The sequence below is a fragment of the Exiguobacterium sp. s133 genome (assembly GCF_018618595.1).
Lineage (GTDB): Bacteria > Bacillota > Bacilli > Exiguobacteriales > Exiguobacteriaceae > Exiguobacterium_A > Exiguobacterium_A oxidotolerans.
Genome location: NZ_JACSMK010000001.1, coordinates 173014 through 230426, shown reverse-complemented (window position 1 = coordinate 230426; position 57413 = coordinate 173014). Strand labels below are relative to the sequence as shown.

Below are 57413 nucleotides of genomic sequence, written 5' to 3'. Positions count from 1 at the left end.
ATCAAATCATGATAAATATAAAAACGCCGATGCTGCCGTCTGAAAATGGAAGCATCGGCGTTTCAATTTTGGATGTTGCCTACTTAAAACGTCGCGATGATTTTACCGCGGACGTGTCGTTCTGCCAACCGCTTTAGCCCTTCGACCAGTTGATCGGCTGGGATGATATCGGTGACGAGTGGATCGAGTTCATTCTGTTGAACGAGCAGAAGCAACGCCGATGCCATTTGACCAAGGTTACGGATGGCGCGGTCATTTTGACTCGCGTAAGCAGCGGCAAGCGCGACTTCATGGATTGACGGTGACAACGTAAACGGTTTGACGATCGACAAATCCGGACCGCCGGCGATATAAGCGAGTTGACCGGAAAAGGCGAGCCGTCCTAAATCGTCCGTCGCTTCAGCTCGGCCGACCGTATTCAAGATTAAATCGACACCACGTCCATCCGTCCAGTCGCGAATCACATCGGTGATGTTCTCCAGTTTATAATCAATCGCTAAGTCCGCCCCTAGTTGTCTGACCCAGTCATGATTTTCAGTCGACGCGGTTGTCGCGACACGTAAGCCAAGACGTTTCGCGAGCTGGATGCCGAACCCGCCAACACCACCGGCACCGGCGTGGATGAGAATCGTCTCTTTATCCGTCGTGTTCATCTTTTGATGGATCGCTTCATAAGCCGTCATCCCGGCGCAGAGAATGGCTGCGGCATCGGTAAAGCTGACGTCTTCCGGAATGAGGGCAAGTGCCCGTGCATCGACTGCAGCGTATTCCGCGAACGCTCCATTTTTTTGAAGGTTCGTATGAATCGCCACACGATCTCCAATCGAAAGACCAACTGTTTCTGAACCGACTTGCTCAACGACACCGGCTAAATCGACACCGGGAATATGCGGGAACGTCCAAGCGGGATTGTTCGTCGCTTTGTAATCGACAGGATTCAGGGCGACGGCTTTAACACGAATCAACGCTTCATGTGCTTTAAGTTGCGGCATCTCGACGTCACGGTACTGCCAATTTTCAATAGATGTTCCCTCTTGATTGAGCCACGCCTTCATGATTAATAGGCGCCTTCGGAGTACGTCAATTCATATGAGTGTGAATAGAGTTCGACGAGGTTACCGAACGGATCTTCACAATATACCATGCGGTACGGTTTTTCACCCGGGTAGTATTCACGAATCGGCATCCGTTGTTTGCCGCCGTGAGCCACAATTTTTTCGACCATGCCTTCAATATCCGGGTCTTGAATCGCGTAATGGAAAATACCTGTTTTCCAGAATTCGAAGTTATTTTCCGGTTGTTCATTGTTCGGGAATTCAAAGAGTTCGATCCCGATCCGGTCGCCTGTCGCCATATGCGCGATGCGGAATTTTTCCCATCCTGCTCCAAATACGTCCGTACACATGACGCCGATTGGGGAATCGTCTTCAATGACATCAGATGGTTCCATGATGACATACCATCCCATAACCTCCGAATAAAATGTAATAGCAGCTTCTAAATCTGGGACCGAAAGTCCGATGTGTGAAAAATTACGTGGGTAAGTCATGTTTGTTGTCTCCTTTGCTTTTTGATTTACGCTAACGGTAACTTACGATACACTCGATTGCATAGTATGCACTTTGAAGTAACTACTTGAAGGAGAGACGAAAAGTAATGACGACAGAACAATTTCCAGTTAATCGAGCGCTCGAAATCATTGGTGGAAAATGGCGCCCACAGTTATATTGCACATTAGAGAACGGTCCTAAACGTTTTCTAGAATTGCATCGGTCGATTCCGGGCATCTCAAGGAAGGTGTTGACAGATCAATTAAAGGAACTTGAACGACTTGGCATGGTCGAACGGATTGAATTTGATGAAGCGGTCCTGCATGTCGAATACCGACTGACAGATGCTGCGTTTACGCTTCAACCGGCGATGAAAGGTTTATGTGCTTGGGGAGAGGGGAAAAAATAACTCGTTCCGATTATTTGTTAGGGGAGGTCTTTTAAATGAAAGTGACATATCACGGACAGTCAACGGTAACGATTGAAACGAATGGGCAACACATCGTGATTGACCCGTTTTTTAGTGGGAATGACAAAGCGATGACAAAACCGGAAGACGTCAAAGTAGATTTTATTCTATTGACCCACGCCCATGCCGATCATATGGCGGATGCGGAAACGATTGCGAAGTCGACGGGCGCGACGATTGTCGCAACACATGAACTAGCGACGTATTTAAGTTTTAAAGGGTTGAATGTTCATCCGATGAATATCGGCGGTCAATTTGAATTTCCATTCGGAAAAGTAAAAATGACGCAAGCCTTCCATTCTTCAAGCATCATTGATGAAGAGAAGCAGACCATCATGTACATGGGAATGCCGGCTGGCTTCTTACTGACGATTGAAGATAAGGTACTGTACCATGCAGGAGATACGGCGTTGTTCGGCGATTTAGCATTGTATGGGGCACATCATGACATTGATCTTGCATTTTTACCAATCGGCGACAATTTCACGATGGGACCGGAAGACGCCTTAATCGCTGCCGATATGTTGCAGGCGAACGCGGTTGTACCGATTCATTACGATACATTCGACTTAATCAAACAAGATGCAACGGCATTTTGCGAGCAACTCGAAGCACAAGAGCAGATCGGCCATGCCTTAGCAATCGATGAGTCGCTTGAACTGTAAGATGGACTACTCGTTTTAAAGAGACGGGGCTGACTCATAAGTCGGACGAACATCCATCCCAGTGACGGACGTTTCCGCCATCCTCGCTTTCCATCGGCGGAAGGTAAGCCGCGGCAGCCCACATTTCATGCGGTCATGCCGGGTCTTACCTATTCCTGACGGAAACGCGAATCACGTTTCCTTTTCCCGTAGGAGTCAACGAAATATTACACTTTTTAGGTAATACCGTGACGGAAAACGGCGCATGCAGATGGTTTAGCGCGTAATCTGTCTCGAATCGCTTTTAAAGCGAAAAGCAATCGGTCGCGATCCTGCAGCTTTGCTGTAGCGGCGCGACTGGTTGCCGCTTTGAAGACGAGGCGAGACAGGGGAGCGCGAACGGATTGCTTCTCGATAGCGCATGTTCACGTTTCATAAGAGTTCGTCTACACGCTGGAATGGCTGATGATCCCGCTTTTCACGGAATCATCGGCCATTTCTCTGTAAATTCTTCTTTTTCATGATGGTTAGTGTGTGCCTGGGACACGCATGAAAAAGTCCTAATTCAGTTTAATCGATAATCGTTCCCACCTTTGAGTCAGCCTCGTCTCTTTTTGTGACCTGCTTTTTAGCCGGCGTTCATTCTTCCGCCCGATGGCGGGTTGGGCATGTTTCTCGTATGATAAAGAGGGCATGTTGACAGGACAATCATAAATTCGGAATAATGGAAGTGAACTGGATGGAGGTAAACGGATGGACGATACAACGAGTAGATCAGAACGAAAACGAAAACAGTCGACGTTTACACGTTTAAAAGCAAAACGACGAAAACAAAATGATTCTTTTGAAAGAATTGGTCAGCGCAAGCCTGTTCGCCGTCCGTGGATACTATATGCTTCGGTCGGATCAGCCCTTATTCTTCTATACGCGGTGACACTCTTACTTACGACAGATTCTTTATCTCGTGGTGAGACATTCAAGACGACGAACCGCTATAAAACATTACAAATCGAAGCACCGAACGCGAGCATCAACTTCGTTAGAAGCACGGATGGGAATGTTCAATTGAAACTGGTCGATAGTGCTTCAAGTAAAAAACGCTTAAAAGTCGGGACGTCAGGAAATACGATTACCGTGACAGGACGTGACGGCTGGCTGGCCCGATTCGGAAATCGCCCGAGCTTGAAAACGGGGGATTATGAGATTGAAGTTGGTTTACCCAGCTATATGAATCGGATTGATGTCGATGCGGCCTCGTTAACAGGGATGGGCGTTTTTGCCAAGGTGATTCAGCTTGACGCGGAGACGATTCGTCTGAACAAAATTAACGCAGATGACGTGACATTGATTGGGAGCGGATCTGTTGACATCGAGGATTTGAATGCTGTTCATGCTGATGTCACAGGAAAGAGTGTCAAACTCGACGAATATGGTGTGAAACTTGATTTAAGCGTCAAGACGATTGATGGAGCGATTCGATTAAATCCTGCAAAAACCGCTGGGACAATTACGGTTGAAACGGATGGAGATTTGAAAGCTGCAAAACGTTACACGAAATTAAAAGACGACAGTGCAGTTATTTATGAGCTGTCGAAACAAGAAAAGCCGGAAGTGACGGTTGAAAGTGAAGTCGGGCAGGTGACGCTCGAGTGAACATCCAATTTCGAATCGGTCTCCGTACCATTAAGACAGGGATCGCCGTCGCGATTGCGCTCAGCTTCTCTTGGTACGTCTTTGACATCTATTCTGGAATGGGAGCCGTCGCAGCAATCGTTGCGATGCAACCGACGATTCACCGCTCCTTTAAAATGTTCTTTAATCGAGTGTTCGGAACGATTTTAGGCCTTGTCTGTGGTCTCGTAGTCGTTGCGACGTTAGGGGCAAACCCCTTGACGATTGGGTTAGCCGTTATCGTGTCGCTCGTCTTCAACTCGATGATTGGTCGGACGGACATGTCGACGTTTGCTGCCTTTGCCATCGTTTTGATGTTTGAAAGTCCGACTGCCGATTATGTCCATTATGCCTTGACGCGGTCTCTGTTGACGGTCGTTGGTGTTTTATCGGCGGTCGCCGTCAACTATATCGTCTTCCCACCGCACTATGAAAACCGTTTGATGTTGCTCGTCAAAAAAACGACGCAACAATTAATGGAGGACTGGCGGAGTCTCGTTAAGGACGACGTAAAACTGCTGGCAGTCCGTAAGCAAGTGCTGAAACATGAAGAGATGATGTTAATGCTTCAAGAAGATCAAAAATATCCGCTCGTGACGAGTGGACAAAGTGAACCGTTTATTGAACTGAAGCAGCTCGTCGATTTAGAAGATAAATTACTGTTACTGCTTGAGAGTATCGCCAGTCACCGAGATATCCCGATGACGGATGAACAAGAAAAAATGCTCGGTCAAGAGATCGACTTTTTGTTGAGTCATCATTATGATGTGATTTTTTCGCATGAACGGAAACAATCAATGTTCTCGTTTGATGAAGAAGTGAATGAAGCGAAGGATATCATCAATGGGCATCTCCTTGATTACCGTGAACAGCTCGAAAAAATCAAGTAGATGTTCTCTCCGAGCGGGCGTCTCATAATATTTTCGTAAAAGAAGACGAACACGACAAAAAAGATGGAACGTCACTTCAAAGTGATGTTCCATCTTTTTTGGCGTGTAAATATCATTTTAGGCGAAGCGCTTGTACGAGACTCGCATCCGGAGTGACGTACAACGTCGTTTGATCCGTATAGATGACGAAACCGGGTTTGGCACCACTTGGCTTCTTGACATGACGGAGTTCCGTAAAATCGACAGGGACTTGACTCGATTCACGTGCTTTTGAATAATAAGCAGCAACCATCGCGGCTTCTTTTAATGTCGTTTCATCCGGTTCATCACTCCGAATGATGACGTGCGAGCCGGGTATGTCTTTCGTATGCAACCAGGTTTCGGAGCGTCGTCCGAATTTGAACGTCGCATAGTCATTTTGTTTGTTATTCTTACCGACGAAGAAGTCGATGCCCGTTGAAGATTGATAAGCTTCAAGTTTTGGGACGAGCGGTTTCTTTTTCTTTTTACTGCGCTCGCGTAAGTAGCCTTCTTCGACGAGTTCTTCGCGCATTTCCCGGATATCATCGGGTGATGCAACCTCGAGTTGGGCGAGTAACGACTCGAAGTAATCGATTTCGAGTTGGTTCTTCGTCAATTGTTTTGCGACTTCAACTTTAGCTGTCTTTAGTTTGTTGTAGCGTTTATAGTAACGCTGTGCATTTTCGTTCGGTGAGAAACGGGGATCGAGTGCAATTGTGATTTCTTTCCCGTCCTCATCATAATAATCGACGACGGTCGCTTCTTTCATCCCACGTTGTAATTGATACAAGTAGGTCGTCAAGAGCTCACCTTTATGCTTCAGTTCATCCATCTTCTCAGTCGCCGCAAGGTCACGTTCGAGTTTCGTCCGTTTTAAGAGGTTCTTCTCGTATTCACTCTTAATGAAGCGTTCTAAATCCGCGGCCTGTTGTTTGACACGGTCGCGGTTCGATTTTTGATGGAAAAAGGCATCGAGGACGTCACCACTCGTCGTGAACGTTTTTTCATCGACAATCTCGCCATGCTGTAAGGCAACGGGCGAAAACCGTTCTTTCCCACTCGCGAGCCGTTGGAAATAGTACGGTCCTTCCAGTTCGTTCAAGACGGACCGGAGTGCTTCCGCGAGCGAAGTTCGATTGGCAAGCCCTGCACGCAAGACGACTTCTTCAGCGATTTGTGGGGATAGTCCACTGAACAGCCCGAGTAATTGACGGTCAATCTTACCGGCGTTCCAATCGATACGATGTAAGGCTGTTTCAATATCCCCGGTCAATGGATCGACTTTATCCTGTTGCGGCGGGAGTTGATATTGTAGTCCCGGCATGATCGTCCGGAACGTATTTTGACTGAGTGGAAGATGCTTAATCGCATCAAGGATTTTGTCCTGACCATCCGTCAATAGAATGTTCGAGTGACGTCCCATCAATTCGATGTACAATTTTTTAGCTTCTTCGTCACCGAGTTCATTGCGGGAACGGATACGCATCAAAATGACACGGTCCCGTCCTAATTGTTCAATTGATTCGATGAAGCCACCTTCTAGATGCTTCCGGAGCATCATGCAAAACATCGGGGGTTCGCTAGGATTGCTCGTCGATTCGCTCGTCATATGCAAACGTGCATACATTGCGTTCGCAGATGCGAGTAGGGTGACGTTCTTACGATCGGCCCGGATGCTAAAAATTAAATCGAGTGCGTACGGTTGATGAATCTTGTTGATCCGCCCACCGACGAGCATCTGTAGTTCGTTGACGACACGTGTCGTCATCAATCCATCAAAAGCCATGATATTACCTTCTTTCCTGATTTCGTTTCCACTTTCTAAAGGTAACAGAAACGGCTTCGTTATGGTATGATAAAGCAGTCGAGCTAGAAAAAGATTACTTGCGAACTTCCTGTCTATACTGCTAATATGAAACAATGTGAAGTTTGTTAGATGGAGGGGTTCTGAAGTGATTTTCAAAGAGCGTGGCTTATTACTCGTATTATCTGGTCCAAGTGGTGTTGGTAAAGGGACGGTTTGTCGTGCCTTACGTGAAGACGAGGACAATAATTTGCATTATTCGGTGTCATGTACGACACGGAAACCGCGTGAAGGAGAAATTGATGGTGTTCATTATTTCTTCAAAACACGTGATGAGTTCGAGCATATGATTGAAAACAATCAATTACTTGAGCATGCAGAATTTGTTGGGAATTATTACGGTACACCAGTTGACTGGGTGAACAAAATCTTAGATGAAGGCAAAGATGTCATCTTAGAAATCGAAGTACAAGGTGCGATGCAAGTGAAGGAGCACTTCCCGGAAGCGGTCTTCTTGTTCTTGGCGCCTCCGAGTCTTCAAGAATTACGCAATCGTCTCATCGGGCGAGGGACTGAATCAGAAGAAGTCATCAAACAACGTCTCCTCGTTGCAAAAGAAGAGATTGAAATGATGGATGCTTATGATTATGTCGTGACGAATGATGAAATTCACAAAGCGTGTGATCGGATTCAAGCAATCGTCACTGCGGAACATTGTAGTCGGGAACGCGTTGCGTCCCTTTATAAAAAAGCCATGGAGGTTAAATAACATGTTATATCCATCAGTAGATAAGCTACAAAAGAAAGTCCCTTCTAAATACACAATTGTGACGGTCGCTGCTAAACGAGCGCGTCAAATTCAAGACGGAAAACGTGTGAAAGTCGCGAATCCGAAATCACATAAGCCAGTCGGAAAAGCCCTTGAAGAGCTCTACTTCGGAGAGGTATTGGTCACGAACCAACCGCAAGACTAATTTTGAAGCAGCCACTCCTCATTGTGGCTGTTTTTTTCAATAAGGAGGAGTTCAATATGCTAACGAATCGTAATATCTTACTCTGCGTCGGAGGTGGAATTGCCTCCTATAAAGCGGCGGCACTCGCCTCAAAACTTGTTCAGGCAGGGGCGGACGTCCAAGTCGCAATGACGAAAAATGCGCAACAATTCGTCGGGAAGACGACGTTTGAGGCATTGACACGGAAGCCGGTCTATGATGATGTCTTCATCGAACATGATGCTTCGAAAATCGCGCATATCGATTTAGCGGATGAGGCGGATTTGATTGTCGTTGCTCCAGCGACAGCGAATTTGATTGCCAAACTCGCGACAGGCATCGCCGACGATTTCATCACGACGACGATTCTCGCTGCGAAGTGTCCTGTCGTCGTCGCACCGGCGATGAACGTCAATATGCTCGAACATCCGGCGACAGTCCGAAATCTCGATCAATTGATGGCAGACGGCGTCCAGGTGATTGCACCAGGAGTCGGTAATCTTGCTTGTGGATGGGTCGGGAAAGGACGTCTTCCGGAGCCTGAGGATTTAGTCGAGACCATCAAAGGGCTCTTCGAGACGAAACCACTTGCCGGGCGTCATGTATTAGTCAGTGCCGGTCCGACAATCGAACGGATTGATCCGGTCCGTTATCTAACAAATGATTCGTCCGGAAAAATGGGTGTTGCGCTAGCAGAAGCAGCACGTGATTTTGGCGCTACGGTGACACTCGTCCATGGACCGATTAAAGGCGAACTGCCGAGCGGGATGACGACAGTGGCGATTGAATCAGGAGACGAGATGCTCCATGAGATGCTTACGCGTTATGCGGCACAAGATTTAGTCATCATGGCGGCAGCAGTGGCCGATTATCGTCCAACGGTTCAATATACGAAAAAACAGAAAAAAATCGATGGGCCGTTACGGATTGAACTCGAAGAGACGACGGACATTTTACGGACGTTGGGTGAGCAGAAGACGCATCAAGTGCTTGTCGGGTTCGCGGCTGAGACGGAACAAGTCGAAGTTCACGCTCTGAAAAAACTAGAGCGAAAGCATGCTGATTTTATTGTCGCAAATGATGTCTCCCGTCCGGACATCGGATTTTCAAGTGACGAAAACCAAGTGACAGTTTTCGGGAAAAATGGTCCCGCTAGACACTACGGTCAACAACTGAAAACGGATTTAGCGAAAGTTTTACTGGAACAATTCGCTGAGGTCTTACGATGATTGCTGAAGTCATCGTCGACGTAGCAGCAGCGACCGTCGACCGACCGTTCGATTATGAAATACCGGAATTGTGGCAGAATCTTGTCGTTCCCGGCATGCGAGTCGAAGTACCCTTTGGGCCACGTGCGTTACTTGGCATCGTCGTCGCGACAAAGGAAGAAAGCGATTTGACACGGATTAAACCGATTGTCCGTGTTCTTGATGAAGTTCCGACCTATACGGAGGAACTGTTAGAACTTTCCTCGTATCTGTCGGAGACGACACTTTGTTATCAAGCGACGGCGTTACTCGCGATGTTACCCGCGGCGTTAAAGGTCAGTTATGATAAACTGATTTTGACGGAAACTGCTCGATTTTCGAACTGGAACCGCAAAAAAATCAGTCAGTTCCCGAGTGAAGTCCAACAAGAAATCTTACTTGCCGCACGCCAAGGCGAGATTGAGCTCCAACCGGTCGTCAAAGAAAAAAAGACGACGAAAACGGACAAACGGATTCGCCTGCTCGATCCGTCGATTCCGTTGTCGAGCCAAGCGACAAAACAAGTGTTATTGCGGGACTATTTAATCGAACAAAAGGAGACGATGTGGAGTCACGTCATGCATGAGCTCGATTTGACATTAAGCATCGTCCATACGCTAGAACGTAAAGGTGTCCTCAGTGTCGAAACGGTGGACATCCATCGCAATCCCTACGAACATTTGACGCAGGATATCTTTACGCCTGCGATGCTGACAGACGATCAACAGGCGGCGGTCGACGCGATTACGGCGCCGGACGAAACGGCGACCTTTTTACTGCATGGTGTGACCGGCAGTGGAAAAACGGAAGTTTACCTCGAGTCGATTCACGCGATGCTTGAACGGGGACGACAGGCGATTTTGCTTGTGCCCGAAATTAGTCTGACACCGATGATGGTCAAACGATTCAAGCGTCGGTTCGGGGAACGGGTCGCCGTCTTGCATAGCGGGTTGTCGCTCGGTGAGAAGTACGATGAATGGCGCAAGATTGCGCAAGGGGAAGTCGATGTCGTCGTCGGGGCACGCTCTGCCGTGTTTGCACCACTGACGAATGTCGGCATCATCATCTTAGATGAAGAACATGAAACAACGTATAAGCAAGAAGAAAATCCAAGGTACCATACGCGAGATGTCGCCACGTGGCGGGCTGCGTTCCATCATTGCCCGGTCGTCCTCGGAAGTGCGACACCGATTCTTGAGACATACGCCCGGTCGCAAAAAGGGGTCTATCAGTATTTACCGCTCAAGGAACGATTCGGTGGCGAGTTGCCTCCGGTCGATATCATCGACATGCGTAAAGAACTCGAGCGCGGGAACCGGACACCGTTTAGCTTGCCGCTGATCGAAGGAATCAAACAACGGATTGAGCGGGGCGAACAGACAGTCCTGCTACTCAATCGACGTGGTTATACGACGTTTGTCCTGTGTCGTGATTGTGGAGAGACGTTGCAGTGTCCGCACTGTGCTGTCAACTTGACGTATCATCAACAAGCCGATCGTCTCAAATGCCATTACTGTGGTTTCGAGGCAGCGATGCCAAAAGAATGTCCATCCTGTTCGTCGAAAAAAATTCGACAGTTCGGGACGGGGACGCAAAAGATTGAAGAAGAACTGGCACATTTGATTCCGGAAGCGAAAATCATTCGAATGGATCAAGATACGACGTCGCGTAAAGGCGCATACGAAAAGTTACTCAATGCCTTTGAACGACGCGAGGGAAACATTTTACTCGGGACGCAGATGATTGCGAAAGGGCTAGATTTTCCGAATGTCACACTCGTCGGTGTCATCGCAGCAGATGCGACACTTGGAATTCCTGATTTTCGGGCGAGTGAACGGACGTTCCAGTTGATTACGCAAGTCTCCGGACGCGCCGGTCGCGGTGAACTGGCTGGGCAATCCATCATCCAAACGTACAATCCCGAGCATTACGTCATCCAAACCGCAAAGCAACATGATTATGAAACGTTTTATAAACGTGAGATGCAATTACGTAAACTAGGTGGGCATCCCCCATTTTGGTTTTTAGGACTCATAACGATTTCAGCGGCGCATCCGCTTGAAGCGCAGGCGGAAGCGGAAGCAATTGCGGCACAACTACGACATCTTGAGTCAGACGACCTCGTCGTCAATGGTCCGCTCGATGCACCGCTCGCCCGACTGAAAAACATGTATCGGCAGCAAGTCATTATAAAACACAAAGGTCAAGAAGAGGTGCGGGAGGCACTCCGCGCGATGCTCGCATTACGCATCAAACAAAAGATCCAAGTAACAGTGGATTTAAATCCATTCGTATTTATGTGAGGTGGCAGTATGTATAAAGTAGTAGAAGTTCCAAATGACGTATTGCGTCAGACGTGTCAACGCGTCACGAAGTTTGATAAAAAGTTAGGCAAGATGATCGATCGAATGTTCGACACGATGTACGAGTATGACGGCGTCGGACTCGCAGCACCACAAGTTAATCAGCCGATCCGTGTCGCCGTTGTCCATACCGATGACGAGACAGGTCCGATTGAGTTGATCAACCCGGAAATCCTCGAATCAAGTGGATCGCAAATCGATGACGAAGGGTGTTTGAGTATGCCTGGTGTCTTCGGTCCTGTCGAACGATTCGACCACATCGTCGTCAAAACACAAGACCGCCTTGGACGCAGCGTTAAAATCAAAGCAAGTGGTTTTTTCGCGCGTGCAATCCAGCATGAGATGGATCATCTCGACGGCGTGCTGTTCACGGATAAACTCGTTGAACAGGATGCGGCACCACGTGTCGTTTTCATGGGGACGCCTGAATTTGCAGCGAGTACGCTCCGTGAAGTGATTGATGCTGGGTACAATGTCGTCGGTGTCGTCTCGCAGCCGGATAAACCGGTCGGACGAAAACGCGAAATTAAACCGACACCGGTCAAAGAAGTCGCACTTGCCCACGCGATTCCTGTCTTGCAACCGATGAAGATTCGCGAGGATTACCAAGACTTGCTCGACCTGAACCCGGACATCATCATCACGGCAGCTTACGGACAAATCGTTCCGTCTGCCGTACTTGAGGCTCCGAAATATGGCGCAATCAATGTCCACGCGTCCTTGTTACCAAAGTACCGTGGTGGGGCGCCGATTCATCAAGCCATCATCGATGGTGAGAAGGAGACGGGCGTGACAATCATGTATATGGTCGATCGCTTGGACGCGGGAGACATGTTATCAAAAATCATCGTCCCGATCGAAGAACGGGATACGGTCGGTACGATGTTCGAAAAATTGAGTGACGCTGGAGCACGTTTATTGATTGAAACACTCCCACAATTATTTGCCGGGACATTAACACCGGAAGCACAACGGGAAGAGGATGTAACATTTTCTCCGAATATCAGTCGGGAACGGGAACGGCTTGACTTCTCTCGCCCGGGGGAAGAACTTTACAACCACATCCGGGGGATGAACCCATTCCCGAGTGCCTATACGCTACTTGGCAAAGATCGACTTAAAGTCTACTTCGCTGAGAAGTGTGAAGGGACCGGAACACCAGGAGAAATCATTGCGCTCGACAGCGATGGTCCGGTCATTGCGACGGGCTCGGATATCGCCTTGAAACTCGTCGATCTCCAACCTGCCGGAAAGAAACGGATGGATGGTGCGACCTTCATGCGTGGGATTGGTCAGACGCTCGAAATCGGACAGAAAGTAGGCGAAGATGCATGAATGTACGCGATGCTGCAGTCACGACGTTATTGAAAATTGGACAAGGTGGTGCATTTTCGACGATCTCCGTCCACCAGATGCTTGAAAAACGGGCGATTTCAAAAGCCGATGTCGGGTTATATACGGAACTCGTCTATGGGACACTCAGCCGTGAGTTGACACTCGACTATATCCTCGATCCGTTGCTCGCGTCACAAAAAAAACTCGATCCCTTCATGCGACCTTTGCTCCGGATGAGTGTCTATCAGTTATTTTATCTAGACCGGATTCCGGATCACGCCGTCATCAACGAAGCGGTCGAAATCGCGAAAACGCGTGGAAAACCGCATATCGCAAAAGTTGTCAACGGTGTCTTACGTAACGTTTTACGTCAAGGGAAACCAGACTTCTCAACGATTCCTTCAACGAGCAAACGAATCAGCATTGAGACGAGTCACCCGGAGTGGCTTGTCGAGCGCTGGATTGAATTGTTCGGGGAAGACGAGACGTTGAAGATTTGTCAAATCAACAACGAAGCGGCACCCGTCACGGTCCGCGTCAATCGGAATAAAGCGACCGTCGAAGAAGCCGTCGAATTACTCGAAGCCCAAGGTGTCTTTGCTAAACCAGCCGCCGTCGCCCCGGACGGACTTGAAATCATCAGTGGCAGTGTCCAACAAACGGATTTGCTCGACCGTGGGTATCTCTCGCTTCAAGATGAGAGTTCGATGCTCGTTGCGCGGGCCGTCGGAGCAGAACCGTCTGACCATGTGCTCGACAGTTGTGCAGCACCGGGTGGGAAAGCGATGCATATTGCGGAAGGCTTGACGACAGGTTCGTTGACGGCACTTGATTTACACACACATAAAATTAAATTACTAAAAAAACAGGCAGAACGTCTTGAACTCGATACGGTAGAAGCAGAAGCCCTCGACGCACGAAAAGTCGGCGACCGGTTCGATGCAGAATCGTTTGACCGGATTCTCGTTGATGCACCGTGCTCTGGACTCGGTGTCATCCGCCGGAAACCCGACATTAAATGGACAAAGCAACCAGGAAATTTAACACAGTTACCTGTCATTCAGCGACAAATCATCGAGGCAGTTCTTCCACTCGTCAAGCGCGGAGGGACATTCGTCTATTCGACGTGTACGATTGATCCAGTCGAAAATGAACAACAAACGGAATTTATCTTAAGCCAAGGGTTTGTTTTTGATGAGTCGTTCAAAGGACGAATGCCAGAAAGCGTGCAGCCGTTGATTTCAGAACGGGCGGAGCTCAAGTTGCTTCCGACGACGCTTGGGACCGACGGATTTTACATCGCAGCCTTTAAAAAGCAAGGATGACACGCACGCTGAATTTTCTTAAATGCATCAACAGTAGGTGAGATAGAAGAGGAGGACGGTCATGGAGTTAGCTTATCTGACGACGACGGGAAAAGTGCGATTGCAAAACGAGGATACGGTGTTACTCGTTGGTGATGAAAAACAAGGGCTTGCCGTCGTCGCTGACGGAATGGGTGGTCACGCGGCAGGTGAGAAGGCAAGCGCGATTGTGCATCAAGTATTTGCTGATGCCTATGCGGACATGCCAAGCCGACCAGCTGAATTATCTTCTTGGATTGAACAGCAAGTGGAAATTGCCAATTCTCAAATCTTACAGTATTCCAAGACAGAAAACTTGGCCGTCGTCGGAACGACGATGGCGTGTGTCTGTTGGTCAGACGAACTCCTTGTTATCGGTCATGTCGGGGATAGTCGAGTCTATGCGATTGAAGAAGGTCAATTGAAGCAACTGACAGATGATCATTCTTATGTCAATATGCTAAAGCAATTAGGTGAACTGTCGGAAGAAGAAGTCGAAAATCATCCACGTCGAAACGTCATCACGCGCTCGATTGGCTCGAACGAACTCGTCGACGTCGACGTCCAAGTCCGGGATGCACCAGATTATGAAATTGTCCTCGTCTGTAGTGACGGATTAACGGATGAAGTTCCGTATGAAGTAATACAACAGCTGCTACAAGAAGATGCGCCACTCGAGCAAATCGTTGAACGATTAGTTTTTGAGGCGAATGAGCGGGGTGGAGCAGACAACATCACCGTTGCTGCCATCCGTTTCAAAGAAAGAAAGAGGGGCTGAATATGCGATACGGAGATCGATTAAATGACCGCTACCGCATAGAACGGCTAGTTGGAAATGGCGGGATGGCGAATGTCTATCAAGCTTATGATGAAATCTTAAAACGGAATGTCGCAATCAAAATTTTACGGACTGAATTTTCGCATGATGAACAATTCATTCGGCGCTTTGAGCGCGAAGCTCATGCTGCGACAAGTTTGAACCATCCGAATATCGTTGCCGTCTATGATGTCGGTGAAGAGGATTCGATTTACTATATCGTGATGGAGTTCATCGATGGGATGACGTTGAAAACCTACTGTGAAGGACGACCGCTCGCAATCAATAAAGCGGTTGAAATCATCAGTCAGATTTGTGACGCGATTGATCATGCCCATGCCCATCGCATCATCCACAGAGATATAAAACCACAAAATATGCTCGTCCGAGAGGATGGTACGGTCAAGGTGACGGACTTCGGTATTGCCGTCGCGATGTCGAACGCGACATTGACACATACGATGTCCGTTCTTGGTTCAGTGCATTACTTCTCACCTGAGCAGGCAAAAGGAAAATTTGCCGATGAAAAATCGGATATTTATTCGCTCGGTGCTGTCCTTTATGAACTCGTGACAGGACACGTCCCGTTCGAAGGAGATTCACCCGTTGCCGTGGCATTAAAACACTTGCAAGATACAGCGCGACGGCCATCCGTCTTGAATCCTGCCGTGCCGCAAGCGCTAGAAAACTGTATCATGCAGGCACTAGCGAAGGCCCCGCACGATCGGCAACAATCCGTTGCTGAATTTCGGGAAGATATGGTGACGGCATTATCTGTTGAACGAGCAGATGAAGGGGTTCGCGGGGAAGATCCGATGGAGCAAACGATGGTGTTAAGTCCAGTCTCGACTCCGTCCGGAACTCCGGTCAAGGAAGAAGAAGCTACGGTCGCGACAGTTGTACCGAAACAAAAGAAAAAAAAGCGATGGTGGATTGTGCTCGTATTCCTCCTCTTACTCGGAGGTGCCGCGACGACGTTCGCGATGTGGCCGGATCCGACGGTCGTTGTGCCGGATGTCGCAAAAGAAGATGCGGACGAGGCCGAAAAACAACTTGAGAAACTCGGTTTTATCGTCGAATCGACTAAGCGATCGAGTGATACGATTGATGAAGGACTTGTCATCAGTCAAGCACCGCGGGCAAAAGTGACCGTCAAAAAAGGTTCGACGGTCAATCTTGTTGTCTCGACGGGCAGTGATCCGGTCGAAGTGCCGGATGTAACGGACGAAACAGAGAAAAAAGCGACCTCGATCTTGAAGGATGCTGGGTTCTCAAAAGTAGATGTCGAAAAAGAAGAGTCGGAAGACATTAAACAAGGCAATGTCATCCGGCAATCGATTTCAGCCGGAACAGAAGTGATTGCAAAGGAACAGACGATTACAATCACGGTATCCGAAGGTTCGTCAGCGTTTGAATTGAAGGATTTGACGAACATGTCGAGTGCTGAAGCAAAAGCGTACTTGGACGCGACAGGTCTCGACGGTACATTCGAACAAGAATTTTCGAGTGAAGTCGAACTGGACCAAGTCATTCGTCAATTTCCGCAAGCGGGTGTCAAAGTCGAGCCGAACGATTCCGTGACGGTCTTTATTTCAAAAGGGGAGGAAGAACAAACCGTGACGGCGACCTTCCCGGAAAAAGTAGCCTACGATGCTGTAGGTGAAGGGGATGAAGATCCGCCGCGGCAAGTCATTCGAATCGAGACGGATGATGCTAAAGGGAAACGTACGGTGATTGAAGAGTCGATTGACAGTGATGAAACATTTGATGTTCCGGTGACGATTGATCCGGGCGAAGAAGGAAAAATCACAATTTATAAAGATGATGTAGTGTATCGCTCGAAAACGATTACCTATAAACAAGCGAAAGCAGAACAATGAGTGTGCTACGAACCGCAAATTGAAGGAGGGCATGGGATGGCAGAAAATCGTATCGAAGAAAATCGGGACGGGACGATCATTCGTCTACAAGGTGGGTTTTATGATGTCATGACGACGCAGGGCGAGGTGCGATCGCGCGCTCGGGGAAACTTCCGAAAACGTGGTATCAGTCCTGTTGTAGGAGATGAGGTCGTATTGCATATCGAAAGCGAAACTGGATACATTTTAGAAGTGAAGGAACGGCAAAATTTCCTGGTTCGTCCACCGGTCGCAAACATCGATCAAGCTTTGCTTGTCGTCTCAGCAGCAGAACCGGACTTTTCAGCCCATTTGCTCGATCGATTTTTAGTCTTAATCGAAGCAAAAGAGATTCAACCTATCATTATCTTGACGAAGATGGATTTGTTGCAAGGAACAGCGGAAGCAGAAGTCCGGACGGCGATTGCCGGTTACCGACAAATCGGTTATCAGGTGATTGAGACGTCGAGTGAGACGCTAGAAGGGGTAGAGGAAGTCCGCCCGCTACTCAAGGAAAAAACAAGTGTGCTCGCGGGACAGTCGGGAGTCGGAAAAAGTTCATTGTTGAATGCGCTCGATGCGACGCTCGATCTCGAGACGAGCCACATCTCGAAATCGCTCGGACGCGGACGACATACGACGCGTCATGTGACGTTAATTCCGCTTGCAGAGGGCTTGATTGCTGATACGCCAGGGTTTTCGAACCTCGATTTTCCACACGAGATGGAAATCGAAGAATTACGTTGGTGTTTTCCAGAATTCGTCGCACGGCAAGATACGTGCAAATACCGTGGTTGCCTGCATTTAAACGAACCAGGCTGTGCTGTCAAAAAATCAGTTGAGGGAGAAGAAATCATGTCCTCACGCTATACGAATTATGGTATGTTTGTAGAGGAAATCAAGAATCGAGCGCGGAGGTATTGAAATGATTAAAATCGCACCATCTATTTTATCAGCAGATTTCGCCAACCTAGAACGAGACGTTAAAGCTGTCGAGGCGGCAGGAGCAGATTACATCCATTTCGACGTCATGGACGGCCAGTTCGTCCCGAACATTTCATTTGGTCTACCCGTCCTCAGTAGTCTTCGTCAAAAGACGGACATGGTCCTTGACGTTCATTTAATGATCGATCGACCAGAAAACTTCGTCGAAGCGTTTGTAGCGGCAGGAGCGGATATCGTCACCTTCCATGTCGAAGCGACGAATCATGTCCATCGTGTCTTGCAACAAATCAAAGGGGCTGGAGCAAAGGCCGGCGTCGTGCTGAATCCACACACGTCACTGTCGACGATTGAACATGTCCTAGAAGAAGTCGACATGGTCTTGTTGATGACGGTCAATCCAGGATTTGGCGGACAAGCTTTCTTGCCGAGCGTCATGACGAAGCTGAAGCAATTGGCGATGATCAAAGCAGAGCGCGGTTTGACGTTCGAAATTGAAATCGATGGTGGTGTCAACGCGGAAACGGCAAAACTGTGTATCGACAATGGGGCAAACGTCCTTGTCGCAGGTTCTGCAATCTACAATGCACCAGACTATGCGGAAGCCATCACTAGTATTCGAAACGCGGCTCACGTATAATAGAGCCAAGACAATTAAATTTTGACCGCAAGGGGTGTCGCGTCAAGCGGCTGAGAGAAGTGAGTAGACTTTAACCCTTCGAACCTGTTCCGTTCAGACGGACGTAGGGATGTGGCGCACGCAGGCAGTACGGCGTCCGTCGTACTGCCTTTTTGTTGTCATCATTATTTTATTTTTAGGAGGAACACAGTATGAAACGATTACAAATGTTAATGGAGATTGCGATTTTCGCGAGTCTCGGTGTTGTATTTGATTTATTGATTCCGTTCAAAATGCCACAAGGCGGATCCATCAGCTTAGCGATGTTACCGATTTTCGTCATGGCCTTTCGTCACGGCGTCGTTGGTGGTGTCATCACGGGTGCGCTCGTCGGAACGATTCAATTGATGTTCGCTCCGCAAGTCTTGACGGTCGTCCAACCGCTGCTTGACTATACGCTTGCATATGGTGTCGTCGGTTTGAGTGGAGTGTTCGCAGGCCAAGTCAAAAAAGCAGCAACAGAAGGTCAAAAAAAGCGTCTCATGACGATTGTTTTGTTTGCGACCTTGTTAGGTGCCGGTCTACGTTACATCTGTCATGTCATCAGTGGAATCGTCTTTTTTGCAGAGTATGCCAAAGGACCGGTCGTTCCTTACTCGTTCATTTATAACGCGACGTATATGGCTCCGTCGTACGTTTTATGTGGGGTCGTTGCAGGTATTTTGCTTACGACAGCACCACGTCTTTTACGTTACTCCGCTCGCGGTATTTAAAGATGAGAGTTTTAATCGTTGCGGCAGGACCGGCAGAAGACGTCCCGACGCTCGCACCATTCGTGAAAGACAAGACGATGATTATCGGTGTTGACGGCGGGATTGCGACATTAGTGGAGCAAGGACTTGATTTTGATGTGGCAATCGGTGACTTTGATTCGCTCAGATACGTTCCGGATGGTGGATTGCTTCATCCGGCAGAAAAAGATGAAACGGACTTAGAACTAGCGTTACGTTACGCTACCGAACAGGCTGCAGGTGCTGAACTACTCATCTTTGGTGCGACGGGTGGTCGGCTCGACATGACGCTACAGAACGTCTATTTGTTAAAACAATTTCCGATGGCACGACTCGTGACGAAACGTGAGGATGTCCGGTACTGGAAAACCGGTCAGTACGAACTCGCGTCTGAAGGGTATCATTACCTGTCATTCATTCCCCTTGTCCCGTCGAACTTGACGTTACGCGGCGTCAAATACCCCTTGACGGAGCATCCTGTTCCGGTCGGTGGTTCGCTGACGGTCAGCAATGAGTGGGTTGGTGTTGCGCAAGTGACGGTCGTCGAAGGGGAAGTCCTCGTCCTGCGCACGCATGAAAAATAAAAACGCGATAGACGCGATTCCATCATATCTCGCTGATGCGACCGGGACATGCGTTCTTCAAGTACACGTCATGACGTCATGAACAAAAAGATAGGTATGGCAAACGCCGATGACTCCGTATGTGAAACGGAATCATCGGCGCTTTGATTTTTTAGCAGCTTATTTAGTTAGCCGCCTGTTTGAGATTAACCCGGTGTATCCAGGGTCCGATAACAAGTTACCGATTGTCGTGAAGTGTCGAACTGGCTGCTTGTTGTTCGCTTTTTGCAGCGATATGTTTTCCTTTGACGAAAAGATGGTAACTTGCCCATGTCAGTAGGAAGAAAGGGACGCCGAGATATAAGGCGACGCGTTGATCGGCTTGAAAACCTAAACTGATTAAGACGAGCAGATTGAGTGAGAATGAGAGGATGGGTAAGACTGGGAAGAACGGTGTTTTGAACTTCAGTTCGTCAAGCGTGTGTCCTGCCTTGATGAATTGGCGTCGGAAAGCGATTTGCGAAGCGGAAATCGAGATCCAACCGACTTGTGCTCCGAGACCGGCGATGGATAATAGCCAGATGAAGACGGTATCTTCTGCGAAGAATGCCGTCAATAAGGATAACATCGCGAACAGCATCGTGAACGTTAAGGCGCGCATCGGCACACCCCGCTGATTGACGATGGCGAGTTTCTTTGAAATCATGCCTTCTTGCGACATCGACCAGAGCATGCGTGTCGCAGCATACAGTCCAGAGTTTCCGACGGATAAGAGTGCCGTCAAAACGACGATGTTCATCAAATCTGCAGCATATGGGATACCGATTGCGTCAAATACCATGATGAAGGGACTGCTGATGCCGCTCGCCGATTCATACGGAATTAAAGCCCCGATAATTGTAATCGAGAGGACGAAGAAAATAAACGTCCGCCAAACCGTATTACGAATCGCTTTCGGAATCGATTTTTCTGGATCACTCGATTCCCCGGCAGCGACACCAATCAATTCTGTTCCTTGGAAAGCGAAGTTGACGGCAATCATCGTCGTCAAGACGCCGAGAGCCCCGTTCGGAAACCAGCCGTTCGCCGTGAAGTTCGCGAACAACGTAGCTGGTCGTTCAGCCGCCATATCAATCCATCCGAACCATGCGGCTCCCCCGAGTCCGATGAAGAACAGGATGGCGAGTACTTTAAGACTTGAAAACCAAAATTCTGCTTCTCCGAATGCTTTCGCAGAGATCGCGTTCAATCCGAATAAGATGACGGTAAATAAGGCGCACCAGATGACGACGGGAACCTGTGGAAACCAGCGATCCATCAGACTACCGGCAGCTGTGATTTCAAGAGCGACGGTCACGGCCCAGCCGAGCCAATAAATCCAACCGACGGCAAAACCGATGCCTGGACCGATAAAACGTGTCGTATACGTTTGGAATGAACCGGACACAGGCATGTGGACAGCCATCTCTCCTAGACAGAGCATCGTTAAGTACATGATTGTTCCGCCGACGATGTAACTGAGGACCGCCCCGAGTGGTCCTGCTTGCGAAATCGTCAACCCTGAACCGAGAAATAACCCCGTCCCGATAATACCACCAAGCGAAATCATGAATAGATGTCGGCTTGTCATGGCTCTTTTTAACTGCATGATGAATTCCCCCTTGAGCAATAAAGTAACTGCCAACTTATTGTAAGCGTTTTCAAATGCTGCGACAATTACTTTAGGAGAAAAATAAAAAAGACGACAAAAAAACCGGAAGGGAAGATTCCCGTCCGGTTTTTGCGCCTTATACGCGTTCGACTTTACCTGATTTAAGAGCTCGAGCTGAAACCCAAACCTTTTTAGGTTTACCGTCAACGAGGATACGTACTTTTTGTACGTTGACTCCCCAAGTGCGTTTCGTTTTGTTCAATGCGTGTGAACGGTTGTTTCCCGACTTCGGCGATTTTCCAGTAACGTAGCATTTACGTGCCATGCGTTCCGCCTCCTTTTATGTTGTTTTGCGTTCGTCCTAATAGACACTTTGCTATCTTAGCATGGTGTCAGGACGGTTGCAACATAAAAAAAGTAGCTGACAAGAAAAAAACTTGACAGAGAACCTCAAAATTTAAAATAATGGATGAGGATGATGGTAAAAGTTAATTTGACCGCTACTATTTTTCACTTATTCATTGTATAGTCAGTACGGCGACTTTTCAATAGTAGGTCCTTATAGTAGAATTACGAGAAGAACACAATTAGTTAAAGGGGGCTACTCAGGTGGCGATCGAGATGAAAACGACCTATGGAAAGATTGATGTAGATAATGATGTCGTCGCGCAACTGGCGGGCGGAGCAGCAATGGAATGTTTTGGTGTCGTTGGTATGGCATCACAATCACAAATCAAAGATGGGCTAGCTGAATTATTGAAACGTGAGAATTTTGCACGTGGCGTCATCGTTCGACAATCTTCAGAACAAGTTCACATCGATATGCATATCATTGTGAGTTACGGTACGAAAATTTCTGAAGTCGCGAACAATGTTCAAAGCCGTGTTAAATATACGTTGAACCAAGCGTTAGGGTTAGAAGTGACATCTGTAAATATTTTTGTCCAAGGAGTCCGTTTGACGAATGTCTAAGACGGAAATAGAGGAGGAAACTTTAGTGAGTGTAGATCGTTTAACAGGAGCCCAATTAGTCAAGATGATTCAAAATGGCGCGGCAAATCTCTATCAAAATGCAGATTTCGTCGATTCACTGAACGTGTTCCCTGTGCCGGATGGCGATACAGGAACGAACATGAACTTGACGATGACATCTGGATCGAAAGAAGCAACAAACGCAACATCTGATTCTGTCGCAGACGTCGCATCAATATTCGCACGAGGTCTTTTAATGGGGGCACGTGGGAACTCTGGTGTTATCTTAAGTCAATTATTCCGTGGTTTCTCGAAATCGATTGAAGGAAAACAAACAATCGATACGAAGGAATTCGCAGATGCCTTGCAAAAAGGTGTTGATACAGCATACAAGGCCGTCATGAAGCCAGTCGAAGGGACGATTTTAACAGTTGCTCGTGAAACAGCAGTCGCTGCGATCGCACAATCGGAAACAACGACGGACTTACTTGAATTGATGCGCGGGATTGTCGAAGCATCAAAAGTTTCACTCGAAGGAACACCCGATCTTTTACCGGTCTTAAAAGAAGTCGGTGTCGTCGATTCTGGTGGACAGGGACTTGTTTGTATTTATGAAGGCTTCCTTGCGACACTCGAAGGAAAAGAACTTGAAAAACCGCATGCTCCTGTCATGGAAGCACTCGTCGAAGCAGAGCATCATAAATCGGCTCAAAGCTTCATGTCGACAGAGGAAATCCATTACGGTTACTGTACAGAAATCATGGTTCGTTTCCAAGATGATAAGTTAGCGAATGCACCGTTCAGTGAAGAAGCATTCCGTAACGAATTATCTGAGTTCGGAGATTCACTGCTCGTCGTCGCAGATGAAGAGTTGCTCAAAGTTCATGTCCATGTCGAGACACCAGGTGATGTCATCAACAAAGGACAAAAATTTGGTGAGCTCGTCGCGGTTAAAATCGAAAACATGCGCCAACAACACTCAACGATTTTAGAAGAAGAAGGCGTCAATCACGTAACAGCTCCAGTTGCAACGAAAGCGAAAGCGAAATCTGCACTCGTCACGGTCGCAATGGGCGAAGGGATCAGTGAGCTCTTTAAATCACTCGGTGTCAGCATCGTCATCGAAGGTGGACAGACGATGAATCCATCGACGGAAGATATCGTCAAAGCGATTGAAGACGCGCATGCGGAGCACGTCTATGTGTATCCGAACAACTCGAACATCATCATGGCGGCTGAACAAGCAGCATCTGTTGCATCATGCGGCGTGACGGTCGTGAAATCAAAAACGGTCCCACAAGGACTGGCTGCGACAATCGTCTACAACCCGGAAGCGACAGTCGATGAGAACGAGCGTCACATGATGGATGCGATTGGTGCTGTCAAGTCAGGACAAATCACATATGCTGTCCGTGATACGAGTATCGATGGTGTCGAGATTAAAAAAGATGATCACATGGCGATTGCGGAAAAACAAATCGTCGCAACGGATCACTCGAGTCTCGGTGCAGCGAAGAAACTCATCGATACGCTCGTCACGGAAGATGACGAAATCGTAACGATTTTATTTGGAGAAGGCGTAGCCCAAGATGAAGTCGACGAGTTAGTCGCTTACATCGAATCTGTCAATCCGGACGCTGAAGTCGAAGTTCACGACGGAAAGCAACCGCTCTATTCATATATTCTTAGTGTTGAATAAAGAATAAAGGTGAAGTTACCTTTTCACGAATCCCACCATCTGCGATAATAGAGGTGGGATTTTGTTTTGTTTAAAAGAGAGGGGGAAATGAAATGAAGTATCGTAGTGTATTTGATATCATCGGTCCTGTCATGGTAGGACCATCGAGTTCCCATACGGCAGGAGCAGCACGAATCGGTTTGATGGCGGGTAAGTTGTTCGGGGAAACGCCAACAGACATTTATATCACGTTTTATGGATCATTTGCCGATACGTACCGGGGGCACGGAACCGACGTAGCGATCATTGGTGGGGTGCTTGGTTATGATACGTTTGATGATCGGATTCCTGAGTCGATTAAAATCGCCGAAGGGAAAGGGATTCGGATTCATTTTGAAACGAGTGAAGCACTGACGGACCATCCGAACACGGCGCGAGTCCATTTGACTGACGGAGAAAATCAATTTGAACTCGTCGGCATTTCAATTGGCGGAGGAACGATTGAAATTACAGAATTGAATGGTGTACCGTTGCGCCTCTCAGGTGGCGGGCCGGCACTTGTCGTCCTGCACCACGACCGTTTCGGGGCGATTGCGGCAGTCACAAGTATTCTCGCAGACTATGAAATTAACATTGGTCACATGGAAGTGTCGCGCCACGAAAAAGGACGTCAAGCCTTGATGGCGATTGAAATCGATGATCGGATGCCTAAAGAAGTGCTTGAAGAAATTAACCGGTTACCACAAGTCGAACGATCCGTCATGATGGGAGAGTGAAGAAATGTTTAAATCAGTAAAAGAACTCGTAGCACTCGCTACGGAAAAGAATGTACCGATTTCAGAAATCATGATTGAACAAGAAATGACGGTCCGCCACTTAGAGCGTGATGAAGTATACGCAATGATGGAACGGAATTTACAAGTCATGGAAGAAGCTGTCGAACGGTCATTGACAGGCGACGGTGTCGAATCGGTCACCGGTTTGACAGGCGGGGATGCAGTCTTACTGCAGCGATATCGGGCGTCAGGGAACGGGTTATCGGGAGATCTTTTGTTAGATGCCGTCAGCAAAGCCATCGGAACGAATGAAGTCAACGCGGCAATGGGGAAAATCTGTGCGACACCAACAGCAGGGAGCGCGGGCGTCGTCCCAGGGACGTTGTTCGCCGTCAAAGAACGGCTTCAGCCTTCACGCGAGGAGATGCTCCGATACCTTTTCACATCGGGTGCGTTCGGGTTCGTTGTTGCCAATAATGCCTCCATCTCAGGTGCGGCAGGCGGATGCCAAGCGGAAGTAGGTTCGGCGACAGCAATGGCTGCAGCTGCCATCGTCGAAATGGCAGGAGGCACACCGGATCAATCGGCGCATGCGTTTGCAATTGCTTTAAAAAATATGCTTGGTCTCGTCTGTGACCCAGTCGCTGGACTTGTCGAAGTCCCGTGCGTCAAACGAAATGCGATGGGAGGAGCGAATGCGCTCGTCGCAGCAGATATGGCACTGGCTGGAATCACGTCACGTATTCCGTGTGACGAAGTCATCTCGGCAATGTATGAAATCGGTCAAATGATGCCTTCTGCCTTACGTGAAACGGCGAAAGGCGGTCTTGCGAATACACCGACTGGACGCTGGCTCGAGTCGAAGATTTTTGGAGATTTATCGAATGAATCCATCAAGTGAGGTCACGGCACTTAAGGGAGTCGGGCGTGATTTGGCAACTAAGCTTGCAGAAATGGATATCGTAACGATCTCGGACGTGCTGGAGCACGTCCCATTTCGTTACGATGATTTCGTTACGGGGAGTTTGACGGAAGCCATCCATGAAGATAAGGTCAAGTTCACAGGTCAAGTTCAATCAGAACCGCTCGTTCGTTATTACGGAAAAGGTAAGAATCGGCTAACGTTCCGGTTACTTGTCGAAGAACGGTACAGCGTCACGGTGACGATGTTTAACCGTGCCTTCTACAAAGCCCAGTTGAAGTTAGGGGAAGAAGTGACGGTCAGCGGCAAGTGGGATTTGCACCGGATGACGATTTCAGCGACGGAACTTCAATTCGGGGCGATCGAAGGTGAACTGACACCCGTCTATTCCTTAAAAGGTGACATGCGGATGAAGACGTTCCGCCGTGTCGTCGAACTCGCTTTCGCAGCAGTAGAATCAGTCGGGGAGCGGGTGCCCGATTCGATTCGGACGGCGTATCGTCTTCTCGACCGGATGACGATGCTGAAGGCGCTACACTTCCCGACGCATCGAAAAGAATTGACGGCGGCGAGAAGAAGTTATGTGTATGAAGAGTGCCTCTATTTTCAGTTAAAGCTTCAGACATTACGACTTGGAAAGCGGCAGGGACAAGGCATTGCTTTACCGTTACATCAAGCAGCCGTCGACGAGTTCATTGCAGGACTGCCATTTCCGTTGACAGGCGCTCAAAAAAGAGTGACAGAAGAAATTTTGAGTGATATGCATCGAGCAGAGCGAATGAATCGGTTGCTGCAAGGAGATGTCGGAAGTGGGAAGACCGTCATCGCGGCGATTGCCCTGTTCGCGACGATTCGTGCGAACAAGCAAGGTGCCTTGATGGTTCCGACTGAAATACTAGCGGAGCAGCATGCTTCGTCACTTGCCCCGTTACTCGAACCATTCGGGATTAAAGTCGGTCTCTTAACGAGTTCTGTCAAAGGAAAGGCTCGTGTGTTATTGCTAGAAGCCTTACGGCAAGGAGAAATCGACATCCTCGTCGGCACCCATGCCTTGATTCAGGATACAGTCGTCTTCAAGGACTTACATTTAGTGATTACGGACGAACAACATCGGTTTGGTGTCGAACAACGGAAGCGCCTCCGAGCAAAAGCAGCGCAAGCAGATGTCCTCTATATGACGGCGACACCGATTCCGCGAACACTTGCGATTTCTGTGTTTGGCGATATGGATGTTTCGATCATCGACGAGATGCCAGCAGGGCGTAAAGAAATTGAAACGTACTGGGCAAAACCAGAACAGATTGAACGTGTCTTTGGTTTTGTTGAGAAGGAATTACTTCTCGGGCGACAAGCCTATGTCATCACGCCATTGATCGAGGAATCTGAATCGCTTGATGTTCAAAATGCAATGGAATTGCATGCCGTTCTCGTCGAACGTTTCCGCGATCATCAAGTTGGTTTGATGCACGGACGTCTCGGCTCGTCTGAAAAAGACGAGGTCATGCAAGCTTTCAAGGACAATCAGGTCCAAGTCCTCGTCTCGACGACTGTCGTCGAAGTTGGGGTGAACGTCCCGAATGCCTCAATCATCGTCATTTACGATGCAGAACGATTCGGTCTCGCGCAACTGCATCAATTGCGTGGACGTGTCGGACGAGGGGATGCGCAGTCATATTGTATCTTGATTGCTGATCCGTCGTCTGACACCGGGAAAGAGCGAATTAAGACGATGACAGAGACGAACGACGGCTTCAAATTAGCGGAAAAAGACTTAGAACTACGCGGATCGGGTAATTTCTTTGGGACAGAACAAAGTGGATTGCCACGTTTCGTCCTGACAGATCCTGCTCTCGATATTCAAATCATGGAAACAGCCCGGAACGACGCCGTCCGTTTGTTACGTTCGGATGCCTTTTGGCAAACATCGGACTACGACGTGTTACGCCATTATATCGAAGAGCAAGGACTGCTTGACGGAGAAAGAATTGAATAATACTTGAAAGTGAACAACGGGGGATATATACTACTATTAGTACCAGGTGATAATAGTGATTATCCTTCTTGTAGGAGGAACGTACATGCGGGTACCTAAAAAAGAACGGCAAGTAGAACTACAGCATACGATTGAACAAAACCCATTCATCACGGATGAAGCACTTGCGCTTCATTTTAACGTCAGCATTCAGACGATTCGGCTCGATCGAATGGAATTGAAAATCCCTGAATTACGGGAACGGATTAAACACGTCGCGACAGAACGACTCGATGACGTGCGTACTTTGACCGAAAGCGAAGTCATTGGTGATATGATTGACCTGAAACTTGATACATCTGCGATTTCGATTTTAGAAATTTTGCCGGAACACGCTTTTAGCCGGAACGCGATTGCACGCGGGCATATTCTGTTCGCTCAAGCCAATTCGCTCGCCATCGCGTTAATTGATGACGAGTTAGCATTGACGACACGAGCAAACGTGCAATTTACACGATCTGTCCATGTTGGAGAACGCGTCGTCGCGAAAGCGTTCGTCAGTTCCCATCGACAAGATGGACGATCAGACATCAACGTCGAAAGTTATGTCGGTGATGAGTGTGTCTTTATCGGTGAGTTTACGGTGTATCGTAGTAGTAAGGAGGAATCATGATGATTTTAGCAGTAGATGCAATGGGTGGTGACAACGCCCCCCGTGCGATTGTCGAAGGTGTGATCCAGTATTTAGGGGAGCGCCCGAAGGCGGACATTGAAATTCGATTGGTTGGAGATGAATTGAAGTTACGTTCTTACGACATCAAGGATTCCCGTGTGACGATCGTTCACGCGGCGACTGTCATTACTGGAGAAGACGAACCGGTCCGTGCGATTCGACGGAAAAAAGATAGCTCACTCGTTGTGGCTGCAAACCTGGTGAAAACAAAAGAGGCGGATGCCTTGATTTCAGCAGGCAACACGGGAGCACTGATGACTGCCGGATTGTTTGTGATTGGTCGAATCGAAGGGGTTGACCGTCCTGCGCTGGCCCCGACTTTCCCGACAAGAAACGGAAAAGGTGTCGTCATCTTAGATGTCGGTGCTAATCCGGATGCAAAAGCAGAACATTTGCTTGATTATGCCATCATGGGATCAGTCTACGCAGAACAAGTTCGTGGTATCAAACAACCGAAAGTTGGTCTGCTCAATATCGGCTCAGAAGCTGGTAAAGGCAATGCACTGACGAAGGAAACATATCCCTTACTTGAGACTGCCCCTATTCATTTTATTGGGAATGTCGAGGCGAGAGAAGCGATGAGTGGTGATGTGGACGTGATCGTCACAGAAGGATTTGCAGGGAATACGTTGTTGAAAAGTACGGAAGGTGCTGCAAGCATGATTATGGGTGTCATGAAGGAACAGTTCATGAGTTCATTCAGTTCGAAAATCGCGGCGTTAATTTTAAAGCCGAAACTTAAAAAAATGAAGCAATTGCTCGCGTACGAAGAATATGGTGGGGCCGGGTTGTTCGGAATTGCGGCACCTGTCATCAAAGCACACGGCTCGAGCAATGCCTATGCCTTCAGTCGTGCGCTGGCACAGGCTGAAATGATGGTCGAGCAACACGTCGTTGCGAAAATCATTGAAGCGAAGACAAAATAGAGCTAAAGGAGTGAGCGAGATGGGGAAAACGGTATGGATGTTTCCGGGGCAAGGGTCACAAATGCCCGGTATGGGACAGACACTTGTCAGTGAGGAAGAAACTAAACAAACGTTAGTCGATCTCGGAACACGAATCGGCCTAGATTTAACAACGCTGTTAACGACGGGTACAAAAGAAGAACTAAAGGCGACGGAGCTTGCTCAACCCGCAATCGTCGCACATAGTACACTTCTCGCCACTCGTTATGCGGCACTCGGTAACAAACCGGACTATGTCCTTGGGCATAGCGTCGGGGAGTACAGCGCGCTTGTCGCAGCATCGGTCCTTACGCCGAGTGAAGCCGTTTATCTTGTCCATGAACGTGGTAAGTTGATGAACCAGGTTTCAGGTGGAACGATGGCTGCCGTCATCGGATTAAACGATGTCGAAGCGGCACACCATGCCGTCGAATCGATTGCGGCGACAGGTGAAATCGTGCAAATCGCGAACTACAACTGTCCCGGCCAATTTGTCATCTCAGGGCACGTCGCAGCCGTCGAATCGGCGACAACGAAATTAAAAGAGCTCGGTGCAAAGCGTGTCTTACCACTCGATGTCTCCGGTGCGTTCCACTCCTCTTTAATGACACCGTTCGCACCACGGTTCGAAGATTTCCTTGCTTCTTCACCATTCGAAGCGGCGCAAGCGAAGTTTATCTCAAACGTGGACGGATCGTTTCACGATCAACCGGACGACTTGAAACGTCTGCTCGTTCAACAATTGTATTCACCTGTTCGCTTTGAGGCGTGTGTTGAGCAATTGATTGAAGAGGGTGTTGATACCTTCATCGAATTCGGACCGTCTTCACCACTTAGTGGGCTTGTCAAACGTATCAAAAAAGACGTTAAAATCATTAGTATCACGACACTTGAACAACTAGAAGCGGAGGGAATTCGTGGATGAGTAAGGTAGCACTCGTAACAGGCGCCTCACGAGGAATCGGTGCGGCGATCGCAACACGTCTCGCGGCAGATGGTTTTAAAGTTGTCGTCAACTATGCCGGTAGCACTGAAAAAGCAGAGGCCATCGTCGCGGATATCATCGCGACTGGTGGTGAGGCAATCGCCATCCAAGCCGACGTTGCGAACGCTGATCAAGTCAAGGCGTTGGTTAAACAGACTGTCGATGCATTCGGTCAACTGGATTGTGTCGTCAACAACGCCGGTATCACACGCGACGGTTTGTTGATGCGTATGAAAGAAGCCGATTTTGATGCTGTCGTTGATACGAACCTAAAAGGGGCGTTCCTCGTCACACAAGCGGCGTCACGCCCGTTGATGAAGACGGGTGGTCGCATCATCAATATCGCTTCGGTCGTCGGCATCACGGGTAATCCGGGGCAAGCGAACTATGTGGCCGCGAAAGCCGGTTTGATTGGGTTGACGAAATCGGTCGCCCGTGAACTCGCAAGTAAAGGGGTCACAGCGAATGCGATTTGCCCAGGATTCATCGAAACAGATATGACCGATGAATTGACGGACGATCAACGGAATCTGTCACTTGGACAAATTCCATTGAAACGGTTTGGGCAAACGCAAGACATCGCAGCACTCGTCAGCTTCATCGCTTCGGATGAAGCCCGTTACATCACAGGGCAAACGCTCGCAGTTGATGGCGGCATGACAATGTAACTGAACACCGGTAGTACTTTGCCAAATCGGCAATCATCTTATATACTCAACTCATGGAGGGATTTCAAATGACAAAAGAACAAATTTTAGTAGACGTACAAGAGGCAATCGCAGAAAAATTAGGTAAAGAGCAAAGTGAAATCACACTCGATAAATCGTTCAAAGACGATCTCGGTGCAGATTCACTTGAAGTAATGGAACTCGTTATGGATCTCGAAGATAAATTCGAAATCACAATCGAAGACGATCAAGCAGAAAACTTGAAGACTGTCGGCGATGTCGTCAGCTACATCGAAACACAAGTCTAATCATTGACGCTGACCCACCGCTCTTTTGCGGTGGGATTTAGCTGTTTAGGAGGAATTATGACGAATCAAAAAGGACGTCGTGTCCGAAAAGGACCTTACGTAAAACGTCGAAAAGATGCGCGGACGTTTGCTCAAATCGAGCAAAAATTCGAAGAGTTACAAACGCGCCTTTCGATTCATTTTTCAAATGTCGAATTGTTGAAGCAAGCGTTTACCCATTCTTCGTTCGTCAATGAACAACGTGAATCGGATGGGGATAACGAACGACTTGAATTTTTAGGGGATGCGGTCTTAGAATTGACGGTCTCAAGATATTTATTTGAACACTACCCGGAACGTTCCGAGGGGGAATTAACAAAACTGCGAGCAGCTATCGTGTGTGAACCATCGCTCGTCCAGTTTGCCAATCATTATGAATTCTCTGACATGATTTTGCTAGGTAAAGGGGAAGAACTGACAGGCGGACGAAATCGGCCAGCATTACTTGCTGACGTATTTGAAGCGTTTATCGGTGCACTTTATCTTGACCAAGGCATTGAAGCAGCAGAGCGATTCCTCGCCGAAGCGGTTTTTCCGAAAGTGGCATCTGGTTTCTTCGAAGAGCAGACAGACTTCAAGAGCCAATTACAAGAAGCGATTCAACGGGTCGGACTCGGACAAATTGAATACGAGATCATCGAAGAACGTGGTCCCGCACATAGCCGGGAATTCATCTCGCGTGTTCAAGTCCCGGATAAGCTTGAAGGAATCGGGACCGGTCGTTCGAAAAAAGAAGCAGAACAGCAAGCAGCGAAACAAGCCTTGCTTGAGCTGAAAAAACAATTTTAAGTAAAAAAACCATATAAAAAAAGGCGCCCGATTGGGAACGCCTTTTTTTATATGGTTTCTTACACCGTCTTCAGTGATTTTAGTTCATCGACGATTGCATCGACCTCAGCGAGTGATAACGATTCACGCATCATGACGAACTCATAAATTTCTTTTAAGTCGTCATTTTTCGTGCCGTCGAACTGCTCGGCTTTGATGACGCCTTTATTAATAATATTTAATTTATCCAAGATTGCTTCAATCATTTGTTCAATTGTCATATCGTTGAATTCTCCTCTTCACGTCTTTACCGTTAACATTACCATAAAACCTACCATTTTGTAGACCTTTCGGCTATGGTAAACTAAAAGAAAATTAAAAGAAATTTAAACATACGGGTGGTAAAGATGTACTTAAAACGAATTGAAATCAACGGCTTCAAATCTTTTGCGAGCCGGACAGAACTTGACTTCCTACCGGGAGTGACGGCAGTCGTCGGACCGAACGGTAGTGGGAAGTCGAATATATCGGATGCAGTGCGCTGGGTGCTCGGTGAGCAATCGGCTAAATCATTACGCGGCGCGAAGATGGAAGATGTCATCTTCGCCGGCAGTATGTCAGAACATCGAAAGCAGTTCGCAGAAGTAACGCTTGTCCTCGATAATGAGTCGGGAACGGTTGCGTTACCTTACCAAGAGTTGAGCGTGACGCGACGCGTCAGTCGAAATGGAGACAGTGATTATTTTCTTAATAAAAAACCATGTCGCTTGAAGGACGTCCTCGATCTCTTCATGGATACGGGACTGTCCCGTGATGCCTTCGCAATCATTGGTCAAGGACGTGTCGAACAAGTCATCTCCGGGAAACCGGAAGAGCGGCGGTCCGTCATCGAAGAGGCGGCGGGTGTCTTAAAATACCGGCACCGGAAAAAACAAGCGGAGCGGAAGTTGAGTGACACGGAAACGAATCTCTCACGTGTCGATGATATTTTATTTGAACTCGGTGGACGAATCGAACCGTTACGAGAACAAGCAGCGCTTGCAAAAGAGTATCTGATTGCCCGCGACCGGTTCGACTTTTTAGAACGTGGCATCATTGCAGAAGAAATTCAAAACTATATGGAACAAATTGCCCGATTGACGACGGAAATCGAAACGTTTGAGCGTGAGTTGTCAAATGAACAGGCACGTCTTGAGAAAACGCAAACCTCGAGAGAAGAACAAGAAACAATGCTTGAAAACATTCGCCGGACAGAGACAGAGATGCAGGAACGGTTACGAACCGTCTCGACGACGCTCGTTGAAATTCAAGGTTCGCTGAACTTGGCAAAAGAACGTGAGAAACATGGGACGCAAATGAAAGAGCGTTTAGAACAAGAAGTGGCGACACTTGAAGCGCGTGTTTCCCTAATTGAGGATGAGGCGAAAAAAGCAGTTCGCTTACGAGACGAAACGAAGCAAACATACGAGGGAACTGTCAAACGTCGTGAACAAGCAGATGCCGCATTAACGTATTCGGAACGTGATTTTGAAAAAGAAGCAGAGCAACTACGGTCTGAAGCGTTTGAAGTAGCGAGTCGGCTGGCGGCGACGAATAACGCCTATAACCGAGCAAAACAAGATTTACAGAGTGCGGAAGAGTTACGCCGGACGTTCGCGGAAGGGACAGGGTCGAAACAATCGGCGCAAACAGCTTATGCGGCCGAGGTCGACCGACTAGAAGCGAGCTCTTTAAACGTGCGGCAACAGCTCGATGCTTTAGTAGCGGAAGAGACGCAAGTTGAAACGAAACAACACGAACAGCGAACGATGATGACGCAAGTCGAACGATCCATCGTCGATCTCCATCGCCGGCGTGATAAAACAGAGGACCGGATTGAATTTTTGGAGTCCGTCAAGGCAGATTACAGTGGTTATTTCGGTGCCGTCAAAACGATTTTGAAACAGCGTGATCACATTTCAGGCATATATGGAGCGGTTGCCGAATTGATTTCCGTACCGGCCCGATATGAAGCGGCGATCGAAACGGCACTCGGTGGAGCCATGCAAAACGTCGTCGTCGATACAGACGCGACGGGGCGGAAATTGATTCAGGAATTACGCCGTCTAAATGCGGGACGGGCGACGTTCATGCCGCTCAGTTCGATTCAACGGCGCGATTTGAATCAATCGGTTCGCAATCAACTATCTGCGATGCAAGGATACATCGGCGTTGCGAGTGAACTCGTGACGACGACCGATGAGCTGACGAAATTAAAACAGAACTTGCTCGGGACGACGCTTGTCGTCGAATCGCTTGAACAAGCGAACGCGATTGCCCGTGCAACGGGACATCGGTATCGTCTCGTGACGCTCGACGGAGATGTCGTCAACGTCGGTGGTTCGATGACAGGGGGGAGCCGAAAAAAAGGGACGCCACTCTTTAGTCAATCACGGGAGTTAGACGAACTCCGCGAAGGGCTGACGCAAGGGCAGGCGGTCATTCGTGAACAAGAGCGCCGCCTCGCGGAGATGAAAGTAGTAGATGAACAATTGAACGTTACGCTTGAGACGCTTGCGCAAGAAATGAAAACGACGCGAACGACACTTGAATCACTTCGGGATGAATTGACGGAGGCGAAACATGGTCTCGCAATCACAGCTTCGGAACTGTCCGTCCAAGATGGCCAGTTGCAACGGTTGGCGGAGCAAGAACGGGAAGCGAAGGCGACGATTGAACAAGCTGAGCACGATATCGCGAACTTGACGAAGCGGCAACAAGAACTCAGACGTGATCTCGATCAGCTAAAAGAGGCACAGGCACGGGGTGCTGTGACAATCGAAGACTTGAAACAACAACAAGCAGATGCCTTGCTCGAAGAACGGACAATGATCTTGAAGTTAGATCAAGTCAATCGTGAAGTCGAACGAATCGAAGAATCGTTGAATCATGCGAAACTCGAACGGAGTCATAAGCGGCGTGATTTAAAACATGTGCTCGAAGGGTTTGGTGAAGGTCAAATCGAAGCATTGCATGCAGAGCAGGCGCAGATGCTTAAAGAACAAACAACGGTTGAACAAGAATTGAAAGCAATCACGGACCAAATCCAACGTGACGGCGAAAGTTTACGACTTCTACGGATCCGTGAAGCGAAGCTGAAAGAGGAGCAACAGTCGGCGAAACAACAAGTCGATCAAGCGCGCCTCAACCACGGCAGAATCAGTACACGTCTTGAAACACGTCAAGAAATGCTCGACGAGATGGGGCTGATTCTCGAATTGATTGAACCGCTGACGATTCCATTCGAAGAGGCGAAAGAGGAAGTACACCTCCTCAAGCGTCAATTAGAAGAAATCGGAGTTGTTAATATCGGTGCGATTGAAGAGTTCGCTGAAGTCGATCAACGGTTTACGTTCCTCTCGACGCAACGTGATGACTTAGTGACGGCGAAAACGGATTTATATGCCGTCATCGATGAGATGGATCGTGAAGTCGTCCGACTCTTTAAAGAGACGTTTACGGCTGTACGGGAACACTTCCGTGAGACATTCCGCGAATTGTTCGGTGGAGGAGAAGCGGACTTGATTCTTGTCGATCCGAGCGACCTCTTGACGAGCGGGATTGACATCGTCGCGAAACCACCGGGTAAAAAACTACAGAACTTGTCACTCTTATCTGGTGGGGAACGCGCGTTGACGGCGATTGCCTTGTTGTTCGCGATTTTGAAGACGCGTCCCGTCCCGTTTTGTGTACTTGATGAGGTCGAAGCAGCTCTTGACGAAGCGAACGTTGCCCGGTTCGGTGAGTTCGTTCATCAGTTGGCGCGTGATACACAATTCATCATCATCACACACCGGAAAGGTACGATGGAGTCAGCGGATGTTTTATACGGCGTGACGATGCAACAAAACGGTATTTCGGAAGTGTTATCCGTTAAACTAGAAGAGGCACGGCGAACATTGACTGAAGAAGTAGAATCAAAGGAGCTAAAACAATGAGTTTTTTTAAGAAACTAAAAGACCGGTTGACGACGTCGACACAAGAAGTCACGTCTAAGTTTACGGAAGGGTTGTCGAAGACGCGTGACGGGCTTGCGAGTGCCGTCAATGATCTCGTCTACCGTTTCCGGGAAGTCGATGAAGAATTTTTTGAAGAGTTAGAAGAAGTGCTGATTCAAGCTGACGTCGGTGTGACGACGACGATGGATTTGGTCGAAAAATTAAAGATTGAAGTCAAACGAAAAAATGTTAAAGACACAAAAGAAGTCCGTGATGTACTCGTCGAAGTCGTCGCCAACATGTTGATTGAAGAAGAAGAAACGGAACTTGATTTAGACCACGACCTCAGTGTCATCTTATTCGTGGGTGTCAACGGTGTCGGGAAAACGACGACAATCGGGAAGCTCGCGAATCGATTGAAGAACGAAGGAAAAACCGTCATGCTCGCAGCAGGGGATACATTCCGAGCAGGCGCCATCGATCAGTTGCAAGTCTGGGGCGAGCGCTCCGGTGTACCGGTCATCCGTCAGGGAGAAGGATCGGATCCTGCTGCCGTCGTCTTCGATGCTGTTCAAGCGGCAAAAGCGCGGAAAGTCGATGTCTTGATTTGTGATACGGCAGGACGTCTGCAAAACAAAGTCAATTTGATGAATGAACTCGAAAAAGTCAAACGGGTCATTGAACGTGAAATCCCGGGGGCCCCGCATGAAGTCCTCCTTGCGCTCGACGCGACGACCGGACAAAATGCGATGGTGCAAGCCAAAGCGTTCAAACAAGCGACGAATGTCAGCGGCATCGTCTTGACGAAGCTTGACGGGACAGCAAAAGGTGGCATCGTTCTCGCGATTAAGAATGAACTGGATCTCCCCGTGAAGTTCGTTGGATTAGGTGAAAAGATTGACGATCTCCAACCGTTTAATGCCGAGCAATTCGTCCACGGTCTCTTCGGTGACGTATTCGAAGAAAAGCAAACGACGGACGAGGCATCGGAAGAGGAATAAGCTAGGTTTGCTTGTAAAGAAAAAAACTTGACAACACACTGTGAGGGCTGTACTATACTATCTGTAAAGGAATTTCACTTAACAACCGTGGAGGTGCTCGGATGACACTTGATAAAACGAACCGGATGAATTATCTGATTGACTTTTATCAGGAGCTTTTGACGCCGAAACAACGAAATTATATGTCACTCTATTATTTAGATGATTTTTCGTTAGGTGAAATCGCCGATGAGTTTGAAGTCAGCCGACAAGCAGTCTACGACAACATAAAACGTACGGAAGCGATGCTTGAGCAATATGAAGAACGACTTTCCTTGTTTCAAAAATATGAGCAGCGAAAGATCCTTCTTGATGAACTGAAGCAGCTCGACCTTCCAAGCGAGGCACTGGTGACGATTGAATCACTGGAGCAATTAGAGTAGGAGGCATCATCAATGGCATTCGAAGGATTATCGGAACGGCTTCAAGCCAGTCTCGCCAAAATGCGAGGTAAAGGTAAGATTTCTGAAGCGGACGTAAAGGAAATGATGCGTGAGGTCCGCCTCGCGTTGTTAGAAGCCGACGTCAACTTCAAAGTAGTGAAACAGTTCGTAAATGATGTGAAGGAGCGCGCCGTCGGTCAAGACGTGATGACGTCTCTAACACCCGGTCAACAAGTCGTCAAAATCGTCCATGACGAATTGACGAAATTGATGGGGGAAGAAGTATCTCCGTTGACGCTCGCTAACCGTCCGCCGACAGTCATTATGATGACTGGTCTTCAAGGGGCAGGTAAAACGACGACAACCGGAAAACTCGCCAATCATTTACGAAAAAAACACAATCGCAGTCCACTGCTCGTAGCAGCGGACATTTACCGTCCGGCTGCGATTAAACAACTTGAGACGCTAGGAAAACAACTTGAATTACCGGTCTTCTCGATGGGAGATCAGGTAAGTCCACAAGAAATCGTAACCGGCGCGCTCGACTATGCAAAAGAGCATCACCACGATATCGTGTTGATCGATACGGCGGGACGCTTACATGTCGATGAGGATCTGATGCAGGAACTTGTCGATGTGAAGGAAATCGCCAAGCCTAACGAAATCTTCCTTGTCGTCGACTCGATGACGGGTCAGGATGCGGTCAATGTCGCACAAAGCTTTAATGAAAAGCTCGGCGTGACAGGGGTCGTCCTGACGAAACTCGACGGAGATACTCGAGGCGGAGCAGCACTCTCCATCAAGGCAGTCACCGGAGCACCGATTAAGTTCGTCGGTCTTGGAGAGAAGCTAGACGCAATCGAGCCATTCTACCCAGAGCGGATGGCGTCACGGATTCTCGGTATGGGAGATATGTTAACGCTGATTGAAAAAGCAGAGTTCCAAATGGACGCAACACGCGCCAAGGAGCTCGAAGGCAAAATGCGCGATGCATCGTTCACGTTTGACGATTTCATCGAGCAGTTGCAGCAAGTGAAACAGATGGGTCCTTTGGATGAGTTGTTAGGAATGATTCCGGGTGCCGGTAAAGGAAAGATGAAGGGCTTGAAAAATGCTCAAATCGATGAGAAGCAACTTGTTTATGTCGAAGCGATTATTCAATCGATGACAAAACGGGAGCGGACTGAACCGGAAATCCTCAATGCGAGTCGTCGGAAACGGATTGCGCGCGGCAGTGGTCGTAGCATTCAAGAAGTGAACCGGTTGATCAAGCAATTTGAAGACATGCGGAAGATGATGAAACAATTCTCCGGCCAAATGGGCAAAGGGAAAAAGAAAGGCGGCTTTGGCCTCCCATTCTTCTAAAAGTCTTTTCTCTTTTGCTGTAACGTTGTATACTAGTGAAGTTGTCAATTTGACTAAACCAAAAAACTATTTAATATCTGGAGGGACTTACGAATGGCAGTTAAAATTCGTCTTAAGCGCATGGGCGCAAACAAATCACCTTTCTACCGTGTGGTAGTAGCAGACTCACGTGCACCACGTGATGGTCGTTTCATCGAGCAAATCGGATACTACAACCCGGTTGCTAAACCAGAAGCAGAAGTAAAACTTAACGAAGAGCTCGCTCTTAAATGGCTCGCTGAAGGTGCTAAACCATCAGACACAGTTCGTAACCTCTTCTCAAAAGCTGGTATCATGGAGAAATTCCACAACGCGAAACTCGCGAAGTAAGACATTTGGAGGTGAGCGAAAGCTTACCTCCTTTTTGTTGCAGAAAAATAGAAGAATGACGATTTTAAAGGAAGGAAGTGAAGAAGATGCAATGGTTAGAAGTCGCGAAAATCGCGAATACACACGGTCTAAAGGGAGAATTGAAATTACTTGCGAGTACAGATTTTCCGGAAGAACGCTTTAAAGTCGGAAATGACGTATTTCTCGAGATGGAGGGGACGTATGTACCGCTGACGGTGAGCAGTTACCGGAAACATAAACAATTCGTCATGGTGACCTTCAAAGGAATGCATCACATCAACGACGTCGAAAAGTATAAAGGGATGAAACTTTTCGTGCAGCCGGAAGTCTTACAAGAGCTCGGAGAAAATGAATACTACTACCACGAAATCATCGGTTGCGACGTCTATGACGGAGATGAGAAAATCGGGGTTGTCTCGGAAATCTTAGAGACCGGAGCAAACGATGTCTGGACGATTAAACGTCCGGGAAAAAAAGACGTCTTGATTCCGTACATCGAACAAGTCGTCGCGTCGATCGATGTGCAAGAAAAGCGGATTCAAATCACACCATTACCTGGATTGATTGAAGGATGAACATCAAAGTCTTGACGCTTTTTCCGGACATGTTCACAGCACTCGATCATTCAATCGTCGGACGGGCACAAGAAGATGCGCGGATACATCTCGAGTACATTAACTTCCGAGACTATTCGACGAATCGACATGGGCGTGTCGATGATTCTCCTTACGGGGGTGGTGCTGGGATGTTGTTGACGCCGCAACCTGTTTTTGACGCTGTTGCGGCCTTGCCGAAAGCGAACCGTCGCATCGTTGCGATGACACCGACAGGACAGCGTTTTGATCAAGCAGTAGCGGAAGAATGGGCGCAGGAATCGGAACTTGTTTTCTTATGTGGACATTATGAAGGATTTGATCAACGGATTCATGACGAACTGGTGACGGACGAGGTGTCGCTTGGAGACTTCGTTTTGACGGGAGGGGAATTAGCTGCGATGACGATGATTGATGCCGTCGTCCGTTTGTTACCTGATGTCCTCGGCAAGTCGGCCAGTCATGAAGACGATTCATTTTCGACCGGATTGCTCGAATACCCCCATTATACCCGTCCTGCCGACTATAACGGATTAAGGGTACCGGACGTCTTATTATCCGGGAATCATGCAAAAATCGAGCAGTGGCGAAGACAGCAAGCCTTGAAGCGGACGCTCGAGCGACGTCCTGATTTACTCGAGACAGCCGAGCTGTCCGCAAGTGATTTAAAGTACCTTCAGTCAATTTCAGGATTGTCAAAAGAATGAAATTGTGATAAGTTAAAACATGTGGCAAAAGCCACCTATTAACGATGTTCCGCTGTTGGATGCAATAAGCAAATGAAGATAAGAACATTGGTGAAAAAAGGAGAAATCATTCATGAACACACAACAATTGTTCCGTGAAATTACACAAGAACAAATCAAGTCAGACGTCCCTTCGTTCCGTCCTGGGGATACAGTCCGTGTACACGTTAAAGTCGTCGAGGGTACGCGTGAGCGGATCCAGCTTTTCGAAGGCGTAGTCATCAAACGTCACGGTGGCGGCATCAGTGAAACTTTCACAGTCCGTAAGATTTCTTACGGAGTTGGCGTAGAGCGTGCTTTCCCGCTCCACTCACCACGTGTTGCACAAGTCGAAGTCGTTCGTTACGGTAAAGTCCGTCGTGCGAAACTTTACTACCTCCGTAACCTTCGTGGTAAAGCGGCGCGTATTAAAGAAGTTCGTCGTTAATCATGTGAAAAAGTGGCTTGTCCTCGGACAAGCTTCTTTTTTTTATCGTTTATGCGTATACTAAGTCTAGGTTAAAGATTTAATCAAAGGAGTGGAACGCGTGAAGGAGTTATTTAGTTGGGTAAAGGCGCTTGTCGTAGCGCTCGTGATTGCGTTCATCATCCGAACGTTTCTATTCGTCCCGGTCATCGTGGACGGCGAGTCGATGATGCCGACACTGCACAATTCAGACCGGATGGTCGTCAATAAGGTTCCCTATTACTTTAATGAACCAGAGCGTGGCGATATCGTCGTCTTCCATGCGACGGAAACACGTGACTATATTAAACGTGTCATCGCTGTCCCAGGCGATACGCTGTACTACAAGGATGATATGCTGTATATCAACGATAAAAAAGTGGAAGAACCATATTTAAAAGAATTTAAAGCGCAAATGAATGGTGTTCCTTTGACGGAAGACTTTACATTAGAAGATCGGACCGGCGAAACGAAAGTACCCGCCGGTAAAGTATTCGTCATGGGGGACAACCGTCAAAACTCGAAAGATAGCCGTGACATCGGGTTCGTCGATGAAGATCAAATCGTCGGAACGACAAATTTCGTCTTTTATCCGTTCGGTGATTTACGATCAGTTGATTAAAAAATCATGGGCGCGTAGTAAGGTGAGTCTAGCAGAAACAGCTCCATCAACCGTGCGTTTGATGGAACAAGGTCAGGAATTGAGTAGTGTCCGCACGACACTACTTCTTTTCTTGGCTTTTTTTGCGTATACTAAGGGATGGATCGTTTCTTGAGAACGAAGTGACGGTAACTGAAGCAGGTCTTACCGCGTCACACAACATGAAGTTAGCAGTCCAGTAATATGATGAGTTGAGGTGGAATATATGACGATACAATGGTTCCCTGGTCACATGGCGAAAGCACGTCGTGAAGTCCAGGAAAAATTAAAATTAATCGACGTCGTCATCGAATTGGTCGATGCACGTCTCCCGATGTCGAGTCGCAATCCGATGGTCGAGCAAATTACGGCAGGAAAACCGCGGTTAATCGTCTTGAACAAAGCCGATATGGCTGATGCGCGTTTGACGGAGCGCTGGATGAAGGCCCTTCGTAAGGACGGAGTCGATGTCATCGCTGTCGATGCGAAACACAATAAGGGTCTTGGACAAATTCATGAAGGTGCATTACGCCTGATGAAAGAAAAACATGATCGCATGCGTGAAAAGGGACGAAATCCGAGTGCGATTCGAGCGTTGATCATCGGCATCCCGAACGTCGGGAAATCAACATTAATCAATCGCCTTGCCGGACGAAACATTGCCATCACGGGTGACCGCCCGGGTGTGACGAAACGTCAGCAATGGATCAAAATGAAGACGGGTGAGATGGAGTTGCTCGATACACCAGGTATTCTCTGGCCGAAGTTTGACGATCAGTTGGTTGGCTATCGTCTAGCAGCAACAGGTGCAATCAAAGATGATATCTTAAACATCGATGACATCGCGCTGTTTGCCATCCGTGAGCTCAAATCGCGTTATCCGGAGCAATTGATGGAACGCTATCGCTTAGACGATGTGTCCGGTGAAGCCGTTGATGTACTAGAAGCAATCGGGAACAAACGAGGGTTCAATTCAGGTGGATACGTCGATTTCGAACGGACGAGCGAGATGTTGTTACATGAGCTACGGACGGAAAAAGTCGGACGTGTGACACTTGAAACAGTCGAAGAATGGGCAACAACAGCAGAATAAGACGAGCTTGGAACCTTCTCTAGAAGGTCCAAGCTTTTTTCGAAATAGGAGTGAATGTCAGATGAAGATTCAAGACTTAAGAGAACGTCTCAAAGGGATTTCACGCGAACAATTCGCAGCCATCGAACAGGATCTGATGCATGATGAACGAAAAGGGATCAGGCTGTTATTGAAACAAACAAGCCGTCGCCTCGATCTCGAAGAACAATTGCGCCTCAGTTTTATTGAACGCTCGCAGTTCGAAGAAGCTTACCGGGCACAGGGGTGGGAGAAGATTGCTGGTGTCGATGAGGTCGGGCGAGGTCCGCTTGCTGGACCTGTCGTCGCGGCAGCAGTCATCTTACCAAAAGATTTTTATCATCCCGCGTTGACGGACTCAAAACAAATGTCAAAAAAACAACGGCAACTGGCGTATCAGCATATTCGTAAAGTCGCAGAGGTCGCCATCGGCATCATCGAACCAGCAGAAATTGACCGGATCAATATTTACCAAGCCTCGAAACAGGCGATGTTACAAGCGGTGAATGGCGTGTCTGCCGAGGCATTGCTCGTCGATGCGATGGAGCTTGATCTCAATCTACCTCAAACGTCACTGATTAAAGGGGATGCGCGTAGCATCTCAATCGCAGCGGCGAGCGTCATTGCGAAGGAAACGCGTGATGCGATGATGGAGGACTATGCGAAACAGTATCCGGGATACGGGTTTGAGCAACATGCAGGGTACGGGACAGCACAGCATTTGCAGGCACTCGATACATACGGTGTGACACCGATTCATCGCAAAACGTTCAAACCGGTTCTTGATCGACTCTAGGAGGTGAATGCGTGTGCAAATCGAACATCGGGCCTTACTTCCCTTTAAGATTATTGATCAAGCCAACATGCCGTTACGCGAAGGGGCAAATGTCGTCGGGAAAGTATTGAAATTATTGCCGGACGGGTTAATGGAGTTGCAAGTCGGACAACGGGTCCTAACGGCTGGAACAACGGCTGATTTAAAAGAAGGAATGTCGTACCGATTCGTCGTGACGAGCACGGAAGGGCAACCGGTGCTGAAGATTTTATCGGAAGCTCCACAAACTGCGGCGAAACAAATCCTGCCTTCGATGCTTGAAAGTCTCTTGCGACCAGCGTCAGAGGGAGTACCGCAGACGACACGTGCGCTGTTACAACAACTTGGCCAACGCGCGATGGAAGGATCGGGTCAAGTACTCAAACAGACAATTGTTGAGCTCATTCAGTTAGCGCGTACTGCAGAGGCAGATGGGCAAGGGTCCCTTGACCGAAAGACGAGTGATCAAATCTTGACGCAACAACTCGTTCAAGCGACGAATGAACCGGGACGCGGCATCTTTATGTTGCAACTACCACAGTTTGGTCCCTTTGAAGATGTCGATGTGACGATGGAAGCACCGTTCGACAAAAAAGAATTCAATCCGGACCATGCCCGAATCGCTTTTTATCTCAAACTGCCTCAGTTGGGCGAAATTGCGATTGACTTATTAATCACTGATCGAAAGATGGCTGTTTCCGTCTTTCATCCGGATCAACGGATTAGCGCATTCATGGACGCTTATCAACCGATGATGGAACAACGCTTAAAGGAGCAGGGATATGAGTTGATTCGTTTTGAATTGGTCGAACAAACGAAAGAGCGGGTGCCTATCGATTTGACACGTCGGAGTGGAAGGGTGGATTATCAAGCATGAAAAAAGCGATTGCTTTATCTTATGAAGAACAAATGGCAGCTCCAAAAGTCGTCGCCAAAGGTTCCGAAATCGTCGCCGAGCGGATTTTAGAAGAAGCGATCCGACACAACATTCCGATTCGGCAAGATCAGACATTGGTAACATTACTTGATGCAATCGAGGTATCTGAGCAAGTTCCGCCGGAGTTATACGGGGTCATCGCCGAGCTGTTTGCCTTTTTGTATCAGCTCGATCATGAGGGAATCACGAAAAAATAAATGCTTTCGGTCGATAACGATAGACAGCGCTTCCAATTTTAACTACAATGAAAGAGCCGAAACTAAAGGGGTTAAGGGGGATTTTTTCATGAATGTACATGAATATCAGGCAAAAGAGTTACTTCGTTCATACGGTGTACCTGTACCGAACGGAATCGCAGCATTTACGGTCGAAGAGGCTGTCGATGCAGCAGAACAATTGTCAGGCCCAATTAAAGTTGTCAAAGCACAGATTCACGCAGGGGGACGCGGTAAAGCCGGTGGTGTCAAACTAGCAAAATCGCAAGAAGAAGTAAAAGAATTCGCGACGGAGTTACTCGGCAAAACGCTCGTCACGCATCAAACAGGACCAGAAGGTAAAGTCGTTCAACGTCTTCTCGTCGAAGAAGGTTGTGCGATCGATAAGGAATACTATCTCGGGATTGTCCTTGATCGTGTGACAGGTCGTGTCGTCATCATGGGTTCAAGTGAAGGCGGAATGGACATTGAAGAAGTGGCAGAAGCGACTCCTGAAAAAATCATCAAGGAAATCGTTGATCCAGCAGTCGGACTTCAAGCTTTCCAAGCACGTAAATTAGCGTTCGCAATGGGTGTACCCGTTAAACTCGTTAACAAATTCGTTGGTATGGTGACGAAACTCTACACGTTCTTCGTTGAAAAGGATTGCTCAATCGCTGAAATCAATCCACTCGTTACAACAAAAGACGGTGATGTCGTTGCACTTGACGCGAAGTTGAACTTCGATTCGAATGCGTTGTATCGTCATGCGGACATCGTCGCACTCCGTGATGAAACGGAAGAAGATCCACGTGAAGTCGAAGCTTCAAAAAGCGATTTGAACTACATCGCGCTTGATGGGAATATCGGCTGTCTCGTTAATGGCGCAGGTCTTGCGATGGCAACCATGGACATCATCAAACACTTCAGTGGCGATCCGGCCAACTTCCTCGATGTAGGTGGCGGCGCGACGAAAGAGAAAGTAACGGAAGCGTTCAAATTGATTCTCTCAGATGATAACGTCAAAGGAATTTTTGTCAACATCTTCGGCGGCATCATGAAGTGTGATGTCATCGCGGAAGGGATCGTTGCAGCAACAAAAGAAGTCGGCTTAGAGTTACCACTCGTCGTTCGTCTTGAAGGAACAAATGTTGACGCAGGGAAACAAATTCTCAAAGATTCAGGTCTAGCGATTACAGCAGCTACATCAATGGCAGACGGCGCAGAAAAAATCGCTGCGCTCGTGAAGTAAGGGGGAGCTAAGGATGAGTATTTGGGTAAACGAATCAACAAAAGTGATCATTCAAGGAATTACAGGTAATCAAGGGATGTTCCACGGTGAACAAATGATTGATTACGGAACGAACCTCGTCGGTGGTGTTACACCAGGTAAAGGCGGAACAGAAGTGCTCGGTGGCGTGCCTGTCTTTGATACGGTTGCGCAAGCAGTCGCTAAAACAGGGGCAAATGCATCGATTATCTATGTACCACCAGCATTCGCTGCGGATGCAATCATGGAAGCAGCGGATTCAGACATCGCTCTCATCATCTGTATCACAGAAGGAATTCCAGTTCTTGATATGGTAAAAGTAAAACGTTATCTTGACGGAAAACCAGTTCGTTTGATTGGTCCGAACTGTCCTGGCGTTATCACACCGGGTGTCGCGAAACTTGGCATCATGCCTGGTTACATCCACACACCAGGTCATGTCGGAATCGTTTCACGTTCTGGGACATTGACGTATGAAGCTGTTCACCAATTGACGACGGCTGGAATCGGTCAATCGACTGCTGTCGGTATCGGTGGTGATCCTGTCAATGGGACAGACTTCATCGACACGCTCAAAGCGTTCAATGAAGATCCTGAAACAAAAGCGGTCATCATGCTTGGTGAAATCGGTGGTACGGCAGAAGAAGAAGCGGCTGAGTGGGTCAAAGCCAACATGACGAAGCCGGTCATCGGATTCATCGGTGGACAAACTGCTCCTGAGGGAAAACGTATGGGTCATGCGGGTGCCATCATCTCAGGTGGTAAAGGTACGGCATCGGAAAAAATCAAGACACTTCGTGCAAATGGTATCGAAGTCGCAGACTCTCCGGCAGTCATTGGTGAAACGTTAATTCGTGTCATCAAAGATGCTGGTATCTACGATCAATGTGTCACGGGTTCAACGGTCAAATAAAAACGTCGAGAGCTGTCCTGAAGATTCAGGACGGCTTTCTTCTATATAAAAGGAGTGTATGTTAATGGAGCGAGAATGGTATGTCCGATTTGCAGCCTGTCGTGTTCCTTATCCAATCGTCGCCTTAGTAGAACAATACGGTATTTTATCGGTCGCTGATCTTCCGACAAATGCCGAGAGTAAAAAGCGATATCAAGCAGCTCTTTCGCTCGAACACCTCCCGTCTCAGTTACTTGTTCCGACCGATCCCGAGTTCCCGCAACAATTACTCCACATACCACGACCGATTTACGGTCTGTATTACGTAGGTGACCCGTCGCTTCTGCGTCACCCTTTAATCAGCATCATCGGTAGCCGAACCCCATCCCCGTCCCATAAAGAACGTCTATCGTTCTTACGCCCGTTTTTTAATTCCCCTTTCGTCACTGTCTCTGGTGGAGCTTACGGGATTGATTCCCTCGTCCATCGCCTTTCCTTGAAGTATGACCAACCAACCATCGCCGTCATGGCAACAGGACTCGATTCTCTTTATCCGAAGCAACACGCGGCCCTCTTTAATCGCATCGCACAAGCTGGTTTGTTGCTCTCCGAGTACCCTCCCGAGACCCCCATTCAAAAATTCCAATTTTTAGAACGTAATCGCATCATTGCTGGATTATCATCAGCCCTCGTCATCGTCGAAGCAGCGTTGAAAAGCGGAACGATGAACACGGCAGGACACGCCCTCGACCAAGGGAAAGACGTCTATTGCTTGCCGGGTTGTCCGACTGAAAAAATGTTTTGTGGAACGAATCAATTGATTGCGGAAGGGGCGATTCCGCTCCTGAATCCGGAAGAAGTTTCAAAAAGTATCTTGATGGACGTTGACAAATGGGAATCGAGACTACTATGATAAGTGAGATTAAAATACGAGTACGCCTCTAATAGGGAGCGATTGCAATGGCAAAATATTTAGTAATCGTCGAATCACCTGCAAAGGCAAAAACCATCAAACGTTATCTCGGTTCGAACTATACCGTGAAAGCATCGATGGGGCATGTCATCGATTTGCCAAAAAGCCAAATGGGTGTCGACGTCGAACATGACTATGAACCAAAATATATTACGATTCGTGGTAAAGGTCCGGTCTTGAAAGAATTGAAAACTGCTGCTAAAAAAGCACAAAAAATCTATCTCGCGGCCGACCCTGACCGTGAAGGGGAAGCGATCGCTTGGCATTTAGCGAAAGCCCTCGGTGTCGATGAATCGACAGAGTGTCGGGTCGTCTTCAATGAAATCACAAAAGACGCCATCAAGGATTCGTTCAAGAAACCCCGCAAGATCAACTATGATCTTGTCGACGCGCAACAAGCGCGGCGTATTTTGGACCGTCTTGTTGGGTACAGCATGAGTCCGTTACTTTGGAAGAAAATTAAAAAAGGATTGTCTGCGGGACGTGTTCAATCGGTTGCCGTGAAGATGATTATTGATCGGGAACAAGAAATCAATGCCTTTTTACCAGAAGAGTACTGGACGATTAAACTTGAGCTTGATGCGAACGGTGAAAAACTCGAAGCAAACTTTTATGGCGTCGACGGTAAAAAACGTGAACTCCATTCTGAAGAAGATGTCAACGAGGTGTTGGCAAAACTTTCAGAATCCTTTACGGTCGACTCGGTAACGAAGAAAGAGCGCAAACGTAATCCAGCGTTACCGTTTACAACAAGTTCGCTCCAGCAAGAAGCGGCACGTAAGCTTAATTTCCGGGCGAAGAAAACGATGATGATTGCCCAACAACTCTACGAGGGAATCGAGTTAGGGAAAGAAGGGACAATCGGTTTGATTACGTATATGCGTACCGATTCGACACGAACGTCTGAAACAGCGAACCTCGAAGCGCATGGTTTCATCGAAAATGCGTACGGAAAAGAATACATCGCCAGTGAAAAACGTAAAGAGAAAAAAGCGGCCAATTCACAGGATGCTCACGAAGCAGTTCGTCCGACGTCAACGATGCGTGACCCACAACTCGTTAAATCGTATTTGTCGCGAGACCAGTTCCGACTGTATAAACTCATTTGGGAACGATTCGTCGCCAGTCAAATGGCACCGGCGATTTTAGACACGGTCAAAGTTGATTTGAATTCGAACGATGTCATGTTCCGGGCGAACGGTTCGACCGTCAAGTTCCCTGGTTTCATGAAAGTCTACATCGAGGATACAGATGATGAAGCAGTGACGGACGTCAAAGAAGGACTCTTACCACCACTCGAGGACGGTGAAGTCTTGCAACAGGAATCGATTGACCCGAAACAACACTTCACGCAGCCACCGCCACGCTATACAGAGGCACGTTTAGTACGAGCGATGGAAGAACTCGGGATTGGTCGTCCTTCGACATATGCTCCAACACTCGACACGATTCAAAAACGAGGGTACGTGACGCTCGAAGAAAAGAAATTCTTACCGACTGAACTCGGAGAGCTCGTCATTGATATGATTAGTGATTATTTCCAAGAATTCATCACGGTTCAATTCACGGCAGACATGGAAGCGTTGCTTGATGCGATTGAAAAAGGCGACATGCAGTGGACGGAAGTCGTCGATCCGATTTATAAATCATTCGCGAAACGTTTGACGCGGGCGGAAGCAGAAATCGAGAAAATTGAAATCAAAGATGAACCAGCCGGAGAAGATTGCGAAGTATGCGGTCATGCGATGGTCATCAAGATGGGACGGTACGGCAAGTTCATGGCGTGCTCAAACTTCCCGGAATGCCGAAACACGAAGCCGATCCAAGTCGAGATTGGGGTCAAGTGTCCGACATGTGGTACAGGGGACATCGTCGAACGTCGTAGTAAAAAAGGCCGGTTGTTCTATGGGTGTTCAAATTATCCAGAGTGCGAATTCGTCTCATGGGATAAGCCGGTCGAAGAGCCGTGTCCCGTCTGTAGCAGTATGATGGTACAAAAGAAAATCAAGAACGGTGTAAAAGTAGAATGTACATCTTGTGGACATCATGAAACACGCATCGATCAAGAGCAAGAGGAGGAATGACCGTTGAAACGAGTAACGGTAATTGGCGCCGGGCTCGCAGGTTCTGAAGCAGCATGGCAGCTTGCGAAGCGAGGCGTCCAAGTAGATTTATATGAAATGCGACCGGTGAAGCAGACCCCTGCTCACCATACCGATCAATTTGCAGAGCTCGTCTGTTCGAATTCCTTACGTGCGAATCAATTGACGAATGCAGTTGGTGTATTAAAAGAAGAGATGCGTCAATTAGACTCTCTCATCATGAAAGCGGCTGATTTAGCGAGTGTCCCTGCAGGGGGCGCACTCGCTGTCGATCGGCATGACTTCGCAGGCTATGTGACAGAAACACTGAAGAATCATCCGAACGTCACGGTCCATCATGAAGAGCTAGAAGCGATTCCGGATGGTCCGACGATCGTTGCAACTGGACCACTTACGAGTGCTGCGTTATCTGAATCACTCAAACAGTTCACGGGAGAAGATTATCTGTATTTCTTCGATGCGGCAGCACCGATTCTCGATGGGGATACGATTGATCGAGACAAGGTCTACCTCAAGTCACGCTACGATAAAGGAGAAGCCGCGTACTTGAACTGTCCGATGACAAAAGAAGAGTTTACGCATTTCCATAACGAGCTGATTGCGGCAGAAGTCGTTCCGCTGAAAGAATTTGAAAAAGAAATTTACTTCGAGGGCTGTATGCCATTTGAAGTACTCGCTTCACGCGGACCAAAAACATTGTTGTTCGGACCAATGAAACCGGTCGGTCTTGAAGACCCGAAAACAGGCGAACGTCCTTACGCAGTCGTTCAGCTTCGTCAAGATAACTCGGCTGGAACACTCTTCAACCTCGTCGGTTTCCAAACGCACTTGAAGTGGGGCGAGCAAAAGCGGATCATCCGTTTGATTCCTGGTTTAGAAAATGCCGAAATCGTCCGATATGGTGTCATGCACCGGAATACGTTCGTCAATTCACCGAACTTATTGCAAGCGACGTATCAAACACGGACACGACATGATTTATTCTTTGCCGGTCAAATGACAGGGGTCGAAGGATATGTCGAGTCAGCAGCATCCGGTTTGACGGCAGGAATCAATGCGGCACGGTTAGTGAATGAAGCAGATCCAATCGCGTTCCCGAAAGAGACGATGATGGGGGCGATGGCGCACTACATCACGACGACCGAAGGAAAGAACTTCCAACCGATGAACGCGAACTTTGGACTTGTTCCCGGGCTCGTCGGTCATCCAGTCCGAATGAAGAAACCTGAGAAATATGCGCTCCTCGCAGAACGAGCGTTAGAATCCATCAAAGACTTTACCGATATGTAAAGAGGATGGGGGAAAAGCCGCAGAAACAGCGGACTTTTCCCCCATTTCTTAATTTTTCATAAAAGCGTGATAATTTCGTCATTTTTTCGGTTTTTGGTCTATTGTCAGACTACTTGCGGTGTGCTATGCTAAGGTCGATTCGAGAACACATGGTCAGGAGGAGGCTCGGAAATGGGATTAGACTCAGAGTTTGAGCGGCTGCGGAAAGACTTTTTGCGGTACGTGCATATCGAACGTCAACTATCTCCGAATACGGGTCGCTCATATGATCAAACCCTTCGACAATACGCCGCTTTTTGCCTCGATCATCAACTACGATCGATTGAATTGGCAACTGCACGGCGTTATTTGTATGCACTCTACGAGCAACAAGCTTCAAAATCGACAATTGCCCAAAAAGTATCATGCTTGAAGCAATTTGGTCGCTTTTTGACGCGCGACACGGATGCAGTCAACCCGTTTGAAGGATTGAAAGCGCCCAAACGTGCCCAATCGTTACCGACCTTTTTAGTTCCATCTGAATACGAACGATTTTTAGAAGCCTTTCGAACGGAAGATACACTAGGCAACCGAAATGTCGCAATGATTGAACTGCTCTATGCGACCGGGATGCGTGTCAGTGAGTTGGCAGGACTAAATCTTCAAGATTTAGATCAAGACTTAGAGTATGTCCATGTATATGGAAAAGGTCGTAAGGAACGCATCACGCCGATTGGTTCTTTCGCTAGACGGACGTTGCAGGTTTACTTGCAAGAGCGTCGAGGAAAAGATGAAAAGGAACAGGCTGTGTTCGTTTCGAAATCGGGACGACGACTGACGACAGACGGTATTCGTAAAATCTTAAAAAAAGGCGATCATTTGCTTTCGAAACATGTGACGCCGCACGCACTTCGACATAGCTTCGCGACAGACCTGTTAGAGAGAGGGGCGGACCTTCGGGCGGTTCAGGAACTCTTAGGTCATGCCTCTCTATCGACGACGGGACTATATACTCATGTAACGACTGAGCGGTTGCGTCATGTTTATCAGCAAGCGCATCCGCGTGCCTAAGGGAGGAAACGGAATGTTTCATGCAACGACGATTTTTGCGATTCAACATAATGGTCAATCCGCGATGAGTGGAGATGGTCAGGTGACATTTGGTAATCAAGTCATCATGAAGAAAAGTGCAAAGAAAGTAAGACGCCTTTATGGGGGAAAAGTGATTGCAGGATTTGCTGGAAGTGTAGCAGATGCCTTTACGCTGTTTGAGAAGTTTGAAGCGAAGCTAGAGATGTATAATGGTAATCTCCAACGTGCCGCAGTCGAGCTAGCAAAAGAATGGCGCGGCGACAAAATGTTACGTCAACTCGAAGCATTGCTACTCGTCATGGACGGGACACATTTACTGCTCGTTTCCGGAAATGGTGAAGTCATCGAACCGGATGATGGAATTCTTGCAATCGGTTCAGGCGGTAATTACGCGCTTGCTGCTGGTCGAGCATTGGCACGTCACGCTGGACAGATGTCAGCAGAAGAAATCGCACGAGCCGCTCTTGAAACAGCCGGAGAGCTCTGCGTGTTCACGAATGATCAAATTGTTTTAGAGACGATTGGAGGAAGTGCAGATGCATGAATTGACACCAAAACAAATCGTAGCCAAATTAGATGAGCACGTCGTTGGACAATCGGATGCGAAACGCGCCGTCGCAATCGCACTTCGTAATCGGTACCGTCGCCAATTACTCGACCCGGCATTACGCGACGAAGTAACACCTAAAAATATTTTGATGATTGGACCGACTGGAGTCGGAAAGACGGAAATCGCAAGACGTCTAGCGAAACTCGTTCGCGCACCATTCGTTAAGATCGAAGCGACAAAATTCACAGAAGTCGGATACGTCGGTCGTGACGTTGAATCAATGGTTCGTGATTTAGTCGAAGCTTCACTCCGACTTGTCAAAGATGAGAAGAAAGAAGCCTTAAAAGATCGAGCAGAAGCCGTTGCGAACGAACGGATCGTGGATGCGTTAGTCGGGAAAAAATCGACGTCGGGTCTTGGTGGTGGAAGTAATCCATTCGAAATGTTGTTTGGTGGTAATCAAGCACAACCTGAACAAGAAACAGCGAATGATACGGCGGACCGCTCAGTCATTCGTCAACAATTAATCAGTGGTCAACTAGAAGACCGCATGATTGATGTCGACGTCGAAGAGCGCCAAATGGATTTATTTTCGGGACAACAAGGGATGGAAGGCTTATCAAACTTACAAGATATGCTAGGTCAAGTCATGCCGAAGAAAACGAAAAAAAGACAACTGACCGTCAAAGAAGCACGACCGATTTTGACTGCTGAAGAAGCGGAACGTTTACTTGACTTAAACGAAGTCCATGACGAAGCCGTTCGACGTGCGGAGCAGATGGGGATCATCTTCGTCGATGAAATCGATAAAATTGCAACGAAAGGTCAAGATAGCGCCGGCGTTTCACGCGAAGGTGTCCAGCGAGATATCTTACCAATCGTCGAAGGCTCGACCGTCGTGACGAAATACGGCTCGGTCAAAACGGACCATATGTTGTTTATCGCCGCAGGAGCGTTCCATATGGCGAAGCCGTCTGATCTCATTCCAGAGTTACAAGGACGTTTCCCGATTCGAGTCGAGTTGGATAGTTTAACGGAAGAAGACTTCGTCAAGATTTTGACAGAACCGAATCAAGCGTTACTGAAACAATACAAAGCGTTGCTTGGAGCAGAACAGGTCCACGTCACCTTTACCGAGGATGCGATTCGTCAAATCGCGCGGATTGCTGCTCAGGTCAATGATGAAACTGATAATATCGGTGCACGACGTTTATATACAATCATGGAACGGGTGTTAGAGGAACTATCCTTTGAAGCGGCAGATATGCCAGAGTCGGATGTTACGATCACACCACAATATGTAATGGACCGAGTTGGAAAAGTAGCAGATGATCGTGACTTAAGTCAGTTCATCTTATAAGTGGAGGAAGAAAATCATGAATTTATTGGCAAAAACACGAAAGCTTAATACGATGTTACAACAGGAAGCTAGTACACATGTAGACTTTAAAATTATGGCGGAACGGTTAAGTGAAGTCATGGAGTCGAATACATTCATCGTTAGCCGCCGTGGGAAATTACTCGGTATTGCCATCAAGCAACAAATTGAGAATGCACGAATCCGTGGATTCCTCGAAGAACGTCAATTCCCAGAAGACTACACAAAACGTTTATTTAACGTCATGGAAACGACAGCGAATATTACGATTGATAGTGAACATACGGCATTCCCGATTGATAATCGTGATACGTTCGAATCATCTAAAACAACAATCGTTCCAATCATCGGAGGCGGCGAACGCTTAGGGACACTCGTCCTCGGACGAATGGTCGATGATTTCGACGAAGAAGATCTCGTCCTAGCTGAATATGGAGCGACGGTAGTCGGTATGGAGATTCTTCGAGAGAAGGCACATGAAGCTGAGGATAAAGCACGTAAAAAAGCTGTCGTCCAAATGGCAATCAACTCGTTATCATATTCAGAGCTTGAAGCAATCGAGCATATTTTTGAAGAACTCGACGGCAATGAAGGATTACTCGTCGCATCAAAAATTGCAGACCGTGTCGGGATTACACGTTCCGTCATCGTCAATGCACTGCGCAAGCTTGAAAGTGCGGGTGTCATCGAATCGCGTTCACTCGGTATGAAAGGGACGTATATCAAAATCTTAAACGATAATTTCCTCTATGAATTAGAACGGATTAAATCAAACTAAACAACGAAAACTGGAATCGATCAAGAAGACCTAGTAAATACTAGGTCTTCTTTTCTTATATAGGTATTATTTATCATTTTTATAAGAAAAGGTAATAAAAAACAGGAATTTAACATCTCATTACCCTGATTTTCAAAAAAGTTCTTTCCAAACATTGACCTATTTGTTTCAATTATTTCAGAAGTGTTACTAATGATTACAAAAAAACTAAATACTCGATATAAAATCAAGTGGAGGTTAAGGGATGAATTGGTTAGGCTCAGATTATTCACTCATGACACAAGCCGTCGATCGGACGGTTGCAGCTCAAAAAGTAATCTCAACGAATATTGCGAATGTGGATACACCCGGATACAAAGCAAAACGCCTCGTTTTTGGTGATGTATTGAATTCAGAGATGAAAATGAGTTTACAACGACATGCGACGATTAATACTTCAGGAACGGTCGTCGAACAAAGCACATCGATGCGAAATGATGGAAATGGCGTCGATATTGACCTTGAGATGTCTGAATTATCACGCAATCAAATTGAATATGAAGCGCTAGTCGAACAATTGAATCGTAAATTCTCTGGCATTCAATCTGTTATTCGAGGAGGGCGATAAAGATGACGATGTTCTCAGGATTTCATACATCCGCTACAGGATTAACAGCGCAGCGGCTCCGACTCGATACGGTATCAGCAAACATCGCCAATGCTCAAACGACACGAGGCGAACTCGTGAATGGAGAATGGCAACCGTATGCACGAAAATTAGCCGTATTAAAAGAAACAGGTAACGGCGTCACAGTCAGTGAAATCCGGAAGGATCAAGAGCCGTTTAAATTAGAGTACAATCCAAACCACCCAGATGCAGACGAACTTGGCTATGTAAAAATGCCGAACGTGGATTTATTGAAGGAAATGGTCGATATGATGGGCGCGACCCGCTCGTATGAAGCAAACGTCACGGCGCTGAATGCGACAAAGGCGATGTTAGTAAAAGCGATGGAAATCGGTAAATAACGAGGAGATGACATCATGGCAATTCAACCTATTCAAGGGATGCAACAAATGGTCTTACCATCACAATCAGTCGCTAAGGCGTCCCCAGGAGATTTTAGCGATGTGCTAAGCCAAGCTATTAACGGCTTGAACGACGCGCAACAAGCATCCTCACAAGCACGTGTGGACCTTGCGACAGGGAAGACAACGGATCTACATAACATCATGATTAAAACAGAAGAAGCATCGCTTTCTATGCAACTCGCCATTGAAGTCCGGAATAAAGGGATTGAGGCATACCAAGAAATGATGCGTATGCAACTGTGACTGCTAAGGAAAGCGTGGGAGATGTTTGATGAACGAACGGCTAAAGGCGCGTTTTAGCGCAATCAACACGACATGGAACGAATGGTCACTCGCAAAAAAAGCGACCATCATCGGTATTACCTTAATCATTTTATCAGCTCTTATTGCTGCCATCATTTGGTTGTCGACACCGACAATGACGCCATTGTATTCAAAACTATCACCGCAAGAGGCTGGACAAGTCACTGAAAAATTAAATGAAGATGGCGTTCGTTCGGAAGTTGTGACAGCTTCAGACGGAGTGACGATTCTTGTGCCGGAGGCGAATGCGGAAAATTTGAAAGTAGAGTTGGCTACTGCTGGCATACCGAAGTCCGGTCAAATCGATTATTCATTCTTCAGTGAAAATGCCGGGTTTGGTACGACTGACAAGGAAATGAATATTTTAGAGCGCGATACGATGCAGACTGAACTTGAGAACTTGATTACGCAAGTAAACGGGATTGATGCAGCGAAGGTAATGATTACACTTCCTGAAAAAAGCGTCTTTTTATCAGACGCCGAAGAGACGTCAACCGTATCGGTTGTGTTAACGTCAAGCGCTGGGAGTGATTTGAATCAACAGACTGTACAAGGTCTTTACCACCTAATCGCAAAAAGTATTCCTAATTTGAAAGAAGAAAATATTACAATCATGGATCAGTACTTTACGTACTACGAACCGGGCCAGGGAACACAGACGGCTGGGGGCGCAGATCCGATGCAATTAAAGAAAACAACGGAAAATGATTTACGAAAACAAATTC

60 protein-coding genes, 1 pseudogene and 1 riboswitch (1 of these 62 running past the window's edge) are annotated in these 57413 nt (G+C 47.6%); of the genes and pseudogenes, 54 read left to right on the top strand and 7 right to left on the bottom strand.

Annotated elements, in window-relative coordinates; genetic code table 11:
* Nucleotides 1–83: 83 nt before the first annotated feature.
* Both KNP96_RS01155 and KNP96_RS01150 read right to left on the bottom strand, forming a co-directional pair.
* Entirely contained in the window at nucleotides 84–1055 is a 972-nt protein-coding gene (locus tag KNP96_RS01155; protein ID WP_214768625.1) for a zinc-binding dehydrogenase, read from the bottom strand.
* Nucleotides 1056–1057: 2 nt separating this feature from the next.
* Nucleotides 1058–1549 carry a lactoylglutathione lyase family protein gene (locus tag KNP96_RS01150; RefSeq protein WP_214768623.1) on the bottom strand — a complete coding sequence of 164 codons (492 nt, stop codon included), beginning with the start codon at nucleotides 1547–1549 and terminating at the stop codon, nucleotides 1058–1060.
* A gap of 107 nt (nucleotides 1550–1656) precedes the next feature.
* Between KNP96_RS01150 and KNP96_RS01145 the strand changes: the two genes are divergently transcribed.
* Together KNP96_RS01145 and KNP96_RS01140 are read left to right on the top strand one after the other, a co-directional pair.
* Nucleotides 1657–1959, top strand: a complete 303-nt coding sequence (locus tag KNP96_RS01145) for a winged helix-turn-helix transcriptional regulator (protein WP_088837409.1) — start codon at nucleotides 1657–1659, stop codon at nucleotides 1957–1959.
* Between the two features lie 35 nt (nucleotides 1960–1994).
* Nucleotides 1995–2684, top strand: a complete 690-nt coding sequence (locus KNP96_RS01140; RefSeq protein ID WP_214768621.1) for a metal-dependent hydrolase — start codon at nucleotides 1995–1997, stop codon at nucleotides 2682–2684.
* Between the two features lie 255 nt (nucleotides 2685–2939).
* Here the strand turns inward: KNP96_RS01140 and KNP96_RS01135 are convergent, their stop codons facing one another.
* Nucleotides 2940–3086 (bottom strand): hypothetical protein, encoded by a 147-nt coding sequence (locus tag KNP96_RS01135; protein ID WP_214768619.1) that lies wholly within the window; start codon nucleotides 3084–3086, stop codon nucleotides 2940–2942.
* 330 nt (nucleotides 3087–3416) lie between these two features.
* Here KNP96_RS01135 and KNP96_RS01130 point away from each other — a divergent pair, with 330 nt between their 5' ends.
* Both KNP96_RS01130 and KNP96_RS01125 read left to right on the top strand, forming a co-directional pair.
* Nucleotides 3417–4316: a DUF4097 family beta strand repeat-containing protein gene (locus KNP96_RS01130; RefSeq protein ID WP_214768617.1), complete on the top strand. Its 900-nt coding sequence runs from the start codon at nucleotides 3417–3419 to the stop codon at nucleotides 4314–4316.
* Nucleotides 4313–5224 (top strand): FUSC family protein, encoded by a 912-nt coding sequence (locus tag KNP96_RS01125; RefSeq protein ID WP_088837406.1) that lies wholly within the window; start codon nucleotides 4313–4315, stop codon nucleotides 5222–5224. The genes KNP96_RS01130 and KNP96_RS01125 overlap by 4 nt, the downstream gene beginning before the upstream one ends.
* 112 nt (nucleotides 5225–5336) lie before the next feature.
* On the opposite strand, the gene KNP96_RS01120 is transcribed toward KNP96_RS01125, so the two are convergent.
* Nucleotides 5337–7031, bottom strand: a complete 1695-nt coding sequence (locus tag KNP96_RS01120; protein ID WP_088837405.1) for an Rqc2 family fibronectin-binding protein — start codon at nucleotides 7029–7031, stop codon at nucleotides 5337–5339.
* 169 nt (nucleotides 7032–7200) lie between these two features.
* Here KNP96_RS01120 and gmk point away from each other — a divergent pair, with 169 nt between their 5' ends.
* The 13 genes and pseudogenes from gmk to KNP96_RS01060 all read left to right on the top strand — a co-directional run bounded on the left by gmk (nucleotide 7201) and on the right by KNP96_RS01060 (nucleotide 19980).
* Entirely contained in the window at nucleotides 7201–7818 is a 618-nt protein-coding gene (gene gmk / locus KNP96_RS01115) for a guanylate kinase (protein ID WP_200872407.1), read from the top strand.
* A 1-nt stretch (nucleotide 7819) separates the two neighbouring features.
* Nucleotides 7820–8023, top strand: a complete 204-nt coding sequence (gene rpoZ / locus KNP96_RS01110; RefSeq protein ID WP_029330878.1) for a DNA-directed RNA polymerase subunit omega — start codon at nucleotides 7820–7822, stop codon at nucleotides 8021–8023.
* A gap of 56 nt (nucleotides 8024–8079) precedes the next feature.
* Nucleotides 8080–9270, top strand: coding sequence for a bifunctional phosphopantothenoylcysteine decarboxylase/phosphopantothenate--cysteine ligase CoaBC (coaBC, locus tag KNP96_RS01105; protein ID WP_214768615.1), 1191 nt, complete (start codon nucleotides 8080–8082; stop codon nucleotides 9268–9270).
* Nucleotides 9267–11591: a primosomal protein N' gene (priA, locus tag KNP96_RS01100; protein ID WP_214768613.1), complete on the top strand. Its 2325-nt coding sequence runs from the start codon at nucleotides 9267–9269 to the stop codon at nucleotides 11589–11591. The genes coaBC and priA overlap by 4 nt, the downstream gene beginning before the upstream one ends.
* A 9-nt stretch (nucleotides 11592–11600) precedes the next feature.
* A pseudogene (def, locus tag KNP96_RS16655) lies at nucleotides 11601–12032 on the top strand (peptide deformylase); the annotation flags it as partial.
* Between the two features lie 33 nt (nucleotides 12033–12065).
* Nucleotides 12066–12986: a methionyl-tRNA formyltransferase gene (fmt, locus tag KNP96_RS01095; RefSeq protein WP_251135704.1), complete on the top strand. Its 921-nt coding sequence runs from the start codon at nucleotides 12066–12068 to the stop codon at nucleotides 12984–12986.
* The gene (rsmB, locus tag KNP96_RS01090; RefSeq protein WP_214768609.1) at nucleotides 12983–14311 is read left to right on the top strand and encodes a 16S rRNA (cytosine(967)-C(5))-methyltransferase RsmB; all 1329 of its coding nucleotides are present in this window, start codon (nucleotides 12983–12985) and stop codon (nucleotides 14309–14311) included. The genes fmt and rsmB overlap by 4 nt, the downstream gene beginning before the upstream one ends.
* Before the next feature lie 61 nt (nucleotides 14312–14372).
* Nucleotides 14373–15107, top strand: coding sequence for a Stp1/IreP family PP2C-type Ser/Thr phosphatase (locus KNP96_RS01085; protein ID WP_214768607.1), 735 nt, complete (start codon nucleotides 14373–14375; stop codon nucleotides 15105–15107).
* A gap of 2 nt (nucleotides 15108–15109) precedes the next feature.
* The gene (gene pknB / locus KNP96_RS01080) at nucleotides 15110–17026 is read left to right on the top strand and encodes a Stk1 family PASTA domain-containing Ser/Thr kinase (RefSeq protein WP_214765174.1); all 1917 of its coding nucleotides are present in this window, start codon (nucleotides 15110–15112) and stop codon (nucleotides 17024–17026) included.
* A gap of 36 nt (nucleotides 17027–17062) precedes the next feature.
* Nucleotides 17063–17968 carry a ribosome small subunit-dependent GTPase A gene (gene rsgA, locus KNP96_RS01075; RefSeq protein ID WP_088837398.1) on the top strand — a complete coding sequence of 302 codons (906 nt, stop codon included), beginning with the start codon at nucleotides 17063–17065 and terminating at the stop codon, nucleotides 17966–17968.
* 1 nt (nucleotide 17969) lies between these two features.
* The gene (rpe, locus tag KNP96_RS01070; RefSeq protein WP_029330870.1) at nucleotides 17970–18626 is read left to right on the top strand and encodes a ribulose-phosphate 3-epimerase; all 657 of its coding nucleotides are present in this window, start codon (nucleotides 17970–17972) and stop codon (nucleotides 18624–18626) included.
* A gap of 20 nt (nucleotides 18627–18646) precedes the next feature.
* A riboswitch (TPP riboswitch) is annotated at nucleotides 18647–18753 on the top strand.
* Between the two features lie 64 nt (nucleotides 18754–18817).
* Nucleotides 18818–19378, top strand: coding sequence for an energy-coupled thiamine transporter ThiT (gene thiT / locus KNP96_RS01065; RefSeq protein ID WP_029330869.1), 561 nt, complete (start codon nucleotides 18818–18820; stop codon nucleotides 19376–19378).
* Between the two features lie 2 nt (nucleotides 19379–19380).
* Complete coding sequence (locus tag KNP96_RS01060) at nucleotides 19381–19980, top strand: thiamine diphosphokinase (protein ID WP_214768604.1); 600 nt, start codon at nucleotides 19381–19383, stop codon at nucleotides 19978–19980.
* Nucleotides 19981–20197: 217 nt separating this feature from the next.
* Here the strand turns inward: KNP96_RS01060 and KNP96_RS01055 are convergent, their stop codons facing one another.
* Nucleotides 20198–21607, bottom strand: coding sequence for an amino acid permease (locus tag KNP96_RS01055; protein WP_214768603.1), 1410 nt, complete (start codon nucleotides 21605–21607; stop codon nucleotides 20198–20200).
* Between the two features lie 139 nt (nucleotides 21608–21746).
* Nucleotides 21747–21935, bottom strand: coding sequence for a 50S ribosomal protein L28 (rpmB, locus tag KNP96_RS01050; protein ID WP_023468758.1), 189 nt, complete (start codon nucleotides 21933–21935; stop codon nucleotides 21747–21749).
* Between the two features lie 284 nt (nucleotides 21936–22219).
* Between rpmB and KNP96_RS01045 the strand changes: the two genes are divergently transcribed.
* From KNP96_RS01045 to rnc, 11 genes are all read left to right on the top strand, one after another.
* Nucleotides 22220–22582 (top strand): Asp23/Gls24 family envelope stress response protein, encoded by a 363-nt coding sequence (locus tag KNP96_RS01045; protein WP_029330866.1) that lies wholly within the window; start codon nucleotides 22220–22222, stop codon nucleotides 22580–22582.
* 25 nt (nucleotides 22583–22607) lie between these two features.
* Nucleotides 22608–24281, top strand: a complete 1674-nt coding sequence (locus KNP96_RS01040; protein WP_369834716.1) for a DAK2 domain-containing protein — start codon at nucleotides 22608–22610, stop codon at nucleotides 24279–24281.
* Nucleotides 24282–24373: 92 nt separating this feature from the next.
* On the top strand, nucleotides 24374–25036 hold the full coding sequence (sdaAB, locus tag KNP96_RS01035; RefSeq protein ID WP_088837393.1) for an L-serine ammonia-lyase, iron-sulfur-dependent subunit beta: 663 nt from the start codon (nucleotides 24374–24376) through the stop codon (nucleotides 25034–25036).
* 4 nt (nucleotides 25037–25040) lie between these two features.
* On the top strand, nucleotides 25041–25937 hold the full coding sequence (gene sdaAA, locus KNP96_RS01030) for an L-serine ammonia-lyase, iron-sulfur-dependent, subunit alpha (protein ID WP_088837392.1): 897 nt from the start codon (nucleotides 25041–25043) through the stop codon (nucleotides 25935–25937).
* The gene (recG, locus tag KNP96_RS01025; RefSeq protein WP_088837391.1) at nucleotides 25921–27951 is read left to right on the top strand and encodes an ATP-dependent DNA helicase RecG; all 2031 of its coding nucleotides are present in this window, start codon (nucleotides 25921–25923) and stop codon (nucleotides 27949–27951) included. Before sdaAA ends, recG begins: the two co-directional genes overlap by 17 nt.
* Before the next feature lie 85 nt (nucleotides 27952–28036).
* A complete protein-coding gene (gene fapR / locus KNP96_RS01020; protein ID WP_029330861.1) occupies nucleotides 28037–28603 on the top strand; it encodes a transcription factor FapR in 567 nt (188 codons plus the stop codon).
* On the top strand, nucleotides 28603–29589 hold the full coding sequence (gene plsX, locus KNP96_RS01015) for a phosphate acyltransferase PlsX (protein ID WP_029330860.1): 987 nt from the start codon (nucleotides 28603–28605) through the stop codon (nucleotides 29587–29589). Before fapR ends, plsX begins: the two co-directional genes overlap by 1 nt.
* A 19-nt stretch (nucleotides 29590–29608) precedes the next feature.
* Nucleotides 29609–30532, top strand: coding sequence for an ACP S-malonyltransferase (gene fabD / locus KNP96_RS01010; protein ID WP_214768601.1), 924 nt, complete (start codon nucleotides 29609–29611; stop codon nucleotides 30530–30532).
* Nucleotides 30529–31260, top strand: a complete 732-nt coding sequence (fabG, locus tag KNP96_RS01005; RefSeq protein ID WP_088837389.1) for a 3-oxoacyl-[acyl-carrier-protein] reductase — start codon at nucleotides 30529–30531, stop codon at nucleotides 31258–31260. The genes fabD and fabG overlap by 4 nt, the downstream gene beginning before the upstream one ends.
* A gap of 68 nt (nucleotides 31261–31328) precedes the next feature.
* Complete coding sequence (acpP, locus tag KNP96_RS01000) at nucleotides 31329–31568, top strand: acyl carrier protein (protein ID WP_012370777.1); 240 nt, start codon at nucleotides 31329–31331, stop codon at nucleotides 31566–31568.
* A 57-nt stretch (nucleotides 31569–31625) separates the two neighbouring features.
* Complete coding sequence (rnc, locus tag KNP96_RS00995) at nucleotides 31626–32396, top strand: ribonuclease III (RefSeq protein ID WP_088837388.1); 771 nt, start codon at nucleotides 31626–31628, stop codon at nucleotides 32394–32396.
* 59 nt (nucleotides 32397–32455) lie between these two features.
* Here the strand turns inward: rnc and KNP96_RS00990 are convergent, their stop codons facing one another.
* On the bottom strand, nucleotides 32456–32656 hold the full coding sequence (locus tag KNP96_RS00990; protein WP_029330856.1) for a DUF1128 family protein: 201 nt from the start codon (nucleotides 32654–32656) through the stop codon (nucleotides 32456–32458).
* A 126-nt stretch (nucleotides 32657–32782) separates the two neighbouring features.
* Between KNP96_RS00990 and smc the strand changes: the two genes are divergently transcribed.
* From smc to fliF, 26 genes are all read left to right on the top strand, one after another.
* Nucleotides 32783–36352: a chromosome segregation protein SMC gene (gene smc, locus KNP96_RS00985; protein ID WP_214768600.1), complete on the top strand. Its 3570-nt coding sequence runs from the start codon at nucleotides 32783–32785 to the stop codon at nucleotides 36350–36352.
* On the top strand, nucleotides 36349–37353 hold the full coding sequence (gene ftsY / locus KNP96_RS00980) for a signal recognition particle-docking protein FtsY (protein WP_214765165.1): 1005 nt from the start codon (nucleotides 36349–36351) through the stop codon (nucleotides 37351–37353). The genes smc and ftsY overlap by 4 nt, the downstream gene beginning before the upstream one ends.
* Before the next feature lie 101 nt (nucleotides 37354–37454).
* On the top strand, nucleotides 37455–37775 hold the full coding sequence (locus KNP96_RS00975) for a putative DNA-binding protein (RefSeq protein ID WP_088837385.1): 321 nt from the start codon (nucleotides 37455–37457) through the stop codon (nucleotides 37773–37775).
* Between the two features lie 12 nt (nucleotides 37776–37787).
* Entirely contained in the window at nucleotides 37788–39140 is a 1353-nt protein-coding gene (gene ffh / locus KNP96_RS00970; RefSeq protein ID WP_214765163.1) for a signal recognition particle protein, read from the top strand.
* Nucleotides 39141–39233: 93 nt separating this feature from the next.
* Nucleotides 39234–39509 carry a 30S ribosomal protein S16 gene (rpsP, locus tag KNP96_RS00965; protein ID WP_012370770.1) on the top strand — a complete coding sequence of 92 codons (276 nt, stop codon included), beginning with the start codon at nucleotides 39234–39236 and terminating at the stop codon, nucleotides 39507–39509.
* A gap of 86 nt (nucleotides 39510–39595) precedes the next feature.
* On the top strand, nucleotides 39596–40105 hold the full coding sequence (gene rimM / locus KNP96_RS00960; RefSeq protein WP_214768599.1) for a ribosome maturation factor RimM: 510 nt from the start codon (nucleotides 39596–39598) through the stop codon (nucleotides 40103–40105).
* A complete protein-coding gene (gene trmD / locus KNP96_RS00955) occupies nucleotides 40102–40830 on the top strand; it encodes a tRNA (guanosine(37)-N1)-methyltransferase TrmD (RefSeq protein WP_214768598.1) in 729 nt (242 codons plus the stop codon). The genes rimM and trmD overlap by 4 nt, the downstream gene beginning before the upstream one ends.
* Before the next feature lie 112 nt (nucleotides 40831–40942).
* Nucleotides 40943–41296: a 50S ribosomal protein L19 gene (gene rplS / locus KNP96_RS00950; protein ID WP_088837381.1), complete on the top strand. Its 354-nt coding sequence runs from the start codon at nucleotides 40943–40945 to the stop codon at nucleotides 41294–41296.
* 100 nt (nucleotides 41297–41396) lie between these two features.
* Entirely contained in the window at nucleotides 41397–41936 is a 540-nt protein-coding gene (gene lepB / locus KNP96_RS00945; RefSeq protein ID WP_214768597.1) for a signal peptidase I, read from the top strand.
* Nucleotides 41937–42180: 244 nt separating this feature from the next.
* Entirely contained in the window at nucleotides 42181–43047 is an 867-nt protein-coding gene (gene ylqF / locus KNP96_RS00940; RefSeq protein ID WP_088837379.1) for a ribosome biogenesis GTPase YlqF, read from the top strand.
* A 61-nt stretch (nucleotides 43048–43108) separates the two neighbouring features.
* On the top strand, nucleotides 43109–43861 hold the full coding sequence (locus tag KNP96_RS00935) for a ribonuclease HII (RefSeq protein WP_088837378.1): 753 nt from the start codon (nucleotides 43109–43111) through the stop codon (nucleotides 43859–43861).
* Between the two features lie 13 nt (nucleotides 43862–43874).
* The gene (locus KNP96_RS00930; RefSeq protein WP_214765157.1) at nucleotides 43875–44756 is read left to right on the top strand and encodes a flagellar hook-length control protein FliK; all 882 of its coding nucleotides are present in this window, start codon (nucleotides 43875–43877) and stop codon (nucleotides 44754–44756) included.
* Complete coding sequence (locus tag KNP96_RS00925; protein WP_088837376.1) at nucleotides 44753–45013, top strand: EscU/YscU/HrcU family type III secretion system export apparatus switch protein; 261 nt, start codon at nucleotides 44753–44755, stop codon at nucleotides 45011–45013. Before KNP96_RS00930 ends, KNP96_RS00925 begins: the two co-directional genes overlap by 4 nt.
* 88 nt (nucleotides 45014–45101) lie before the next feature.
* Nucleotides 45102–46262 carry an ADP-forming succinate--CoA ligase subunit beta gene (sucC, locus tag KNP96_RS00920; protein ID WP_029330843.1) on the top strand — a complete coding sequence of 387 codons (1161 nt, stop codon included), beginning with the start codon at nucleotides 45102–45104 and terminating at the stop codon, nucleotides 46260–46262.
* 13 nt (nucleotides 46263–46275) lie between these two features.
* Nucleotides 46276–47193: a succinate--CoA ligase subunit alpha gene (sucD, locus tag KNP96_RS00915; protein ID WP_088837375.1), complete on the top strand. Its 918-nt coding sequence runs from the start codon at nucleotides 46276–46278 to the stop codon at nucleotides 47191–47193.
* Nucleotides 47194–47257: 64 nt separating this feature from the next.
* Nucleotides 47258–48085: a DNA-processing protein DprA gene (dprA, locus tag KNP96_RS00910; RefSeq protein WP_214768595.1), complete on the top strand. Its 828-nt coding sequence runs from the start codon at nucleotides 47258–47260 to the stop codon at nucleotides 48083–48085.
* A 47-nt stretch (nucleotides 48086–48132) separates the two neighbouring features.
* A complete protein-coding gene (gene topA / locus KNP96_RS00905) occupies nucleotides 48133–50229 on the top strand; it encodes a type I DNA topoisomerase (RefSeq protein ID WP_088837373.1) in 2097 nt (698 codons plus the stop codon).
* A gap of 3 nt (nucleotides 50230–50232) precedes the next feature.
* Nucleotides 50233–51537 carry an FADH(2)-oxidizing methylenetetrahydrofolate--tRNA-(uracil(54)-C(5))-methyltransferase TrmFO gene (gene trmFO, locus KNP96_RS00900; protein WP_214765154.1) on the top strand — a complete coding sequence of 435 codons (1305 nt, stop codon included), beginning with the start codon at nucleotides 50233–50235 and terminating at the stop codon, nucleotides 51535–51537.
* Between the two features lie 171 nt (nucleotides 51538–51708).
* Nucleotides 51709–52587, top strand: a complete 879-nt coding sequence (locus KNP96_RS00895; protein ID WP_214768594.1) for a tyrosine recombinase XerC — start codon at nucleotides 51709–51711, stop codon at nucleotides 52585–52587.
* A gap of 13 nt (nucleotides 52588–52600) precedes the next feature.
* A complete protein-coding gene (hslV, locus tag KNP96_RS00890) occupies nucleotides 52601–53152 on the top strand; it encodes an ATP-dependent protease subunit HslV (RefSeq protein ID WP_029330826.1) in 552 nt (183 codons plus the stop codon).
* On the top strand, nucleotides 53139–54518 hold the full coding sequence (gene hslU, locus KNP96_RS00885) for an ATP-dependent protease ATPase subunit HslU (RefSeq protein WP_029330824.1): 1380 nt from the start codon (nucleotides 53139–53141) through the stop codon (nucleotides 54516–54518). The genes hslV and hslU overlap by 14 nt, the downstream gene beginning before the upstream one ends.
* Before the next feature lie 16 nt (nucleotides 54519–54534).
* Nucleotides 54535–55314: a GTP-sensing pleiotropic transcriptional regulator CodY gene (codY, locus tag KNP96_RS00880; protein WP_029330822.1), complete on the top strand. Its 780-nt coding sequence runs from the start codon at nucleotides 54535–54537 to the stop codon at nucleotides 55312–55314.
* Between the two features lie 244 nt (nucleotides 55315–55558).
* Nucleotides 55559–55921: a flagellar basal body rod protein FlgB gene (gene flgB / locus KNP96_RS00875; RefSeq protein ID WP_088837369.1), complete on the top strand. Its 363-nt coding sequence runs from the start codon at nucleotides 55559–55561 to the stop codon at nucleotides 55919–55921.
* Between the two features lie 2 nt (nucleotides 55922–55923).
* Nucleotides 55924–56322, top strand: coding sequence for a flagellar basal body rod protein FlgC (flgC, locus tag KNP96_RS00870; RefSeq protein ID WP_029330818.1), 399 nt, complete (start codon nucleotides 55924–55926; stop codon nucleotides 56320–56322).
* 15 nt (nucleotides 56323–56337) lie between these two features.
* Nucleotides 56338–56628, top strand: coding sequence for a flagellar hook-basal body complex protein FliE (gene fliE / locus KNP96_RS00865; protein ID WP_088837367.1), 291 nt, complete (start codon nucleotides 56338–56340; stop codon nucleotides 56626–56628).
* Between the two features lie 28 nt (nucleotides 56629–56656).
* A protein-coding gene (gene fliF, locus KNP96_RS00860; RefSeq protein WP_214768593.1) for a flagellar basal-body MS-ring/collar protein FliF crosses the window boundary here: on the top strand, nucleotides 56657–57413 show its 5' end (the start). The gene runs 812 nt beyond the window's last position; the window shows 757 of its 1569 coding nt (coding positions 1–757); its start codon is at nucleotides 56657–56659; the stop codon falls past the right edge of the window.

What these genes read in the sequence shown, in the direction of transcription:
- rplS (WP_088837381.1), top strand. Translation starts at nt 40,943, where the DNA reads ATGAACACACAACAATTGTTCCGTGAAATTACACAAGAACAAATCAAG.
- rsmB (WP_214768609.1), top strand. Translation starts at nt 12,983, where the DNA reads ATGAATGTACGCGATGCTGCAGTCACGACGTTATTGAAAATTGGACAA.
- rimM (WP_214768599.1), top strand. Translation starts at nt 39,596, where the DNA reads ATGCAATGGTTAGAAGTCGCGAAAATCGCGAATACACACGGTCTAAAG.
- ftsY (WP_214765165.1), top strand. Translation starts at nt 36,349, where the DNA reads ATGAGTTTTTTTAAGAAACTAAAAGACCGGTTGACGACGTCGACACAA.
- dprA (WP_214768595.1), top strand. Translation starts at nt 47,258, where the DNA reads ATGGAGCGAGAATGGTATGTCCGATTTGCAGCCTGTCGTGTTCCTTAT.
- KNP96_RS01155 (WP_214768625.1), bottom strand. Translation starts at nt 1,055, where the DNA reads ATGAAGGCGTGGCTCAATCAAGAGGGAACATCTATTGAAAATTGGCAG.
- KNP96_RS00975 (WP_088837385.1), top strand. Translation starts at nt 37,455, where the DNA reads ATGACACTTGATAAAACGAACCGGATGAATTATCTGATTGACTTTTAT.
- ylqF (WP_088837379.1), top strand. Translation starts at nt 42,181, where the DNA reads ATGACGATACAATGGTTCCCTGGTCACATGGCGAAAGCACGTCGTGAA.
- KNP96_RS00990 (WP_029330856.1), bottom strand. Translation starts at nt 32,656, where the DNA reads ATGACAATTGAACAAATGATTGAAGCAATCTTGGATAAATTAAATATT.
- sucC (WP_029330843.1), top strand. Translation starts at nt 45,102, where the DNA reads ATGAATGTACATGAATATCAGGCAAAAGAGTTACTTCGTTCATACGGT.
- coaBC (WP_214768615.1), top strand. Translation starts at nt 8,080, where the DNA reads ATGCTAACGAATCGTAATATCTTACTCTGCGTCGGAGGTGGAATTGCC.
- KNP96_RS01060 (WP_214768604.1), top strand. Translation starts at nt 19,381, where the DNA reads ATGAGAGTTTTAATCGTTGCGGCAGGACCGGCAGAAGACGTCCCGACG.
- rpmB (WP_023468758.1), bottom strand. Translation starts at nt 21,935, where the DNA reads ATGGCACGTAAATGCTACGTTACTGGAAAATCGCCGAAGTCGGGAAAC.
- fabG (WP_088837389.1), top strand. Translation starts at nt 30,529, where the DNA reads ATGAGTAAGGTAGCACTCGTAACAGGCGCCTCACGAGGAATCGGTGCG.
- recG (WP_088837391.1), top strand. Translation starts at nt 25,921, where the DNA reads ATGAATCCATCAAGTGAGGTCACGGCACTTAAGGGAGTCGGGCGTGAT.
- KNP96_RS00925 (WP_088837376.1), top strand. Translation starts at nt 44,753, where the DNA reads ATGAAAAAAGCGATTGCTTTATCTTATGAAGAACAAATGGCAGCTCCA.
- KNP96_RS01085 (WP_214768607.1), top strand. Translation starts at nt 14,373, where the DNA reads ATGGAGTTAGCTTATCTGACGACGACGGGAAAAGTGCGATTGCAAAAC.
- KNP96_RS01150 (WP_214768623.1), bottom strand. Translation starts at nt 1,549, where the DNA reads ATGACTTACCCACGTAATTTTTCACACATCGGACTTTCGGTCCCAGAT.
- fliE (WP_088837367.1), top strand. Translation starts at nt 56,338, where the DNA reads ATGGCAATTCAACCTATTCAAGGGATGCAACAAATGGTCTTACCATCA.
- acpP (WP_012370777.1), top strand. Translation starts at nt 31,329, where the DNA reads ATGACAAAAGAACAAATTTTAGTAGACGTACAAGAGGCAATCGCAGAA.
- sucD (WP_088837375.1), top strand. Translation starts at nt 46,276, where the DNA reads ATGAGTATTTGGGTAAACGAATCAACAAAAGTGATCATTCAAGGAATT.
- codY (WP_029330822.1), top strand. Translation starts at nt 54,535, where the DNA reads ATGAATTTATTGGCAAAAACACGAAAGCTTAATACGATGTTACAACAG.
- smc (WP_214768600.1), top strand. Translation starts at nt 32,783, where the DNA reads ATGTACTTAAAACGAATTGAAATCAACGGCTTCAAATCTTTTGCGAGC.
- thiT (WP_029330869.1), top strand. Translation starts at nt 18,818, where the DNA reads ATGAAACGATTACAAATGTTAATGGAGATTGCGATTTTCGCGAGTCTC.
- KNP96_RS01145 (WP_088837409.1), top strand. Translation starts at nt 1,657, where the DNA reads ATGACGACAGAACAATTTCCAGTTAATCGAGCGCTCGAAATCATTGGT.
- KNP96_RS01135 (WP_214768619.1), bottom strand. Translation starts at nt 3,086, where the DNA reads ATGCGCTATCGAGAAGCAATCCGTTCGCGCTCCCCTGTCTCGCCTCGT.
- rpoZ (WP_029330878.1), top strand. Translation starts at nt 7,820, where the DNA reads ATGTTATATCCATCAGTAGATAAGCTACAAAAGAAAGTCCCTTCTAAA.
- sdaAA (WP_088837392.1), top strand. Translation starts at nt 25,041, where the DNA reads ATGTTTAAATCAGTAAAAGAACTCGTAGCACTCGCTACGGAAAAGAAT.
- trmD (WP_214768598.1), top strand. Translation starts at nt 40,102, where the DNA reads ATGAACATCAAAGTCTTGACGCTTTTTCCGGACATGTTCACAGCACTC.
- hslV (WP_029330826.1), top strand. Translation starts at nt 52,601, where the DNA reads ATGTTTCATGCAACGACGATTTTTGCGATTCAACATAATGGTCAATCC.
- flgC (WP_029330818.1), top strand. Translation starts at nt 55,924, where the DNA reads ATGACGATGTTCTCAGGATTTCATACATCCGCTACAGGATTAACAGCG.
- KNP96_RS00895 (WP_214768594.1), top strand. Translation starts at nt 51,709, where the DNA reads ATGGGATTAGACTCAGAGTTTGAGCGGCTGCGGAAAGACTTTTTGCGG.
- KNP96_RS00935 (WP_088837378.1), top strand. Translation starts at nt 43,109, where the DNA reads ATGAAGATTCAAGACTTAAGAGAACGTCTCAAAGGGATTTCACGCGAA.
- rnc (WP_088837388.1), top strand. Translation starts at nt 31,626, where the DNA reads ATGACGAATCAAAAAGGACGTCGTGTCCGAAAAGGACCTTACGTAAAA.
- sdaAB (WP_088837393.1), top strand. Translation starts at nt 24,374, where the DNA reads ATGAAGTATCGTAGTGTATTTGATATCATCGGTCCTGTCATGGTAGGA.
- fmt (WP_251135704.1), top strand. Translation starts at nt 12,066, where the DNA reads ATGGGGACGCCTGAATTTGCAGCGAGTACGCTCCGTGAAGTGATTGAT.
- KNP96_RS01140 (WP_214768621.1), top strand. Translation starts at nt 1,995, where the DNA reads ATGAAAGTGACATATCACGGACAGTCAACGGTAACGATTGAAACGAAT.
- pknB (WP_214765174.1), top strand. Translation starts at nt 15,110, where the DNA reads ATGCGATACGGAGATCGATTAAATGACCGCTACCGCATAGAACGGCTA.
- KNP96_RS01055 (WP_214768603.1), bottom strand. Translation starts at nt 21,607, where the DNA reads ATGCAGTTAAAAAGAGCCATGACAAGCCGACATCTATTCATGATTTCG.
- rsgA (WP_088837398.1), top strand. Translation starts at nt 17,063, where the DNA reads ATGGCAGAAAATCGTATCGAAGAAAATCGGGACGGGACGATCATTCGT.
- fapR (WP_029330861.1), top strand. Translation starts at nt 28,037, where the DNA reads ATGCGGGTACCTAAAAAAGAACGGCAAGTAGAACTACAGCATACGATT.
- plsX (WP_029330860.1), top strand. Translation starts at nt 28,603, where the DNA reads ATGATTTTAGCAGTAGATGCAATGGGTGGTGACAACGCCCCCCGTGCG.
- rpsP (WP_012370770.1), top strand. Translation starts at nt 39,234, where the DNA reads ATGGCAGTTAAAATTCGTCTTAAGCGCATGGGCGCAAACAAATCACCT.
- flgB (WP_088837369.1), top strand. Translation starts at nt 55,559, where the DNA reads ATGAATTGGTTAGGCTCAGATTATTCACTCATGACACAAGCCGTCGAT.
- topA (WP_088837373.1), top strand. Translation starts at nt 48,133, where the DNA reads ATGGCAAAATATTTAGTAATCGTCGAATCACCTGCAAAGGCAAAAACC.
- priA (WP_214768613.1), top strand. Translation starts at nt 9,267, where the DNA reads ATGATTGCTGAAGTCATCGTCGACGTAGCAGCAGCGACCGTCGACCGA.
- KNP96_RS01130 (WP_214768617.1), top strand. Translation starts at nt 3,417, where the DNA reads ATGGACGATACAACGAGTAGATCAGAACGAAAACGAAAACAGTCGACG.
- KNP96_RS01120 (WP_088837405.1), bottom strand. Translation starts at nt 7,031, where the DNA reads ATGGCTTTTGATGGATTGATGACGACACGTGTCGTCAACGAACTACAG.
- fabD (WP_214768601.1), top strand. Translation starts at nt 29,609, where the DNA reads ATGGGGAAAACGGTATGGATGTTTCCGGGGCAAGGGTCACAAATGCCC.
- ffh (WP_214765163.1), top strand. Translation starts at nt 37,788, where the DNA reads ATGGCATTCGAAGGATTATCGGAACGGCTTCAAGCCAGTCTCGCCAAA.
- rpe (WP_029330870.1), top strand. Translation starts at nt 17,970, where the DNA reads ATGATTAAAATCGCACCATCTATTTTATCAGCAGATTTCGCCAACCTA.